This is a genomic window from Streptomyces sp. NPDC093260, assembly GCF_040683715.1.
GTDB classification, from domain to species: domain Bacteria; phylum Actinomycetota; class Actinomycetes; order Streptomycetales; family Streptomycetaceae; genus Streptomyces; species Streptomyces sennicomposti.
The window spans coordinates 1-41,095 of the sequence record NZ_JBFBEK010000039.1 but is presented as its reverse complement, the minus strand read 5'-3'; the positions used below and the strand labels follow the sequence as shown (position 1 = coordinate 41,095).

The 41,095-nt window shown below is 72.2% G+C and carries 39 protein-coding genes and 2 pseudogenes; 26 read left to right on the top strand and 15 right to left on the bottom strand.

Translation table 11 applies throughout. From position 1 onward, the window contains the following. Together AB0N63_RS33060 and AB0N63_RS33055 are read left to right on the top strand one after the other, a co-directional pair. A partial coding sequence (locus AB0N63_RS33060; protein WP_365535029.1) for a transcriptional regulator occupies positions 1–1,187 on the top strand: 1,187 nt, incomplete at its 5' end. 123 nt (positions 1,188–1,310) lie between these two features. After that, the gene (locus AB0N63_RS33055) at positions 1,311–1,472 is read left to right on the top strand and encodes a hypothetical protein (protein WP_365535027.1); all 162 of its coding nucleotides are present in this window, start codon (positions 1,311–1,313) and stop codon (positions 1,470–1,472) included. Between the two features lie 21 nt (positions 1,473–1,493). Here the strand turns inward: AB0N63_RS33055 and AB0N63_RS33050 are convergent, their stop codons facing one another. The 3 genes from AB0N63_RS33050 to argS all read right to left on the bottom strand — a co-directional run bounded on the left by AB0N63_RS33050 (position 1,494) and on the right by argS (position 4,858). Continuing rightward, positions 1,494–2,291, bottom strand: coding sequence for a DUF4253 domain-containing protein (locus AB0N63_RS33050; protein WP_365535026.1), 798 nt, complete (start codon positions 2,289–2,291; stop codon positions 1,494–1,496). 178 nt (positions 2,292–2,469) lie between these two features. Beyond that, on the bottom strand, positions 2,470–3,021 hold the full coding sequence (locus AB0N63_RS33045; protein WP_365535023.1) for an SUKH-4 family immunity protein: 552 nt from the start codon (positions 3,019–3,021) through the stop codon (positions 2,470–2,472). Positions 3,022–3,085: 64 nt separating this feature from the next. Continuing rightward, entirely contained in the window at positions 3,086–4,858 is a 1,773-nt protein-coding gene (argS, locus tag AB0N63_RS33040; protein ID WP_365535021.1) for an arginine--tRNA ligase, read from the bottom strand. A 242-nt stretch (positions 4,859–5,100) separates the two neighbouring features. On the opposite strand from argS, the gene lysS reads away from it, so the two are divergent. Beyond that, on the top strand, positions 5,101–6,873 hold the full coding sequence (gene lysS / locus AB0N63_RS33035; RefSeq protein ID WP_365535019.1) for a lysine--tRNA ligase: 1,773 nt from the start codon (positions 5,101–5,103) through the stop codon (positions 6,871–6,873). A gap of 67 nt (positions 6,874–6,940) precedes the next feature. Here lysS and AB0N63_RS33030 read toward each other — a convergent pair whose 3' ends face one another. The 3 genes from AB0N63_RS33030 to AB0N63_RS33020 form a co-directional block, all read right to left on the bottom strand. Continuing rightward, on the bottom strand, positions 6,941–8,233 hold the full coding sequence (locus AB0N63_RS33030; protein ID WP_365535016.1) for a DUF2637 domain-containing protein: 1,293 nt from the start codon (positions 8,231–8,233) through the stop codon (positions 6,941–6,943). Positions 8,234–8,360: 127 nt separating this feature from the next. After that, positions 8,361–9,260 (bottom strand): DUF3558 domain-containing protein, encoded by a 900-nt coding sequence (locus AB0N63_RS33025; RefSeq protein WP_365535014.1) that lies wholly within the window; start codon positions 9,258–9,260, stop codon positions 8,361–8,363. A gap of 142 nt (positions 9,261–9,402) precedes the next feature. Beyond that, on the bottom strand, positions 9,403–10,284 hold the full coding sequence (locus AB0N63_RS33020) for a DUF3558 domain-containing protein (protein ID WP_365535011.1): 882 nt from the start codon (positions 10,282–10,284) through the stop codon (positions 9,403–9,405). Between the two features lie 215 nt (positions 10,285–10,499). Between AB0N63_RS33020 and AB0N63_RS33015 the strand changes: the two genes are divergently transcribed. Further along, positions 10,500–11,693 carry an RtcB family protein gene (locus AB0N63_RS33015; RefSeq protein WP_365535008.1) on the top strand — a complete coding sequence of 398 codons (1,194 nt, stop codon included), beginning with the start codon at positions 10,500–10,502 and terminating at the stop codon, positions 11,691–11,693. Positions 11,694–11,869: 176 nt separating this feature from the next. On the opposite strand, the gene AB0N63_RS33010 is transcribed toward AB0N63_RS33015, so the two are convergent. From AB0N63_RS33010 to AB0N63_RS33000, 3 genes are read right to left on the bottom strand one after another with little or no spacing between them, the layout of a single operon-like run. Beyond that, the gene (locus tag AB0N63_RS33010) at positions 11,870–12,061 is read right to left on the bottom strand and encodes a hypothetical protein (RefSeq protein WP_365535005.1); all 192 of its coding nucleotides are present in this window, start codon (positions 12,059–12,061) and stop codon (positions 11,870–11,872) included. Next, complete coding sequence (locus AB0N63_RS33005) at positions 12,058–12,834, bottom strand: SDR family NAD(P)-dependent oxidoreductase (protein ID WP_365535002.1); 777 nt, start codon at positions 12,832–12,834, stop codon at positions 12,058–12,060. Before AB0N63_RS33005 ends, AB0N63_RS33010 begins: the two co-directional genes overlap by 4 nt. 50 nt (positions 12,835–12,884) lie before the next feature. Beyond that, positions 12,885–13,226 carry a YnfA family protein gene (locus AB0N63_RS33000; RefSeq protein ID WP_009189967.1) on the bottom strand — a complete coding sequence of 114 codons (342 nt, stop codon included), beginning with the start codon at positions 13,224–13,226 and terminating at the stop codon, positions 12,885–12,887. Positions 13,227–13,535: 309 nt separating this feature from the next. Between AB0N63_RS33000 and AB0N63_RS32995 the strand changes: the two genes are divergently transcribed. The 4 genes from AB0N63_RS32995 (at position 13,536) to AB0N63_RS32980 (ending at position 17,727) form a co-directional block, all read left to right on the top strand. Then, on the top strand, positions 13,536–14,654 hold the full coding sequence (locus AB0N63_RS32995) for an LLM class flavin-dependent oxidoreductase (protein WP_365534999.1): 1,119 nt from the start codon (positions 13,536–13,538) through the stop codon (positions 14,652–14,654). Continuing rightward, positions 14,651–15,286, top strand: a complete 636-nt coding sequence (locus AB0N63_RS32990; protein ID WP_365534996.1) for an FMN reductase — start codon at positions 14,651–14,653, stop codon at positions 15,284–15,286. Before AB0N63_RS32995 ends, AB0N63_RS32990 begins: the two co-directional genes overlap by 4 nt. A 164-nt stretch (positions 15,287–15,450) precedes the next feature. After that, on the top strand, positions 15,451–16,164 hold the full coding sequence (locus AB0N63_RS32985; RefSeq protein WP_365535075.1) for a response regulator transcription factor: 714 nt from the start codon (positions 15,451–15,453) through the stop codon (positions 16,162–16,164). Beyond that, a complete protein-coding gene (locus tag AB0N63_RS32980; RefSeq protein WP_365534993.1) occupies positions 16,165–17,727 on the top strand; it encodes a HAMP domain-containing sensor histidine kinase in 1,563 nt (520 codons plus the stop codon). A gap of 145 nt (positions 17,728–17,872) precedes the next feature. Here the strand turns inward: AB0N63_RS32980 and AB0N63_RS32975 are convergent, their stop codons facing one another. From AB0N63_RS32975 to AB0N63_RS32965, 3 genes are all read right to left on the bottom strand, one after another. Then, the gene (locus AB0N63_RS32975; protein WP_365534990.1) at positions 17,873–19,693 is read right to left on the bottom strand and encodes a phosphatidylglycerol lysyltransferase domain-containing protein; all 1,821 of its coding nucleotides are present in this window, start codon (positions 19,691–19,693) and stop codon (positions 17,873–17,875) included. Between the two features lie 232 nt (positions 19,694–19,925). Next, the gene (locus tag AB0N63_RS32970) at positions 19,926–20,465 is read right to left on the bottom strand and encodes a hypothetical protein (protein ID WP_365534987.1); all 540 of its coding nucleotides are present in this window, start codon (positions 20,463–20,465) and stop codon (positions 19,926–19,928) included. Positions 20,466–20,750: 285 nt separating this feature from the next. After that, positions 20,751–21,449, bottom strand: coding sequence for a TetR/AcrR family transcriptional regulator (locus AB0N63_RS32965; protein ID WP_365534984.1), 699 nt, complete (start codon positions 21,447–21,449; stop codon positions 20,751–20,753). Positions 21,450–21,648: 199 nt separating this feature from the next. Here AB0N63_RS32965 and AB0N63_RS32960 point away from each other — a divergent pair, with 199 nt between their 5' ends. The 4 genes and pseudogenes from AB0N63_RS32960 to AB0N63_RS32945 form a co-directional block, all read left to right on the top strand. Further along, the gene (locus tag AB0N63_RS32960; protein ID WP_365534980.1) at positions 21,649–23,145 is read left to right on the top strand and encodes an MFS transporter; all 1,497 of its coding nucleotides are present in this window, start codon (positions 21,649–21,651) and stop codon (positions 23,143–23,145) included. A gap of 351 nt (positions 23,146–23,496) precedes the next feature. Continuing rightward, a complete protein-coding gene (locus tag AB0N63_RS32955; protein WP_365534978.1) occupies positions 23,497–24,255 on the top strand; it encodes an IclR family transcriptional regulator in 759 nt (252 codons plus the stop codon). 88 nt (positions 24,256–24,343) lie between these two features. Then, positions 24,344–24,754 (top strand): STAS domain-containing protein, encoded by a 411-nt coding sequence (locus AB0N63_RS32950; RefSeq protein ID WP_365534976.1) that lies wholly within the window; start codon positions 24,344–24,346, stop codon positions 24,752–24,754. A gap of 282 nt (positions 24,755–25,036) precedes the next feature. Further along, a pseudogene (locus AB0N63_RS32945) lies at positions 25,037–25,663 on the top strand (alpha/beta hydrolase); the annotation flags it as partial. Between the two features lie 223 nt (positions 25,664–25,886). On the opposite strand, the gene AB0N63_RS32940 reads toward AB0N63_RS32945, so the two are convergent. Next, positions 25,887–26,324, bottom strand: a complete 438-nt coding sequence (locus AB0N63_RS32940; RefSeq protein WP_009190004.1) for a hypothetical protein — start codon at positions 26,322–26,324, stop codon at positions 25,887–25,889. A 54-nt stretch (positions 26,325–26,378) separates the two neighbouring features. Here AB0N63_RS32940 and AB0N63_RS32935 point away from each other — a divergent pair, with 54 nt between their 5' ends. From AB0N63_RS32935 to AB0N63_RS32895, 9 genes are all read left to right on the top strand, one after another. Continuing rightward, positions 26,379–26,561 carry a hypothetical protein gene (locus tag AB0N63_RS32935; protein WP_365534973.1) on the top strand — a complete coding sequence of 61 codons (183 nt, stop codon included), beginning with the start codon at positions 26,379–26,381 and terminating at the stop codon, positions 26,559–26,561. Positions 26,562–27,124: 563 nt separating this feature from the next. Next, entirely contained in the window at positions 27,125–28,441 is a 1,317-nt protein-coding gene (hemL, locus tag AB0N63_RS32930) for a glutamate-1-semialdehyde 2,1-aminomutase (RefSeq protein WP_365534971.1), read from the top strand. Next, positions 28,438–29,154 (top strand): histidine phosphatase family protein, encoded by a 717-nt coding sequence (locus AB0N63_RS32925; protein ID WP_365534969.1) that lies wholly within the window; start codon positions 28,438–28,440, stop codon positions 29,152–29,154. Before hemL ends, AB0N63_RS32925 begins: the two co-directional genes overlap by 4 nt. Positions 29,155–29,428: 274 nt before the next feature. Beyond that, entirely contained in the window at positions 29,429–30,742 is a 1,314-nt protein-coding gene (locus AB0N63_RS32920) for a hypothetical protein (RefSeq protein WP_365535072.1), read from the top strand. Between the two features lie 66 nt (positions 30,743–30,808). Continuing rightward, positions 30,809–31,474, top strand: coding sequence for a TlpA disulfide reductase family protein (locus AB0N63_RS32915; protein ID WP_365534967.1), 666 nt, complete (start codon positions 30,809–30,811; stop codon positions 31,472–31,474). Positions 31,475–31,480: 6 nt separating this feature from the next. Continuing rightward, a complete protein-coding gene (locus AB0N63_RS32910) occupies positions 31,481–32,242 on the top strand; it encodes a cytochrome c biogenesis protein CcdA (protein ID WP_365534964.1) in 762 nt (253 codons plus the stop codon). A 3-nt stretch (positions 32,243–32,245) separates the two neighbouring features. Next, a complete protein-coding gene (locus AB0N63_RS32905; protein WP_365534962.1) occupies positions 32,246–34,096 on the top strand; it encodes a cytochrome c biogenesis protein ResB in 1,851 nt (616 codons plus the stop codon). Continuing rightward, a complete protein-coding gene (gene ccsB / locus AB0N63_RS32900; RefSeq protein WP_365534960.1) occupies positions 34,093–35,199 on the top strand; it encodes a c-type cytochrome biogenesis protein CcsB in 1,107 nt (368 codons plus the stop codon). Before AB0N63_RS32905 ends, ccsB begins: the two co-directional genes overlap by 4 nt. 144 nt (positions 35,200–35,343) lie before the next feature. Continuing rightward, positions 35,344–35,766 (top strand): SRPBCC domain-containing protein, encoded by a 423-nt coding sequence (locus AB0N63_RS32895; RefSeq protein ID WP_365534958.1) that lies wholly within the window; start codon positions 35,344–35,346, stop codon positions 35,764–35,766. A gap of 126 nt (positions 35,767–35,892) precedes the next feature. On the opposite strand, the gene AB0N63_RS32890 is transcribed toward AB0N63_RS32895, so the two are convergent. After that, positions 35,893–36,246 (bottom strand): hypothetical protein, encoded by a 354-nt coding sequence (locus AB0N63_RS32890; RefSeq protein ID WP_365534956.1) that lies wholly within the window; start codon positions 36,244–36,246, stop codon positions 35,893–35,895. Continuing rightward, positions 36,243–36,848, bottom strand: a complete 606-nt coding sequence (locus tag AB0N63_RS32885) for a DUF6232 family protein (RefSeq protein WP_365534954.1) — start codon at positions 36,846–36,848, stop codon at positions 36,243–36,245. Before AB0N63_RS32885 ends, AB0N63_RS32890 begins: the two co-directional genes overlap by 4 nt. A gap of 208 nt (positions 36,849–37,056) precedes the next feature. On the opposite strand from AB0N63_RS32885, the gene AB0N63_RS32880 reads away from it, so the two are divergent. From AB0N63_RS32880 to AB0N63_RS32860, 5 genes and pseudogenes are all read left to right on the top strand, one after another. Further along, a complete protein-coding gene (locus tag AB0N63_RS32880; protein WP_365534952.1) occupies positions 37,057–38,508 on the top strand; it encodes a menaquinone biosynthesis decarboxylase in 1,452 nt (483 codons plus the stop codon). 79 nt (positions 38,509–38,587) lie between these two features. Further along, positions 38,588–39,490 carry a menaquinone biosynthesis prenyltransferase MqnP gene (gene mqnP, locus AB0N63_RS32875; protein ID WP_365534950.1) on the top strand — a complete coding sequence of 301 codons (903 nt, stop codon included), beginning with the start codon at positions 38,588–38,590 and terminating at the stop codon, positions 39,488–39,490. 102 nt (positions 39,491–39,592) lie between these two features. Then, positions 39,593–40,264 (top strand): UbiX family flavin prenyltransferase, encoded by a 672-nt coding sequence (locus AB0N63_RS32870; RefSeq protein ID WP_365534947.1) that lies wholly within the window; start codon positions 39,593–39,595, stop codon positions 40,262–40,264. Positions 40,265–40,368: 104 nt separating this feature from the next. After that, positions 40,369–40,824 carry an Lrp/AsnC family transcriptional regulator gene (locus AB0N63_RS32865; protein WP_009190018.1) on the top strand — a complete coding sequence of 152 codons (456 nt, stop codon included), beginning with the start codon at positions 40,369–40,371 and terminating at the stop codon, positions 40,822–40,824. A 48-nt stretch (positions 40,825–40,872) separates the two neighbouring features. After that, positions 40,873–41,095: pseudogene (locus AB0N63_RS32860) on the top strand (aminofutalosine synthase MqnE); the annotation flags it as partial.

The window sequence follows — 41,095 nt, the reverse complement described above, 5'->3', positions numbered from 1 at the left end:
CGGCCCCCGAGCCGGACCCGTCCCCGGCCCCCGAGCCGGACCCGTCCCCGGCCCCCGAGCCGGACCCGTCCCCGGCCCCCGAGCCGGACCCGTCCCCGGCCCCCGAGCCGGACCCGTCCTCCGAGCCGGCGGCGAACGCGGCCCTGGGACCGGTGGCGAACACGCGGGACACCCAGGCCGGGAAGGCACGCACCGAGCCGGGAGCGCCCACGGCGGCGAAGGCGGCCGGGGAGCCGAAGGCGCCCGGCGACGCCGCCGCCCCTCCGAAGCGCCGGAGGCGGACCGCGCTGCTCGCCGGCGCCGGCGTCGTGGCCGTCGCCGCGGCCACCGCGCTCGTGGTGAACCTGGTGCCCGGCGGCGCGGACCGGTCCGACGACGGCCGGGCCGCCGCGTCCGCCGTGACCGCCTCCCGGTCGTCCGCGACGGACGGCGGCGGCCGGTCGGCGGGCACGGCCGACGGCACCTCCTCCGCATCGCCCTCCCCTTCGGGCGCCTCGGTCTCCCCGTCCCCCTCCCGGACGACCTCCGCCGCCCCGCCGTCGCCCCTCTCCCCGTCCGGCGGTGCCGCACGGCCCGGTGCCGGGTCCGGCGCGGCGCCGTTCACGGTCGGCACCACCCCGTACTACTGGGACCTGCCCTGCGAGCAGAGCTTCCTGGTGGACCGGAGTCCGCGGAACGTCCTGCCGCCACCCCCGCAGCAGGATGTGGTCGGCTGGGTCGCGTCGATGGAGGCGGTCGCCGCCGACAACCAGATGGTGGTGCTCACCGTGCAGGGCACCGACGCGCGGACGGTCGTGCTCAAGGCCCTGCACGTCCGGATCGTGAGCAGCGGGCCCCGGCTGACCTGGAACAAGTACGCGATGGGCGACGGCTGCGGCGGCGGGGCGGACACCAAGTCGTTCGACGTCTCCCTGGACCTCGGCAACCCGCTCGCCCAGCCGATCGCCGGGCAGCGGAACTTCCCGTACAAGGTGAGCGAGTCCGACCCGGAGGTCTTCTACGTCAACGGCCACACCAGCGGCCACGACGTGCGCTGGTACCTGGAGCTGGACTGGTCGAGCGGCGACCGGCACGGCACGCTGCGCATCGACGACCACGGCAAGCCGTTCCGCACCAGCGGCTCCGGGCCGGCGTACTACGCCTCTCCGCTGGGCGGCCACGGCTGGGAGCTGGCGAACTACAGCTGACGCGGACCGGGCGGTGGGGTCGGCCGGCCGGCTGCGCCCGTCAGGTCTGTCCGGCCCGCCAGGTGCGGTGCCGGCGATCAGCTGACCCGGCACGACCTGACCCGGCCCCCCAGGGAGGTGCCCATGACCGGCGACGCCCTCGTGCACGCCGCCCCGGTCCCGGACCGCCCCGACGCCGCCCGCCTCGCGGGCCTCGACGACATGGAGAAGATCCGGTACCGCGACGTCGACGACGTGACGGACGCCGGCATCGGCCTCCACGGGGGCCTCGGCGTCGAGGCGTGACGCAGGAGCCGGACGGCCGGCTCAGTCCCACCAGAAGTGCCAGGCGCGCTCGCCGATCAACCCGTCCGCGTACGCCGCCAGCCGGTCCGGGTCCAGGTGGTCCACGGTGTCCGGGCAGAAGGCGGCGTGCTCGGCGGCTATCGCCTCCGCCTCGGCGCGGGCGGCGGGCGGGGCCGCGACGGACACGGTGAGGTGGTCGAAGCCGAGCGCGACGACGCGTATGCCGAAGCGGTCCTCCCAGGAGCGGAGGACCGCGCAGAGGCGCGCCACGTCGTTGTCGTGGTTGACCGGCCCGCTCCAGCCGATCGCGGCGGGTATGTCGGCGCTGCGGCGGGCGGGCGCGAGCGCGAGGTGCGGGTCCTTCAGCCAGAGCCGCCCCTCGGCGAGCGAGTCCGCCACCTCGGCGGCACGGACGTCCGGCGCGGCGGTGAGCGCGAGCGGCGCGGCGAGGCCCGGCCACGGCTCGCCGCCGTCCGGCTCCTCGTCGGCGTCGTCGTCCCAGTACTCCGCGAGGACGTCCTCGGCGTCGTGGTCCCCGGGGTACGACACCTCCCCGGGCATCAACTCCCAGTCCGCGGGCCCGCCCTGACTGCCGCCCAGGTCCACGAGTACCGGCAGCAGCCCCACCCGGGCGGCGGGCGTGCCGAGCGCCGCCCAGTTGCCGGGGGACACCGCCCGCCCGGCGTACCAGAGCAGCGGCTCGTGCCACGGCCCATCCGCCGTGGCATCGAGCAGAACGCCGGGCGGCAGCTGCAACCCGAGCGAACGCCCGCTCGGATCGGCCGCCAGCTTGGGCAGCGGGTTCGGAAGAGTCGCCATGCCGGTGACTGTAGAGCCGGCCACTGACATCGATACGTCCCCGCCCTCCGTCTCGCACCCGCCCTCTTGGGGGCTGCGGGTGTCTTCAGGGGCCGATGTGACGGCTGAGGCAGCGGTCACACCCGCGTGGGCGGGACGCCGGCACGTGCCCGCCTCGGTTCCGGCCGCACGGCCGGTCTCACCACAGGCCGTGCTCCAGTTCCTCGAGGGCCAGGTTCCACTGGGAGTCCTCGTCGGCGAACGGGGTGGGATCGAAGGCGCTGACCGACTGGCGGAAGCGCTCGGCGAGTTCGTGCGGGTCGACGCCCCGGTCGTGGGCCGCCTCCAGTTTCCGGAACTCGATGAGGCCGAGGAGCAGCGACTCGACGTCCCGGTGCAGGAGGATGTGCCGCGACTCGCTCTCGGGGAAGGCGTGGACCGTGCCGGATTCCGGGTCGAGGGCGATGAGCGAGGTGAAGAGGTGTCCCAGGAACCACCACGTGCGGCTCTGAGGCGGGCACGGGATTCCGTAGTGGTCGAAGCGGCTGCCCAGGGTGACCGGGTCGAACCCCGGCTCGTAGGGGTCGGCCGGGTCCCCCCTCGACGTGAAGACCTCCGAGTGGGGGAGGCCCACCGAACTGAGCAGCGTCGTCGAGCGTGCGTCGGCGCGGCCGTCGGCCGGGCAGCGCGGGAAGAAGACCACGCTGCCCAGGCCGTAGGCCTCGATCAAGTCGCCGGGGGTCACGGTCACCGGGACGTCAGCCTCCCCCGGGCCCCGAAGCGGGGGCCCCTCGCGATTGCCTCCGGGCCGGCCCTCAGAGCCGTTCCGGCGTCCTGATGCCCAGGAGGGTCATGCCCTGGTGGAGCGTGCGGGCGGTGAGGTCGACCAGGAAGAGGCGGTTCTCCACGACCTCCGGCGCGTTGTCGGGGGACAGGACCTGGCACTGGTCGTAGAACGTCGTCAGCAGCGAGGCCAGCTGGTAGAGGTACGCGGCCAGCTTGTGCGGCTCGTAGGAGGCCGCGACCTCCAGGACCGTCTCGCCGAAGCGGTCCAGCTGGAGGCCCAGCTCCCGCTCGGCGGGGGCGAGTTCCAGTTCGGGGTGGGCCGCCGGGCGCGCCTCGCCCGCCTTGCGCAGGATGGACTGGATGCGGGCGTAGGCGTACTGGAGGTAGACCGAGGTGTCGCCGCTGAGCGAGACCATCTGGTCCAGGTCGAACTTGTAGTCGCGCACCGCGGAGGTCGACAGGTCGGCGTACTTGACCGCGCCGATGCCGACGTAGCGGCCGTTCTCGACGATCTCCTCCTCGGTGAGGCCCACCTTCCCGGCCTTCTCGCGGACGACCGCCGTGGCCCGCTCGACCGCCGAGTCCAGCAGGTCCTCGAGCTTGACGGTCTCGCCGGCGCGGGTCTTGAACGGCTTGCCGTCCTTGCCCAGCACCGTGCCGAACGCCAGCTGGTGCGCGGTGACGTCGTCACCGAGCCAGCCGGCCCGGCGCGCCGTCTCGAAGACCATCCTGAAGTGCAGGGACTGGCGGGCGTCCACCACGTACAGCAGCGTGCTGGCCTTGAGGTTGAAGACGCGGTCCCGGATCGCCGAGAGGTCGGTGGCCGCGTAGCCGTAGCCGCCGTCGGACTTCTGGACGATCAGGGGGACCGGGTTGCCGTCCGGACCCTTGATGTCGTCGAAGAAGACGCACAGCGCGCCCTCGGAGCGGACCGCGACGCCGGACTCCTCCAGCAGGCGGCAGGTCTCGGCGAGCATGTCGTTGTAGCCGGACTCGCCGACGATGTCCGGGTCCCGGACCTCCATGTCCAGCTTCTCGAAGACGGAGAAGAAGTAGATCTTCGACTCGTCCACGAACTTCTGCCACATCGCGACCGTGCCCGGGTCGCCGGCCTGGAGGTCCACCACCCGGCGCCGGGCGCGCGTCTTGAACTCCTCGTCGGAGTCGAACAGCTTGCGGGCGGCCTTGTACAGGCGGTCGAGGTTCGACATCGCCTCGTCGCCGCTCACCTCGGACGCCTTGTGGTCCAGCTCGTGCGGGTGCTCGTCCAGGTACTGGATGAGCATGCCGAACTGGGTGCCCCAGTCGCCGATGTGGTGGCGGCGCACCACACTCTCCCCGGTGAACTCCAGCAGCTGCACCAGCGCGTCGCCGATGACCGCCGAGCGCAGATGGCCGACGTGCATCTCCTTGGCGACGTTCGGCTGGGCGTAGTCGATCACCGTGGTGCCCGGGTGGTCGGCCTGCGGCACGCCGAGCCGGCCGGCCGGGTCGGTGGCGCGCGCGGCGAGGTTCTCGACGATCGCCCGGTCGGAGACGGTGATGTTGAGGAAGCCGGGCCCGGACACCTCGATGTCCTTGATCAGGTCGCCGGCGGTGACCTGCGCGACGACCTGGGTCGCCAGCTCCCGCGGGTTGGCCTTGGCCTTCTTCGCCAGTGCGAGGATCCCGTTGGCCTGGAAGTCCGCACGGTCGCTTCGTCGCAGCAGCGGGTCCGCGTCGGCGGCCTCCGGCAGGGCTGCCGAGAGGGCGTTCGCGAGGCGCTGATGGACGGCGGACGTGAGGGACTGGACCGAGGCCATAGGAAGGGGTGCCGTTCTCCTCGTGGGGATGGATAGTCCCGGCCAGTATCCCACGCGGGGGAAAGCGAATTTTCCGGGCGACGGGCCAACCGCGGGGCGCCCGCGGCCGTCCAACGCGGTGAAAAGGCGTTTTCGCGGTTGCCGCCCGGCCTGGGACAATGGAGCAGACACACCCGCGATCGCACCCGCGGTCGCACCGGCTGCGCCCGCAGCGCCGTCAGGGAACTTCAGGGAAAGAGGACGTGCCGACCGTGGCTCAAAGCACCGAGACCACCGACTGGGTCTCCCGTTTCGCGGATGAGGTCATCGAGGAATCGGAGCGTCGGGCCCCGGGCAAACCGGTCGTCGTCGCGTCCGGACTGTCGCCGTCCGGCCCCATCCACCTCGGCAACCTGCGCGAGGTCATGACCCCGCACCTCGTCGCCGACGAGATCCGCCGCCGGGGGCACCAGGTGCGGCACCTGATCTCCTGGGACGACTACGACCGCTACCGCAAGGTCCCGGCCGGGATCAGCGGCGTGGACGAGTCGTGGGCCGAGCACATCGGCAAGCCGCTGACCTCGGTCCCCGCCCCCAAGGGCTCCGCCCACCCGAACTGGGCCGAGCACTTCAAGGCCGCGATGATCGAGTCGCTGGCCGAGCTGGGCGTGGAGTTCGACGGCATCAGCCAGACCGAGCAGTACACCTCGGGCGTCTACCGCGAGCAGATCCTGCACGCGATGCGCCACCGCGCCGACATCGACGCGATCCTCGCGCAGTACCGCACCAAGAAGGCCCCGGCCAAGAAGCAGCAGCAGAAGCCGGTGGACGAGGCCGAGTTGGAGGCCGCCGAGGGCTCCGGCGCCGCCGCCGAGGACGACGGCAGCTCCGGCTCGGCCGGCTACTTCCCGTACAAGCCGTACTGCGGCAACTGCGAGAAGGACCTCACCACCGTCACCGCCTACGACGACGACTCCACCGAGCTGACCTACACCTGCACGGCGTGCGCCTTCTCGGAGACGGTGCGCCTGGAGGAGTTCAACCGGGGCAAGCTGGTCTGGAAGGTCGACTGGCCGATGCGCTGGGCCTACGAGGGCGTCATCTTCGAGCCGTCCGGCGTCGACCACTCCTCGCCGGGCTCCAGCTTCCAGGTAGGCGGCCAGATCGTCGGCATCTTCGGCGGTCAGCAGCCCATCGGCCCGATGTACGCCTTCGTCGGCATCTCCGGCATGGCCAAGATGTCGTCCTCGCGCGGCGGTGTCCCCACACCCGCCGACGCGCTGAAGATCATGGAGCCGCAGCTCCTGCGCTGGCTGTACGCCCGCCGTCGCCCGAACCAGTCCTTCAAGATCGCCTTCGACCAGGAGATCCAGCGGCTGTACGACGAGTGGGACAAGCTCGTCGCCAAGGTCGCCGGGGGCGACTCCCAGGCGTCGAGCACTGGGGGAGGCTCAGCGCTCCCCGCTGACGTGGCCGCCTACACGCGGGCCGTGGGCACCGCCGCCGGCGAGCTGCCGAAGACCCCCCGCCCGCTGCCCTACCGCACGCTCGCCTCGGTCGCCGACATCACCGCCGGCCACCAGGACCAGGCGCTGCGCATCCTGTCCGAGCTGGACCCGGCGAACCCGCTGTCCTCCCTGGACGAGGCCCGGCCCCGGTACGACAAGGCGGAGGCGTGGATCAACACCCACGTCCCCGCCGACCAGCGCACCATCGTCCGCGACGAGCCCGACACCGAGTTGCTGAAGTCGCTGGACGACGCCTCCCGGCAGTCGGTGCGGCTGCTGCTCGACGGACTCGCCGACCACTGGTCGCTGGACGGCCTGACCCACCTGGTCTACGGCGTGCCCAAGGTCCAGGCCGGGTTCTCCGCCGACGCCACGCCCAAGGAGCTGCCGCCGGAGATCAAGACCGCCCAGCGGACGTTCTTCGCGCTGCTCTACCACCTGCTCGTCGGCCGCGACACCGGCCCGCGCCTGCCCACGCTGCTCCTCGCGGTCGGCCAGGACCGGGTCCGCACCCTCCTCGGGGACTGAACGGCTCGCAGCACGAGAAGGGGGCGCCCGGTGATCACCGGGCGCCCCCTTCTCGTACGCGTACCGCCTACGCGATGTGGTCCTCCTCCAGTTGCGCGTTGAAGCGCTTGGTGAAGAGGTCGACCATGTGCGTGGCCTCGGGCTGCGCCAGCGCGATGCCGTACGTTGCCTCCACGGCGTCCGCGAACTGCGCGGCCGTGGGGTAGCTGCCGTCGATCGACTTGCGGAAGACCTGGTAATAGTCCTCCTCGGCGGGCTCCGCCTCCGGCGTGCCGCCGCCCTCGCCCAGCTCCCGGGTCCGGCCGCCCGGCACCACCGGGATGGGGAAGCTGCCGGTCTCCTCCGGGGAGGGCTCCTGCGCCGGCGGCTCCTCCTCGTACTGGTCCCGGTACTGCTCGGCCTGCCGCTGCTCCTCGTACCAGGATGCGTACTGCTCGGCTGGGTCGTAGGTGGGGTCGTAGCCGCCGTGGTACTCGATGCGGCGCGCGGTGTTGAACCACGGGCTGCTCTCGTCCGGCTCCGCCTCGGCGGCCGGGACCGGCCGCGGCACGTCCGGGCGGCCGGCCAGCTCGGGGCGCTGCCCGGCGGCCTCCGGCTGCCGGGGACCGGGCACCGCCGCCCGGGCGCCCGCGGGCACCTCCGCCTGGGGGGCCGGCGGCAGCAGCGCGGGCTCGATGCCCGCCGCCGCCAGGCCTGCCGGGGCGGTCTCCGCCAGCGGCACGCCGTAGCGGGCCAGCCGCAGCGGCATCAGCGACTCCACCGGCGCCTTGCGCCGCCAGGTCCGGCCGAACCGGGACCGCAGCCGCGCCTGGTACACCAGCCGCTCCTGCTCCAGCTTGATCACCTGGTCGTAGGAGCGCAGCTCCCACAGCTTCATCCGGCGCCACAGCAGGAAGGTCGGCAGGGGGGAGAGCAGCCAACGGGTGAGGCGGACGCCTTCCATGTGCTTGTCGGCCGTGATGTCGGCTATTCGGCCGACCGCGTGCCGGGCCGCCTCGACGGCGACGACGAACAGCACCGGAATCACCGCGTGCATGCCGACGCCGAGCGGGTCGGGCCAGGCGGCGGCGCCGTTGAACGCGATCGTCGCCGCCGTCAGCACCCACGCCGTCTGGCGCAGCAGCGGGAACGGGATGCGGATCCAGGTCAGCAGCAGGTCCAGGGCGAGCAGGACGCAGATGCCCGCGTCGATGCCGACCGGGAAGACGTACGCGAAGTTCCCGAAGCCTTTCTTCCAGGCCAGTTCGCGCACGGCCGCGTAGGAACCGGCGAAGCCGATGCCGGCGATGATCACGGCGCCGGTCACGACCACGCCGATGAGTACCCGGTGCATCCGAGTCAGCTGCAGTGGCGCGGCCACTCGTACTCCCCTCCCGTTGCCTGTCGTTGCGCGCAACAGAGTGGCACACCTGTCCGGGGAACGCGTGGCCGGATCGGAATGCCCCGGTCCACGGCCCCGGGGCCGTGGACCGGTCGGTGTGCGGCGGTCAGCTGTCCGCGGCGGTCGCGGAGGCCGAGGCCGACGGCGACGCGCTCTTCGAGGCGCCCGCCTTGCCGGCCGACGCCGACGGGGACGCCGACGAGCCCGACGACTTCGACGCCGACGGGGAGGCCGGGTCCGTCGCGGAACCGCCCTCGCCGTTGGCCTTCGCCACCGCGGCCACGGTCTCCCTGGCGACCTTCTCGGCCGACGCCGCCAGGTCGTCCGCGTCCGGGGACTTGTCCCCGGCGAGCCCCGCGCCGTTGTAGTCGACGGTGACCACCACGTTCGCCACCCGCGCCACCACCGTCTGCTGCTTGAAGACGCCTTCCTTCTTCTTCGTCTCGTAGCGCACCAGCGTCGCCTCGTCGCCCGTCCTGGACACCGGCTGCGCCTTGGTGTTCTTCGCGCCGGTCTCCGCCTGCGCGTCCTGCACCTGCTGACGGAAGTACGTCCGCGCCTGCTCGTCGCCCGCGCCGCGCGCGGGATCGGACGCGAAGCGCAGCAGCGACACGTTCAGCCAGCGGTACTGGGAGCCCTTGACGCCGTTGTTGTCCAGGCCGTTCCAGGAGCAGCTCGCCCGCGTGGACACATCGCCGGAGGAGCCCCCCTTGGCGGACTTCGCGCCGCCCGGCACCAGGTCGTCCAGGGTCTTGCCGGACACTGCCTTGCACGCCTCGGGCAGCTTCGCGTACTTCGCGGCCGGGATCGTCGGGGACGCGCTCGCGCTCGCGCTCGCCGAGGACGAGGCGGAGGCCGACGCGCTCGCCTTCGCGTCGGCGTCCGAGCCGGAGTCCGAGGAGCAGGCCGCGGCCAGGAACAGCACGGGGACGGCCGTCGCGCCGGCAAGGACACGGTTCAGGCGCTTCGCTCGCGGACTGTGCGGGGCTCGCTGTGCTCGCTGCATGGTTCCTTCACTCATGACGCTGGTGGCTCGTGGTTCCTGCGGTCGGGGATCGGGTCCGAGGGGCCACGGTACGCGGTGGAACAGCGGTCTGGTTCCGCTTCACCGGCTTCGCGCCACCGCGCCAAGTGCCGTGCGGCAGAGGTCAACCGCCCAGCGAATCGGCCAGACGGGCCGCCAGATTCCGGGCCTTGTCCTGCATTTCCTTGCTGTCGGGCAGCACGCCGACGGAGGCCGGCTGCTCCTCGTACTCGATGGTCACGATCACGTTCGACGTGCGGAACGCCACAGTCACGGTGCGCTGCTTGGCCGTCGAGCCGGAGCTGCTGAGGGTGTCGTCGAGGAACGCCTCGTCGCCGAGGTCGTCCAGCAGACGCGGCCGGAGGTCGGCGGGGTCGCCACCGGCGTCGCCGGAGCCGGTCGAGCCGGTGGCGGAGTCCGAGGACGCGGAGGAGGCCGACGAGGCGGACGAGGACGGGGTGGGCGCTCCGGAGGAGGAGGGCGCGCCGCCGCCGGCACCCGGGACGGCCCCGGACCCGGAACCGGTCGGGGTGGTGGCGGAGGACGCGGAGGGCTCGGGCAGCCCGGCGGCGGTGCGCTTGGCGGCGAACACCGACTCGGCCTGGCTGTCGTCGCTGACCGCGTTGTCGTAGGAGACGACCCGCTCGAAGTCGACGTGCAGCCGGTCGGTGGCGGCCGGGGCGTCCACCTTCCAGCGGCAGCCCACCTTGCGGTCGGTGTCGTAGGTCAGCGTGGCCTCGCCCTCGTAGGCCTTCTCGCGCTGGTCCACGTCCGTGAGCTGCGCGATGCCGGGCAGCAGCGCGTCGAGCGAGGTGTGGCTCACCGCGCCGCACGCCTCGGGCAGGGTGCGGTACCTGCCGGGCTGCGCGACGGCCGCGGCGGCGCCCGAGCCGTCCGGGTTGGCGTCGTCCGCATGGCCGCCGTCCGACGAGCCGCCGGTGCAGCCGGCCAGCAGCAGCGCGGCGAGGACCGCGGCCGCGCCGGATACGTACGCCTTCCGCAGCACGGGCAGGCTCCTCTCGGTCTCCTCCGCCCCGCCGGTGGCGCGCCCGGTTATTCGCTTGCCGGGCGAGGGCGTCTCCTGGAGACAATGTGTATCGCACGCACTGCCGTGGATGCCGGTCCGATGTCCTGTTTCGTCGACCCTGGCACCGGCATTGCGATTCATGCGGTTCGTGCTTTTTGAGACTTCTGTGCTTTTTCCGGGGGAACGAGGACGCCATGTCGTACGTGGAGATGCCGGGGGCGAAGGTCCCCATACGGATGTGGACCGACCCGGCGGCGGTCGAGGACGTGGCGCTGCAGCAGCTGCGGAACGTCGCCACCCTGCCCTGGATCGAGGGCCTCGCCGTCATGCCCGACGTGCACTACGGCAAGGGCGCCACGGTCGGCTCGGTCATCGCGATGCGGGGCGCGGTGTGCCCGGCGGCGGTGGGCGTGGACATCGGCTGCGGGATGTCGGCGGTGAGGACCTCGCTGACCGCGAACGACCTGCCCGGCGACCTGTCCCGGCTGCGCTCGAAGATCGAGCAGGCCATTCCGGTGGGCCGCGGGATGCACGACGACCCGCTGGACCCCGGCCGCTTCCACGCCCTGCCCACCTCCGGCTGGGACGGCTTCTGGGACCGCTTCGACGGAGTCGCCGAGGCGGTGAGGTTCCGTCAGGAGCGGGCGGTCAGGCAGATGGGGACGCTGGGCAGCGGCAACCACTTCATCGAGATCTGCGTGGACGACGACGGCGCCGTGTGGCTGATGCTGCACTCCGGTTCCCGCAACATCGGCAAGGAACTCGCCGAGCACCACATCGGCGTCGCGCAGAAGCTCCCGCACAACCAGGGTCTGGTCGACCGCGACCTCGCCGTCTTCGTGGCCGACACCCCGCAGATGGCCGCCTACCGCAACGACCTGTTCTGGGCGCAGGAGTACGCCAAGTACAACCGCACGCTGATGATGGCGCTGCTGAAGGACGTGGTGCGCAAGGAGTTCAAGAAGGCGAAGCCGACCTTCGAGCAGGAGATCTCCTGTCACCACAACTACGTGGCGGAGGAGCGGTACGACGGCATGGACCTGCTGGTCACCCGCAAGGGCGCGATCCGCGCGGGCTCCGGCGACCACGGCATCATCCCCGGCTCCATGGGCACCGGCTCGTACATCGTGAAGGGCCTCGGCAACGAGAAGTCCTTCAACTCCGCCTCGCACGGCGCCGGCCGCCGGATGAGCCGCAACGCCGCCAAGCGCCGCTTCTCCACGACGGACCTGGAGGAGCAGACGCGGGGCGTGGAGTGCCGCAAGGACTCCGGCGTGGTGGACGAGATCCCGGGCGCCTACAAGCCGATCGAACAGGTCATCGACCAGCAGCGGGACCTCGTCGAGGTGGTGGCGAAGCTGAAGCAGGTGGTGTGCGTGAAGGGCTGAGGCGGCAGCCCCGCCACCCGGCCCTCGCACGGCAGCTGCGCCGCCGACCGACCCCGCTGCGGATCAGCCGGTCAGCCGTTTCTCCAGCAGCGTCACCGCGTACGGGCTTTCGAGACACGCCCTGGGCGGCGGGGGCGGCGTCCGCCGCATGGTCCGCCGCGCCTCGACCTGTTCCCCTACTTCGCGTGGCGTACCGCGTAGATCATCACGAAGGCCACGATGTGGATGCCGAAGAGGAAGTAGCCGAGGTAGTACCAGACGTAGCGCTCGCGCTTCTTCTCCAGGGCGAGGCGTTCACGGTCCGCCGCCGCCCGGTCCGGCTCCGCCGGGGCCCTTCCCCCGGGCTTCTCCTCCGTCGTGGTCCTCACCGCTCCCGGTGCAGTTTCGTGTTGGACGCCTGCGCGCGCGGGCGGACGATCAGCAGGTCGATGTTGACGTGGCTGGGACGGGTCACCGCCCAGCTGATCGTGTCGGCGACGTCGTCGGCGGTCAGCGGCTCGGCGACGCCCTCGTACACCTTCGACGCCTTCTCCCGGTCGCCGCGGAAGCGGGTCAGCGCGAACTCGTCGGTCTTGACCAGGCCGGGCGCGATCTCGATGACCCGGACCGGCTGCCCGACGATCTCCAGGCGCAGCGTCTCGGCCAGGACATGGGCGCCGTGCTTGGCGGCGACGTAGCCCGCTCCGCCCTCGTAGGTGGCGTGACCGGCGGTGGAGGAGACGACCACCACCGTGCCGTCGCCGCTCGCCACCAGCTTGGGCAGCAGGGCCTGGGTGAGGTTGAGGGTGCCGATGACGTTCGTCTCGTACATCGTGCGCCAGTCGGCCGGGTCGCCGGTGGCGACGGGGTCGGCGCCGAGCGCCCCGCCCGCGTTGTTCACCAGGACGCCGACCGTCTGGAAGGCGGAGGCGAACTCGTCCACGGCCGTGCGGTCGGTGACGTCCAGCGGGTAGGCCGTCGCGGAGTGCCCGGCGGCGTTGATCTCCTCGGCCAGCGCCTCGATGCGGTCCTTGCGGCGCGCGGTCAGCACCACCCGGTAACCGGCGGCGGCCAGCTGCCGGGCCGTGGCGGCGCCGATACCACCGCTCGCACCGGTGACGACGGCGATGCGGGAGGCGGCGGACGGTGCGGCGGTGGCCATGGGCTGCTCCTGGGGTTCGAACGCTCGGCTCCGACCAGCGTAGGCGAACCTCAGCCGCCGTTCCTCGGCGCCCACATGATGAGCGCCATCCCGGCCAGGCAGACCAGGGCCCCGCCGATGTCCCACCGGTCGGGGCGGTACCCGTCGGCCACCACGCCCCACAGGATCGACCCGGCGACGAAGATGCCGCCGTAGGCGGCGAGGATGCGGCCGAAGTGCGCGTCGGGCTGGAAGGTGGCGACGAAGCCGTACGCGCCGAGTGCGAGGACGCCGCCGGCCGCCCACAGCCAGCCGCGGTGCTCGCGCACCCCCTGCCAGACCAGCCAGGCCCCGCCGATCTCGAACAGGGCGGCGACGACGAAGAGGGCGGCGGAACGCAGGACGAACGACATGGGGGGAGCTTCGCACGGCCCGCGCCCGCGGTGGCCGGCGCGGGCACGGCGGTGGGTACGGCTTCGGCGGGCACGGCCTCGGCGGCGGGCGGCACGGGCGGTGGGGCGCCGGTCGGTCCGTGGGAACGGTGTGTGCGTCGTGACGCTCGCGGGTCGTGTGGACCTCTCGACGCGGGTCCTCGTCGGGGGCTGGTGCCCGGACCGGGCGGGCGGGGGCGGAGAGGCGTCGGAGGGGGGCGGAATACCTGCGGGTGGGGCCTGGTTCCAGGGGTATAGTTGAACCGTCAACAACCTGGAGGGTGAGCGACCATGCAGTTCGGGATCTTCAGCGTCGGCGACGTCACGCCGGACCCCACCACCGGCCGGATCCCGACCGAGCGCGAGCGCATCAAGGCCATGGTCGCCATCGCGCTGAAGGCGGAGGAGGTCGGCCTGGACGTCTTCGCGACCGGCGAGCACCACAACCCGCCGTTCGTGCCGTCCTCCCCGACCACCATGCTCGGCTACATAGCCGCCCGCACCGAGCGGCTGATCCTGTCCACCTCGACCACCCTGATCACCACCAACGACCCGGTGAAGATCGCCGAGGACTTCGCGATGCTCCAGCAGCTCGCGGACGGCCGGGTGGACCTGATGATGGGCCGCGGCAACACCGGACCGGTCTACCCCTGGTTCGGCAAGGACATCCGCCAGGGCATCAACCTCGCCATCGAGAACTACGCACTGCTGCACCGGCTGTGGCGCGAGGAGGTCGTGGACTGGAAGGGCAAGTTCCGCACCCCGCTGCAGGGCTTCACCTCCACGCCCCGCCCGCTGGACGGCGTGCCGCCGTTCGTCTGGCACGGCTCCATCCGGTCCCCGGAGATCGCCGAGCAGGCCGCGTACTACGGCGACGGCTTCTTCCACAACAACATCTTCTGGCCCGCCGACCACACCAAGCGCATGATCGAGCTGTACCGCAACCGCTGGGCCCACTACGGGCACGGCGCCCCGGAGCAGGCGATCGTGGGCCTCGGCGGCCAGGTGTTCATGCGGAGGAACAGCCAGGACGCGGTGCGCGAGTTCCGCCCCTACTTCGACAACGCCCCGGTCTACGGCCACGGGCCCTCCCTGGAGGACTTCACCGCCCAGACCCCGCTGACCGTGGGCTCCCCGCAGCAGGTCATCGAGAAGACGCTGTCCTTCCGCGACTACGCCGGCGACTACCAGCGCCAGCTGTTCCTGATGGACCACGCCGGCCTGCCGCTGAAGACCGTCCTCGAACAGCTCGACATCCTCGGCGAACAGGTCGTGCCGGTGCTGCGCGAGGAGTTCGCGAAGAACCGTCCGGCGAACGTGCCGGACGCCCCCACCCACGCGTCCCTGCTGGCCGCGCGCGACCAGGACGGGACGACGGAGAACTCGGAGGAAGAGGTGAGCACCGTATGACGAAGCTCGTCGTCGTGTCGGCGGGGCTGAGCGTCCCGTCCTCCACCCGGCTGCTGGGGGACCGGCTGGCCGCCGCGACCGCCGCGCACACCGGTGCGGAGGTGCGGGTGATCGAGGTGCGCGACCTCGCCGTGGAGATCGCGCACAACCTCACCAGCGGCTTCCCCGGCCCCGCCCTGGCCGCCGCGCTGGACGCGGTGACCGAGGCGGACGGGCTGATCGTCGTCACCCCGGTGTTCTCCGCGTCGTACAGCGGACTGTTCAAGTCCTTCTTCGACGTGCTCGGGGCGCGGGACCAGGACGCGCTGGCGGGCAAGCCGGTGCTGATCGCAGCCACCGGCGGCACCGCCCGCCACTCCCTCGTCCTGGACCACGCCCTGCGACCGCTGTTCGCCTACCTGCGGGCCGTGGTCGTCCCCACCGGCGTCTACGCCGCCTCCGAGGACTGGGGCGCGGAGGGGCTGCCCGAACGGGTCGAGCGGGCCGCGGGGGAACTCGCGGCGCTGCTGCCGGAAACGGCGGGACGGCCGGTCGCGGCGGAGCGGCCCGCACCCCCGGCGGCCCGCCGTGCCGAGCCGGACGGCTTCACGGTGGTGCCGTTCGAGGAGCAGCTGGCCGCGCTGCGCGGCTGACGGCGGCGGAACTCACCGCGCCGGGCCGACCGGCCCGCGGCTCGCCGCACCGAGGCGACGGGTGCCGCCGACTCGGTGAGAGGCGGGTAAAAAGGGCGGTCACCGGGCCGCCCGCCCCGGCCGCCACGCCGTCACCTTGGCAGACTGGACGCGTGCCTCAGACCGTGCTGCTCGCCGAAGACGACCGCGCCATCCGCCACGCCCTGGAACGGGCGCTGACCCTGGAGGGCTACGAGGTGATCGCGGTCGCCGACGGAGTCGAGGCGCTCGCCCAGGCACACCGCACCCCGCCGGACATCCTCGTCCTGGACGTGATGATGCCGGGCATCGACGGCCTCCAGGTCTGCCGGGTGCTGCGCGCCGAGGGCGACCGCACCCCGATCCTCATGCTCACCGCCCTGGTGGAGACCGCCGACCGGATCGCCGGCCTGGACGCCGGAGCCGACGACTACGTCGTCAAGCCGTTCGACGTCGAGGAGGTCTTCGCCCGGCTGCGCGCCCTGCTGCGCCGCACCAGCCCCGCCCTCGCCGCCGGCCCCGCCGAGGACGTACCGGCCAGGGGGCCGCAACTGCCCGACCGGCAGATCGAGGCGGCCGGCCTTCGCATGGACCTCCAGGCCCGCCGGGTCTGGCGCGGCACCCGTGAGCTGGAGCTGACCCGCACCGAGTTCGAACTCCTCGAACTGCTGGTCCGCAACGCCGGCATAGTCCTCGACCACTCCACCATCTACGACCGCATCTGGGGCTACGACTTCGGCCCCGGCTCCAAGAACCTCGCCGTCTACGTCGGCTATCTGCGCCGCAAGCTCGACGAGCCCGACGCGCCGCAGCTGATCCACACCGTGCGCGGCGTGGGGTACGTGCTGCGGGAGGACTGAGTGGGCCGGCTCGCCCGGCTGCTGGACCGGCCACGGCCGGGCCTGTCGTCGCTGCGGACCACGTTCGCGGTGACGTTCGCCCTGGTCACCGCCGCCGTCACGGTCCTCGTCGGCATCCTGTCGTACAACTCGGCCGCCCGGCTGGTGCGGGTGGACCAGCAGTCGGTGTTCACCCAGGTCGTCCAGGACGTGCAGGACGAGGTGCGCCGCTACGACCGCACCCCGCAGGACTTCTCCTCCTCCCGGCCCGGCCACGAGGTGGTCCGGCCCAGCCGTACCGATGTGCAGGTGCTCGGCCCGGCGGGCCAGATCGTGGACCACGGCAGCCCCCCGCTGCCCGTCACCGGGGACGACCGGGCCGTCGCGGCCGCCGCCACGGCCGGGAAGACCGTCGAGTACCAGGACGTGGCCGTCGCCGACGACGTGTACCGCGTCGCCACCGTCGCGCTCGGCGACGGCCGCGGCGCCGTCCAGGTCGCCCAGGAGTTCAGCGACACCGAGGACCTGCTGCACGCCCTCCAACAGCGCACCCTCGCACTGATGGGCGCGGTGGTCGTCGCGGCCGGCCTGTGCGGCTGGTGGCTGGCCCGCCGCATCACCCGGAGGCTGCGCATCCTGACCGCCGCCGCCGAGGACGTCGCCCGCACCCGGCGGCTCGGCGTGGACGTCCCCGTCACCGGCTACGACGAGGTGGGCCGCCTCGGCCGCTCCTTCGACCGGATGCTCGGCCGGCTCGCCCAGTCCGAGGAGGACCAGCGCCGCCTGGTCCAGGACGCGGGCCACGAACTGCGCACCCCGCTCACCTCGCTGCGCACCAACATCTCGCTGCTGCGCCGCATCGACGAACTGCCGCCCGCCACCCGCGAGGACCTGGTCGCCGATCTCACCCAGGAGGCCCGCGAACTCACCGACCTGGTCAACGAACTGGTCGACCTCGCGGCCGGCCAGTCCGACTCCGAGCCCCCGCAACGCGTCGACGTCGCCGACGTCGCCGAGGACGTGGCGGGACTCGCCCGCCGCCGTACCGGACGGGACATCGTGGTGCGCGCGAGCGGCGACACGAGCGTGGAGGGCAGGCCCGGCATGCTCCAGCGGGCCCTGTCCAACCTGGTCGAGAACGCCGCGAAGTTCGACCGGGGCGGTACGGCGCCCATCGAGATCGCGGTCTCCGGCCCCGCCCGGCCGGGCACCGTGCGCGTGGAGGTCCTGGACCGGGGGCCCGGCATCGCCGAGGGCGACCTGATCCGCGTCTTCGACCGTTTCTACCGCGCCGCCGACGCCCGCTCGCTGCCCGGCTCGGGGCTCGGGCTGTCCATCGTGCGGGAGGTCGCGATGGCCCACGGTGGCGCGCCGTTCGCCTCCCGGCGGCCGGGCGGGGGAGCGGTGATCGGATTCACGGTGGGAGCGGAGCGGGAGCGGGGGCACGAGCGGGGCCACGGTCACGAGCGCGGCCACGGGCACGACCGGGGGTACGGGCACGAGCGCGGGCACGGGCACGAGCGCGGGCACGGGCACGACCGGGGCGGTCCTCAGGAGGGCGGCGGGGGGCGCGCGGGGAGCTGAGGCGCGGACGCGACGCCGGCTTCCGGGCCGCGCGCCCCCGCGCACCCGTAAGCGTGCGCGTCCTCCGCGCGCCTCCGCGGGCGTGCGCGCGCCCGCCGCTCCGCCGCCTCCCGCCAGGCACCCGCCCCGCGCGGCCCGGGCCGGGTCAGCGGCCGGAAGCGGCCGCCTCGCCGTCGGGGGCCTCGGCCGGCTGGTCCTTGCGGCGGGTGAACGACGGCAGTGCGGGCGGGGTGAGGAAGCCCTCGGCGCGGGCGCTGGCGATGCCGATGCGCGGGATGTCGGCGCTCTTGGCGAACAGCAGGAACCGCGGTTCCCACACCGGCCGGTACTTCGCGTTGGCCCGGTAGAGCGACTCGATCTGCCACCAGCGGGAGAAGAAGGTCAGCACCGAGCGCCACAGCCGCAGCACCGGCCCCGCGCCGAGCCGGGCCCCGCGCTCGAAGACCGACCGGAACATCGCGAAGTTGAGCGAGACCCGCCGTACGCCGATCTCCCCGGCGCGCAGCAGCAGTTCGACCACCATGAACTCCATCAGGCCGTTCTCGGCGTCGCGGTCACGCCGCATCAGGTCCAGGGAGAGCCCCTGTTCGCCCCACGGCACGAAGCTGAGCAGCGCGCGCGGCACACCGTCGGCGTCGCGGCACTCCAGCATCACGCAGCGCCCGTCGGCCGGGTCGCCGAGGCGGCCGAGCGCCATGGAGAAGCCGCGCTCGGTCGCGCCGTCGCGCCAGTGGTCGGCGCGGTCCACCAGACGGGCCATCTCCTCGTCGGGGATGTCCTCGTGGCGGCGGACGGTGACGGTGTAACCGGCCCGCCGGACCCGGTTGTGGGCCTGCCGTACCACGCGCATGGCCCGCCCTTCGAGGCTGAAGTCGGCGACCTCGACGATGGCCTCGTCGCCCAGTTCGAGGGCGTCCAGCCCGTGCCGGGCGTACACGGTGCCGGCCTCCTCGCTGGCGCCCATGACGGCGGGTGTCCAGGCGTGCCGGCGGGCCTCGTCCAGCCAGGCGTCGATGGCCCCGGGCCAGGCCTCCACGTCGCCGATCGGGTCCCCGGAGGCGAGGCTGACGCCGCCCACGACGCGGTAGGTGACGGCGGCCTTGCCGGTGGGGGAGAAGCGGGCGGCCTTGTCGCGGCGGAGCGCGAAGTAGCCGAGGGAGTCGCGTTCGCCGTGCCGGTCGAGCAGTGCGCGCAGCCGCTTCTCGTCCTCGGGGGTGAGCAGGGCGCGGCCGCGCGGCGAGCGGAAGCAGGCGTAGAGCACGAGGAGGAAGGTGGCGGCCATCAGGACGTTGATGGTGATGTCCACCCAGCGCGGCGCGTGCACGGCGGGGACGTGGTCGGCGAGCGGGCCGACGCTGATGCCGCGCAGCAGGGTGTAGGCGATCTTGTCGGAGAGGGCGGCGGCGCCGGGCTCCTTGTTCGTGGCGCCGACCAGCCAGGTGCCGAGCCCGCAGCTGACGAGGACGCCGGCCGCGCCGACGGCGAGGGCCAGCCTCGGGTTGGAGCGGTCGCCGATGGCGTTGAACTCGCGCCGCCCGACGAGCAACGCGGCGACGAACAGGCCGGTCAGCGCGGCGGAGACCCAGTTGAAGGCGTGGTCGGCGAACCGGTCCCGGGTGAGCGCGGCGAGGTAGAGCAGGAACAGGGGGCCGGCCAGGATCAGGTTGAACACCCAGGCGGCGCGTTTGCGGCGGCGCATCACCATGGCCAGGAACAGCGCGAGCGCCGCGGAGACCAGGCCGGCGGTGGCCAGGTACGGGGTGAAGAACTCGCCGGCGTTGTGCTCGTGCACCTCCTCGCGGAACGGCAGGGAGAGCACCGCGACGATGTTGAGCACCGCGAGCAGCCGCAGGTACCAGACGGTCGCGGAGGCGGCGCGCGCCCGCAGCCGGGGGCTGGGGGACGGGCGGGCGGAGGGGCGGACATCGCGCTGTGGGGGGACGGAGAGCGACTGATCAGCGGGCATGGGTGACACGTCACCTCGAAGCGGGCCGGCGAAACCGGCGGTACCGGTGGAAAGGGGGCGCACGGCGGGCGGAACGCCGGACGCGTGGCCCGGTGTGCGCCCGTCACGGCCGCTCGGTGCCGTGCGCTCGGTGCTGAGCGCACGGCGTCCGACGGCTCGCGGCGTGACGGGTCCGGCCGGACCACTGGGGCCCACTGTCGCGGGCGAAGGTAAGGAACGGGGTCGGTGGCGTTTACCCGGCGGCGGCCGGTTCCTCACCGGCGGGGGCGGCGCCTGCCGGGCCGTCGCCCGGACGGCGGTCCGGAACGTCATTCGAACGCGTGTCCGAGCTGTCGGCCGGGCCGCCGTTCGGCCCTTCGCCTGAACCGCTGCCCGGCCCGTCGGACGAAGTGTCCGCGGCCGGGCCGCCGGCCGTCGGGACGGACCCGGCGGTATCGGCGGCCGGGGCTGCGGCGGTACCGGGGCCCGGAATCGCGACCGCACCGGCGTCCCCGTCGGCGACCGCACCGGCGTCCCGGTGGGCGGCCGTACCGGTGTCGCTGTCCGCGACGGCGCCGCCGAAGAAGAGCCCCACCCCGTCCCGCACCGCGCGCCGTCGCGGAGCCGTCAGCAGCCACACCAGGTTGCCCACCGCCGCGCCCGCCGCCATGGTGGCGACGATGACCCCGGCGGTGGCGAAGCCGTTGTTGAACAGACGCGGTCGCGGATTGAGGATGTGCAGCCCGAAACCGCACAGCTCGTACGCCCCGACGGCCGCGATCGTCAGGCTCACGACGAGCACGGCGACGGTCGGCCCGAGCGCGCCCCCGGCGTCCTCGTGGCGCGTGGCGCCGGGCCTCGCACCGGTGCCGGCGCCGGGCCGGCCCCCTGGGCAGTGCGCTTCCCGCATGAGATCCCCCGTCGGCAGTGTGAAAGGCGAGCGGGGCCCTACAGTACGTAGTGTCCTGCTCGCAGACGAAACCGGGCGTCCCCCGGCGGGTGGGCGGCGGCCGTCGCGCGCCGCCGTCGTGCGGCCGCCGACAGGGCGCCGCGCAGCACCGTGGCGCCCACCGGGACGTCAGTACACGCCCGCGTGGGCGGCGGCGAGGGCGGCCGCGGCGGCGCGGTCGGCGGCGGCCTCGTCGAGCGGTTCGCCGGTGTTGAGCAGGCTGTAGTAGAGCGGCGCCGAGACCGCGCTCACCACCGCGCCGGCGTCGGTCCCCGCGGGCAGCTCCCCGCGTCCGACGGCGTCGGTGACGCACCCGGCCCACTCCTCGACCCGTACGGCGTAGAAGCGGTGCAGCGCCTCCGCGGTCTGCGGATCGCACAGCGAGGCGGCGATCAGCGCGCGGAAGAGGCGGCCCTGCCGGGGGTCGGTGAGGGTCTTGACGACGAGACGGGCGTTGGCGCGCAGGTCCTCGGCCAGGCTGCCGGTGCGGGCGCGCGGCACGGACTGCTCGGCCATGTCCGCCAGCAGATCGGCGGCGAGCCCGGCTGGGGTGCCCCAGCGGCGGTAGACGGTGGTCTTGCCGACCCCGGCGCGGCGGGCGATGTCGGCGAGGTCGAGCCCCTCGAACCCGGCCTCGGCCAGGACGTCCCCGGCCGCGTCGAGGACGGCTTCCCTCACGCGTGCGGTACGCCCGCCGGGGCGCACGGTGCCGGGAGCGGCGGAGGAGGAAGGGCTGTCCGAATCAGCCGGTCCGTCCGGTTCATCCGGGCCGTCCGGGGCGGCCGAGCTGTCCGGGCCGTCCGGGGTGGCGGGTGCGGGGGTGGGCATCTAATCGGTACTCCTGTTCCGTTACGGCGCGTCCAGTGCTACGGTCCTCACTGTAACGGAACCGCGGACCCATTTGTGGTCGCCCGGTGCAATCAGGCACGACCTCGCGGCGGCGCCCCGCGCGATACGGCCCGCGCCTGACTCACCGCCTCTCACCCGCTCGGCCCACGCCCGACCCGCCCGAAAGGCACCTCCTGTCATGTCTACGGCAATTCCGACGCCTCCGGGCGCACCCAGGACCGGCCGACCCGACGGCGCCGGCCCCGCCACCACCACGCCCGCACCCACCTCCACCCCCGCCCCCGACCAACGGCTCACCAGCCGTCTGAGCCTGATCCTCGCGGTCCTCCTGGTCGCGCAGTTCATGCTGGCCGTCGACTTCTCGATCCTGAACGTGGCGCTGCCCGAGATCGGCGACGGCCTCGGCTTCTCCCTGGGCGGCCTCCAGTGGATCGCCACCTCCTTCGCGCTGTGCGCGGCCGGCTTCACCCTCTTCTTCGGCCGGATCGGCGACCTGGTCGGCCGTAAGCGGATCTTCCTCGCCGGCCTCGCCGTCCTGGGGGCAGCCTCCCTCGCCGGCGGACTCGCCACCTCGCCCACCGTGCTGATCGCCGCCCGGATCGCGCAGGGCCTGGCCACCGCGGCCGTCACTCCGGCGGGCCTGTCGCTGCTCACCACGTCCTTCCCCGAGGGGCCGCTGCGCGAGAAGGCGCTCGGGCTGAACGGCGCGCTGATGTCTGCCGGGTTCACCACCGGCGCGGTCCTGGGCGGCGTACTGACCGACCTGCTCTCCTGGCGCTGGTCCTTCTTCGTCAACGTCCCGGTCGCCCTCGCCGTCCTGCTCGTCGCCCCAGCGGTGATCAAGGAGTCGCGCCCCGCTCAGCGTCCGAGGCTCGACCTGCCCGGCGCGCTGAGCGTCACCCTGGGCCTGCTCGGCATCGTCTACGGCCTCACCCGCGCGGGGGAACACGGCTGGACCGACGGCCTCGCCCTGACCGGGCTGCTCGCCGGCGCCGTCCTGATCGCGGTGTTCCGGTCCGTGGAGCGCCGGGTGGCCCAGCCACTGGTGCCGCTGCACGTGCTGCGTCGGCCGACGGTGGCCTGGGGCAACGTGCTCGGCGTGCTGGCGTTCGTCACCGAGACCTCGCTCGTCTACCTGCTCACCCTGTACATGCAGAAGACGCTCGGTTTCTCCGCGCTGACCGCGGGCGTCTCCTTCGGTGTGCTGGGGCTGGGCACCGTGGCCGGCGGTCTGCTCGCGCCCAAGGTGATCGCCCGCGGGTCCACGCTCACCGCGCTCGTCGCGGGCGGGCTGGTCCAGGCGGTGTTCACGGGCGCACTGCTGCTGCTCGGGGAGGGGGCGGGCTGGATGTGGCTGCTGCTGCCCGCCACGTTCTTCGGGGGCGTGGGCAACATGCTCGTCATCGTCGGCTTCATGGTCACCGCCACCTCCGGGCTGCCGGACCGGGAGCAGGGCCTGGCGACGGGCCTGGCCACCATGTCCCAGCAGATCGGCATCACGCTGGGCACCCCGGTCATGTCGGCGGTCGTCACCGCCACGGCCGGGACGGCGACCGCGGGCGCGGTGCTGCACGGCGTCACGTGGGCCATCGCGGTGAACGCGGCGCTGGTCCTCACGGGCGTCGTGATCGCCGTGGTGTTCCTGCGGAAGAGCGGAACGCCGGCCGGCGGGTGAGCCGGGGGAGCGGCGGCGAACGGCATCCGGAGGGGAGGTCCCCTGCGGGTGCCGTTCGTTCGGCGGCACGGGGCGGCTCACCGGTCGCCGCGGTGATGACTCGAACGGGTGTTCAGCAGTCCGTGTGCGCGGCGGCTGAGGGTGGTGGCCGCGGCGGTGAGGCAGACGAAGGTGCGGAGGAGCTGGAGGACGGTCACGACGCGGGCGGCCGTGCGGGGCGATGTCGCCGTAGCCGACGGTCGTCAGGGCGATGGGGGTGAAGGGGAGCGCGTCGATGCGGGTGGGCGGAAGCGGAGGCAGGGCCCGGGGGCCGGGCTTGCCCTCGACGCCCGGGGGGCGCACCGTGGAGGCATGGGCACGCGTGGCGGCCCCACACTCATCACCTCCGTGCAGCGGGCGTTCCGGCTGCTGGAGGCGGTCGGGGCCCATGAGGGCGGCGCACCGGCGAAGCGGCTGGCGCGGGAGACGGGCCTGGCCCCGGCCACGGCGTACCACCTGCTGCGGACCCTCGCGCACGACGGCTACGTGCGGAAACTGGAGGACGGCTCCTTCGTGCTCGGCGAGAGGCTGGGCTCGCTGCACAACGTCAGCCGGGAACAGGCGCTGATCAGCAGGATCCGCCCGATGCTGGGCTCGCTGCGGGACGACCTGTCCGCGGCGGCGTACCTCACCTTCTACGAGGACGGCGAGATACGGGTGGCGGAGATCGTGGACGGACCGAGGGCGCCGCGCGCGGAGCTGTGGGTGGGGTTCGAGGACGCGGGCCATGCCACGGCGCTCGGCAAGTGCGTGCTGCGTGAGCTGGACGAGGAGGGCCGCGAGGAGTACCTGTCCCGGCACACCCTGGCGGACCTCACCCCGAGGACGATCACCCACCGCGGTGAGCTGCTGCGCCGGCTGGAGCAGGTGTCGGACGCGGATGCCGTCACGGACCTGGAGGAGTACTCGCTCGGGGTGGTGTGTGTGGCGGTGCCGGTGTACCGGGGGGAGACGCTGGGCTCCCTGGGGGTCTCGCTGCGGGCGGAGCGCGCGCCGGGGATCGGGGACGCCTCGGCACGGCTGCTGGCGGCGGCGAACCGGGTGACGAGGGGCCTCTCGCTCACTATCTGAAACTCGCGCCCTTGTGGGGCATGGCCGGAAAACCGTTCACTGGACAAACCAGACATCAGGGACGGACGGCGAAGGCAGAGGGCGAAGAGTGCGGACCCCCACACAGCGCACCCCGGAACGCGACGACCGCGTCGAGCACCGCACGGCGAACGGCTGGACCGTCGTCAGCGTCACCGGTGAGGTGGACGTCTGCTCCGCTCCCGGCATCCGCGAGACCGTCCTCCGGCTCATGGACGAGGGCCGCCGCCACTTCGTGCTGGACCTGTGCGAGGTGACGTTCCTGGACTCGATGGGCCTGGGCATGATCGTCGCGATCACCAAGCGCCTCCGCGCCCACGGTGGCTCCCTGACCCTGACCTGCGCGGACCCCCGCATTCTCAGGGTCTTCAGCATCGGCGGCCTGCGCACGGTGTACACGTTCCACACCTCCCCGGCAGAGGCCACCCACCACGCCCCGAAGGGCAACGGCCTGGAGGGCTGGCCGCACGTCCACGCGTGAGACGGCGGGGGCGGTGGGCCGAGTCCGCGTGGGTCGTGGACGCTTCCGCTGGGCGCTCGTCCCGTGGGGTGGGGGGTGGGGCGGGGGAGATCCTCCGGATGAGGAGCGATGGCGATCTCGGGCGCAGCCCGCAGGCGCGGCAGGACACCGGAGAGACGGGTCACTCGCGCGTACGGCTCACTCGCGCGTACGGCCTGCCGCGGGCGAGGCGAGCATCGCCTTGAGGATGCGTTGCAGTTCGACGCGGTCCTGGGGGGTGACCCTCGCCAGCCTGCGGACGTGCTCACCACGACCCCCGGCATCGACCCGCAGCGCATCGGCGTCCTCGGCATCTGCGCCGGTGGGGGCTACGCCGTGCACACCGCACGCACGGACCACCGCATCAAAGCGGTCGGCACGGTCGTCCCCGTCAACATCGGCGCCTCGTTCCGCGGCTTCCAGCCCGACGGTCCGGCCGCAGCACTCGACGCCCTCGCGGACGCACGGACCGAAGAGGCCTCGGACGAGATGACCCGCGTGAACTGGCTGCCCGACACCCTCGAGGACGCCGCGGCAGCGGGCCTGACCGACATCGACACCACGCAGGCCATCACCTACTACCGCACCGAGCGCGGCGGCAACGAACACTCCACGAACCGGCGCCTCCTGCGCGGCGACTCCCTCCTGCTGGGCTACGACGCGTTCCACCTGGCCGACCGGCTCATGACCCAGCCCCTGCAGGTCATCCTCGCCGGACGCATCGGCACCACCGGCTCCTACGACATGGGCATGCAGCTGTGGAAGCTGGCCCCCAACCCCGTCGACCTCATGGTGATCGAGGGCGCCGGCCACTACGAGATGTACGACGTACCCGAATACGTCGACGCCGCCGTCGAACGACTCGCCGGCTTCTACGCGGACAACCTGTAAGGCATCCGACCCGGCGTACCTTCCCGGTCAGGGCGGGGGCACTGACACAGGCAACCAGCACCAGCGAGAGGTGAGTTGTCCAGTGGCGCGGTTCCGGCGGAGAGGGGCCGCCCCGGTCCGTGTGTGCCCTCGATACGCCCCGACTGCCTGACGGCCCTCCTGGACGCCGGCCCTGCCGGGGGCGTAACCCGGAAGTCCCGCCCGCGTCCCACGAGATTCCGGCTCAGGGCCACACCAGGCAGTACGGCTGATGCCCCGCCTCATGCAACCGATGGCTGAAGTCCTGCCACTCGTGCAGCAGTTGGTACACGTTGAACGCGTCGCGGGGGCCGCCGCGGTCCGGGACCGTGGACCAGATGAAGGCCGCCGCGCCCACCGCCTCCTCGCCGATGTCGCGGAGCGGGTCCACGACGGTCATCGGGAGTCTGACGACCGCGTAGTCGGGGTGCAGGACGACCAGTTCCAGGGGCGGGACCTTGTGCAGGGGCACGCCCTCGATGCCGGTCAGCACCATCGCGGCCATCGTCTCGGGCTTGATCTTGGTGAACATGCCGTTCATGCCCAGCTCGTCGCCGCCGAGTTCCTCGGGGCGCATCGAGATCGGGACACGGGCCGCGGTCGCGCCGTCGGGCGCGCCGAAGTACTTGTACGTCACCCCCACCCGACCACCATTCCTGCTTCCGGCCCTGAGACGGTCGGCCCTGCGGTCGATCCGGTGATCGACGCGCCGGTCGAGCCGCTCGGGCTCACTCGGTACGCCCTGTTCCTGACGTGTCTCGGCCGCTTCCTCCGCCTCGCGTCGGTGCCTTCCCCGCCGGGCACGTCGAGGACCCAGGTCGTCAGTCCCCTCGCCCAGTCCGCCACCGCGATGCATATCTCCACCCGACTGCTGTTCTAGGACGCGTGGTCCCCGCCGCGCAACCCGATCATCGTGTCAGTGACCTCCCCCACGGCCGCACGCCGAAACGTACGCCCGGGACTTCCGCCCGCGGATCTTCGCGGTCCCCGAGCGAGACGTCTCCGACACGACCCTGACACGACCCTTCGCCCTGTCCATACGTACGAGGCGTCCAGTTTCTCAGATGGGCGGCGACGAATCCGCTTCTTCGGACCTCCGGGTTCCGCGGCCATCGCGTTCAGCCACCCTCTCGGCCCCACGGCGCCCTCTCACCCTCACTCGGCCCTACCAGCCCCACAGCACCCCTCAGCCCCACAACACCCCGGCCTCACGGGGTTCCTCCCGGCTTCAGGCGTCTCCTTCTGCCTCACGCGGCCCTCTCCGCCCCACACGCCCTCTGAGCCCGGGGCCGCCGCGACCCTCAGCCGCCCCCAGGACCACCTCACCCCGCCCCCGAGCCGCCCCGGGCCCGGCCCGTGCCCTGGCCTACCCTGAACAGGTCACTGCCCACCGGATGTACGAGAAGCCGCCGAGAAACCGAGAAATCGGAGAAGTCGCAGGTCATGAGCGAACTGCCATATCCATACGAAGCCCCCGTCTCGCAGGCGCTGTTCGACCGTGCGGCGGCCGTCACGCCCGGCGGCGTGAACTCGCCGGTGCGTGCCTTCCGCGCCGTGGGCGGCACGCCCCGGTTCATGGTGTCCGGCAGCGGCCCGTACCTGACGGACGCCGACGGGCGGGAGTACGTCGACCTGGTGTGCTCCTGGGGCCCGATGATCCTCGGCCACGGCCGCCCCGAGGTGATCGCCGCCGTGCAGGAGGCCGTGGCGCGCGGCACCTCCTTCGGCACGCCCGGTGAGGGCGAGGTCGCCCTCGCCGAGGAGATGGCGGCGCGGGTCGCCCCGCTGGAGCAGGTCCGCCTCGTCTCCAGCGGCACCGAGGCCACCATGTCCGCGATCCGTCTGGCCCGCGGCTTCACCCGGCGCACCAAGGTGGTGAAGTTCGCCGGCTGCTACCACGGCCACGTGGACTCGCTCCTCGCCTCCGCCGGCTCCGGCGTCGCCACCTTCGCGCTGCCCGACACGCCCGGCGTCACCGGCGCCCAGGCGGGTGACACGATCGTGCTGCCGTACAACGACCTCGACGCCGTGCGCGCCGCCTTCGCCGCGCACCCGGACGAGATCGCCTGCGTGATCACCGAGGCCTCGCCCGGCAACATGGGCGTCGTCCCGCCGCTGCCCGGCTTCAACCAGGGGCTCAAGGACCTGTGCCGGGACAACGGCGCGCTGTACATCTCCGACGAGGTGATGACCGGCTTCCGCACCAGCCGTGCCGGCTGGTTCGGCGTCGACGGCGTCGAGCCGGACCTGATGACCTTCGGCAAGGTGATGGGCGGCGGCTTCCCGGCCGCGGCCTTCGGCGGGCGCGCCGACGTGATGGCGCACCTCGCCCCGGCCGGTCCCGTCTACCAGGCCGGCACCCTCTCCGGGAACCCGGTCGCCACCGCCGCCGGCCTCGCCCAGCTGCGCCTGCTCGACGACGCCGCCTACGCCAAGGTGAACGCCGTCTCCCAGCAGATCCAGGCCCTCGTCTCCGAGGCGCTGACCAAGGAGGGCGTCGCGCACACCCTGCAGAACGCCTCCAACATGTTCTCGGTGTTCTTCACCGACCGGCCGGTGCGCGACTACGAGGACGCCAAGGCGCAGGAGTCCTTCCGTTTCACCGCCTTCTTCCACGCGATGCTGGCGAACGGCGTCTACCTGCCGCCGTCGTCCTTCGAGTCCTGGTTCGTCTCCACCGCCCACGACGAGCAGGCCCTCCAGCGGATCGCCGACGCCCTCCCGGCGGCGGCCCGGGCGGCTGCGGAGGCGACGGCATGAGCGAGGAGACCATGGGCGCCGAGGGCGGGAACAAGGGCGACGACGACATCACCGTCGTCCACCTCATGCGCCACGGAGAGGTCGAGAACCCCACCGGCGTGCTCTACGGGCGGCTGCCCGGCTACCACCTGTCCGAGCTGGGCCGGCAGATGGCCGAGCGGGTCGCCGAGCACCTCGCGCCGCGCGACATCACCTACGTCGTCGCCTCCCCGCTGGAGCGGGCGCAGGAGACGGCGACGCCGATCGCCAAGGCGCACGGGCTCGACCTCGACACCGACGAGCGGCTGATCGAGGCGGAGAACGTCTTCCAGGGCAAGACCTTCGGCATCGGCGACGGCGCGCTGCGCCGGCCCGCCAACTGGAAGCACGTGGTCAACCCGTTCAGGCCGTCCTGGGGCGAGCCGTACGTCGACCAGGTGGTGCGCATGATGGGCGCGCTGAACGCGGCGAAGGACAGGGCGCGCGGGCACGAGGCGGTGCTGGTGAGCCACCAGCTGCCGATCTGGATCGTGCGCTCCTACGTCGAGCGGCGGCGGCTGTGGCATGATCCGCGCAAGCGGCAGTGCACGCTCGCCTCGCTGACCACGTTCACGTACCGGGGCGACCGGATCGTCTCCGTCGGCTACAGCGAGCCGGCCCGCGATCTGGTCCCGGCCCACCTCCTGGCGGGCGCCAGGCCGGTGAAGGGGCAGGGCAAGGCCTTCGGAGCGTGACCTCCGGTACGTGACGGCACGGGCGCCGATCCGGAAATCGGCGCCCCACCCCGCCGCACGGTGGGTCGCGCACACGCAGCGCGCGGCACGCACCGCACACGCCGCGCGCTGCGCTTACCGCACGGAGCGTGGGGACCGGGTAAGCCCTCAGTCATAAACGAGCAATTTCCATGCGTTTGTTGTGAATTTCATATTGATCCGCGCAACCTTCCTCTCCGTCACGACCTCTGAGTGGGTGACCACATCAGAGGACCGTGACGGATCGGGGATCTCCATGCGCACCTTCTCCCGGAGGGGAATACTCGGCCTCGGCGCGGGCACGGCGGCCGCCGTCTCGCTGGCGGCCTGCGGCGGCCAGAACTCGTCGGGCGATTCCGGCCACCCGGCCGGCTCCGGCTCGGACAAGGGCGCGCAGGGCAAGGGCACCGAGACCCCCGCGCGACTGATCGGCGACGGCTCGACCTCGTTCACCGGCAAGCAGCCCCACCAGCCGGCCAAGCCCGTGCCGCTGGAGCCGGGGCAGACCCCGCCGCAGTTCGTGATCTTCTCCTGGGACGGCGCCGGCGAGGTCGGCAACGGGCTCTTCCCGCGCTTCCTCGACCTGGCCAAGCAGCACCAGGCGAGCATGACCTTCTTCCTCTCCGGGCTCTATCTGCTGCCCGAGGCGAAGAAGCGGATGTACAACCCGCCGAACAACCGGCAGGGCGCCTCCGACATCGGCTACCTCACCGACGAGCACATCAAGGCCACGCTCACCAACGTCCGCCGCGCCTGGCTGGAAGGCCACGAGATCGGCACCCACTTCAACGGCCACTTCTGCGGCGAGGCCCACACCTCCGTCAAGTGGTGGACGCCACAGCAGTGGCGCGCCGAGATCGACCAGGCCAAGGCGTTCGTCAAGGAGTGGAAGACCAACACCGGCTGGCACGACCTGCCCGCGCTGCCCTTCGACTACGACAAGGAACTGGCCGGCGGCCGCACTCCCTGTCTGCTCGGCCAGGACAACCTGCTGCCCACCGCCCGCGAGCTGGGCTGGCGCTACGACGCCTCCTCGCCCGGCGGTCTCCAGACCTGGCCGGTGAAGAAAAAGGGCATATGGGACCTGCCGCTCCAGCAGATACCCTTCCCCGGACATTCGTTCCAGGTCCTCTCGATGGACTACAACATGCTCGCCAACCAGTCGGTGAACTCCACCAAGGCGCCGCCCGCCAACTACCCGGGCTGGCGCAGGCAGTCCGCGCAGGCCTACATCCAGGGCTTCGAGCGCGCCTACCGGACGAACCGGGCGCCGTTCTTCATCGGCAACCACTTCGAGCAGTGGAACGGCGGGATCTACATGGACTCCGTCGAGGAGGCGTTCAAGCACATCGCCAACGAGCGGGACAAGGGCGCGGACGTACGCCTGGTCTCCTTCCGCCAGTTCGTCGACTGGCTGGACGTGCAGAAGCCCGAGGTCCTCGCCAAGCTGCGCACCCTCGGCGTCGGCCAGCAGCCGGCGGGCGGCTGGAAGACCTTCCTCCAGGACACCGCCACCGCGGGGAGCACCGCCGGCGCCGGCACCGCCTCGGGGGCCTCGAACAGCGCCTGATATGCGGTTTTCCGCCCGCGAGGGGGGTGCGGAAGATCCCCGGAACAGGCATGCGAAACTTTTCACATGAGTGCCGTCAGCCGCGCCCCCCAGTGCTCGAACCGGGCGAACCGCACGTCCCGTCCGCACCGCACGCGCACGACGCGCGTGCGCAGTCGCGCCGCCCTCCTCGCCACCGTGACCGCCGTCGCGGCGCTCACCCTGTCCGCGTGCGGCTCCGGAGGGACCTCCGGGGGCTCGGGCGACACCCACTTCATCACCGGCTCCGACGGCATCTCGACGGTCGAGAAGGGCGAGCGCAAGCCCGCCCCCGACCTGTCCGGCAAGACCATCGACGGCAAGCAGCTCGACCTCGCCTCCTACCGGGGCAAGGTCGTCGTGCTGAACGTCTGGGGCTCGTGGTGCGCGCCCTGCCGGGCCGAGGCGCCCAACCTGGTCAAGGTCGCCAAGGACACCGCCGACAAGGGCGTGCAGTTCGTCGGCATCAACACCCGCGACACCAGCACCCAGCCGGCGCTCCAGTTCGAGAAGTCCTTCGGGGTGCCCTACCCGAGCCTGTACGACCCGACCGGCAAGCTGATGCTCCGCTTCAAGAAGGGCACGCTCAACCCGCAGCTCATCCCGACCACGATCATCGTGGACCGGGACGGCAGGATCGCCGCGCGCGCCCTCCAGGGGCTCAGCGAGGAGAAACTGCGCAAGATGCTCGACCCGGTCGTCGCGGAGAAGTGAGCCGTCGTGCTACTGGCCGCAGCCACTGACCCCAACCAGACGGTCTTCAGCGGAGCCCTGCTGCTCGCGCTGCCCGTCGCCGTGCTCGGCGGGCTCGTCTCCTTCTTCTCGCCGTGCGTCCTGCCGCTCGTCCCCGGCTACCTCTCCTATGTGACCGGGGTCACCGGCACCGACCTGGCCGAGGCGCGGCGCGGGCGGATGGCCGCGGGCGCCTCCCTGTTCGTCCTCGGCTTCACCGTCGTGTTCGTCTCCGGCGGCGCCCTGTTCGGCTACTTCGGGCAGAACCTCCAGGACCAGAAGGGCCCCCTCACCAAGGTGCTGGGCGTGCTCATGATCCTCATGGGCGTGTTCTTCATGGGCCTGATGCCCTGGCTGACCCAGCGCGAGTTCCGCTTCCACCGGCGGCCGGCCACCGGCCTGGTCGGCGCGCCCGTCCTCGGCGCGCTGTTCGGCATCGGCTGGACCCCGTGCATCGGCCCGACACTGTCGGCCGTCCAGACGCTCTCCTTCCAGCAGGCCAGCGCCGGCCGCGGCGCGCTGCTGACCGTCGCGTACTGCGCCGGACTCGGCATACCGTTCGTGCTCACCGCCATCGCCTTCCGCAAGGCCCTCGGCGCCTTCGGCTGGGTCAAGCGCCACTATGTCTGGGTGATGCGCATCGGCGGCACGATGATGATCGTGACCGGTGTGCTGCTGCTCACCGGCGCCTGGGACCGGCTGGTGCAGGAGATGCAGACCTGGTCCAACGGCTTCACTGTGGGGATCTGATCCATGAGCAAGACGACAACCGGCACGAGCGCCGAGGGCACCCCGGCCGCCGGGCCCCCCGGCGAGGACGCCCCGGACACCGCGCCCCCCGGCGAGACCACCGGTGAGGCGGCCCCGGTCGCCGACGACGACCTCGGCGCGGCCGGCTCGCAGCTGTCCACCGCCCCCGTCGAGACGTCCGTCCCCGGCTCCTTCGGCGGCAACCGCGCCCCGGGCCTGGCCGGCCGGCTGGCCTGGACCGGGCGGGAGGCCGTCGGCTGGGTGCGCTGGTTCTGGCGGCAGCTGACCTCGATGCGGGTCGCGCTGCTGCTGCTGTTCCTGCTCTCCCTCGGTGCCATCCCCGGTTCGCTGATCCCGCAGACCGGCAGCAACGCCATGAAGGTCGACGCCTTCCGGCAGGCGCACACCACGCTGGGACCGATCTACGACAAGCTCGGCCTGTTCCACGTCTACAGCTCGCCGTGGTTCTCCGCGATCTACATCCTGCTGTTCGTCTCCCTCATCGGCTGCATCGTGCCGCGCACCTGGCAGTTCGTCGGCCAGCTGCGCAGCCGTCCGCCGGGCGCCCCCAAGCGGCTCACCCGGCTCCCGGCGTACGCGACCTGGCGCACCGCCGCCTCGCCCGAGGAGGTCCGCGATACCGCGCTCCAGGTGCTGAAGCAGCGGCGTTTCCGCGCGCACACCGCGGGCGACGCGGTCGCCGCCGAGAAGGGCTACCTGCGCGAGGCCGGCAATCTGGTCTTCCACGTCGCCCTGATCGTCATGCTGGTCGCCTTCGCCTGGGGCCAGCTCTACAAGACCGAGGGCGACAAGCTGATCGTCGAGGGCGACGGCTTCGCCAACACCCTCACCCAGTACGACGACTTCAAGTCGGGCAACCTCTTCGACGACGACAACCTGGTGCCGTTCAGTTTCGACCTGAAGAAGTTCACGGCCACCTACGAGACCGACGGCCCCAACAAGGGCACCGCCCGCACCTTCGAGGCGGACGTCGACTACAGCGTGGGCGCCGACGGCGAGCCGAAGCACAAGACCATCAAGGTCAACGAGCCGCTGGAGATCGGCGACGCCAAGGTCTACCTCGTCAGCCACGGCTACGCGCCGACGGTGACCGTGCGCGACGGCAAGGGCAACGTGGTCCTGCGCCAGGCGGTCCCGATGCTGCCGCTGGACTCCAACGAGACCTCGCAGGGCGCCATCAAGGTCTTCGACGGCTACCGGAACGCGCAGGGCAAGAAGGAGCAGCTGGGTTTCTCGGCGTTCTTCGTGCCGACCTTCGCGGGCGCCGGCAAGGGAACGATGTTCTCCCAGTTCCCGGGGCTCAACTTCCCCGTCCTCGCGCTGGGCGGCTACCACGGCGACCTGGGCGTGGACGCGGGCACCCCGCAGAACGTCTACCAGCTGGACACCAAGAACCCGAACCTGAAGCCGTTCAAGGACGCCAAGGGCGACATCCTCAAGTCCCGGCTGCTGCCGGGCGAGACCATGACGCTGCCGAACGGCGCCGGCTCCATCACCTTCGAGAAGAACATCGAGGAGTGGGCCGGCTTCCAGATCGTCCAGCAGCCCGGCACGGGCTGGGCGCTGGCCGGCGCCCTCGCCGCGATCGCCGGTCTGGCCGGCTCCCTGTTCATCCAGCGCCGCCGTGTGTGGGTGCGGGCCGTGCGGGGCGACGACGGCGTGACGGTCGTCGAGGTGGCCGGCCTCGGCCGCAGCGAGTCCGCGAAACTCCCCGAGGAGGTCGGCGCCCTGGCCGCCCTCGTACACGACAAGGCACCCACCCAGACCGACGCCGCCGCCGACCGGCCGGACGCCGACACCCCCGTACCCGCCGAAGGGGCTGAGACCAAGTGACTCTCGCCGCCGCAACCGAACTCGCCACGGCGACCAACGAGCATCTCGCGCACATCAGCAACACGCTCATCTACTCGTCGATGGCCGTCTACACCCTGGCCTTCTTCGCCTACATCGCCGAATGGCTGTTCGGCAGCCGCAGCAAGGTGGCCCGCACCGCCGCCGCGCTGACCGCGAAGGACGACGGCACGGCCGGGGCGCAGGCCCCGGCGGTGGCGGTGAAGTCCGCAGGCGGCACCGCCGTGCTGGAGCGGCCCAAGGTCGTCGTGCGCTCCGCGACCGGCTCGCGCGACGTGCCCGACGGCCCCGGCGCGCACGGCGGCGACGTGCAGGGCGACCTGTACGGGCGGATCGCCGTCTCCCTCACCGTGCTCGCGTTCCTGGTGGAGCTGAGCGGCGTCATCGCCCGCGCGGCCTCCGTGGAGCGGGCGCCGTGGGGCAACATGTACGAGTTCAACATCACCTTCTCCACGGTCGCGGTCGGCGTGTACCTGACGCTGCTCGCCCTGAAGAAGAACGTCCGCTGGCTCGGCCTGTTCCTCACGACCACGGTCCTGCTCGACCTCGGCCTCGCCGTCACCGTCCTCTACACGGCGAGCGACCAGCTGGTCCCGGCCCTGCACTCGTACTGGCTGTACATCCACGTCTCCACCGCGATCCTGTGCGGCGCGGTCTTCTACGTGGGCGCGGTCGGCACCCTGCTGTACCTGTTCAAGGACTCCTACGAGAACAAGCTCGCGGGCGGCGGCAAGCCCGGCCGCTTCGCGACCTCGGTCCTTGAACGGCTGCCCGCCTCGGCGAGCCTGGACAAGTTCTCCTACCGCATCAACGCGGCCGTCTTCCCGCTGTGGACGTTCACGATCATCGCGGGCGCCATCTGGGCCGAGTCGGCCTGGGGCCGCTACTGGGGCTGGGACCCCAAGGAGACCTGGGCCTTCATCACCTGGGTCGCCTACGCGGGCTACCTGCACGCCCGCTCCACCGCCGGCTGGAAGGGCCGCAAGGCCGCGTACATCGCGCTGATCGCCTTCGCCTGCTGGCTGTTCAACTACTACGGCGTGAACATCTTCGTCGGCGGCAAGCACTCCTACGCCGGGGTGTGAGCCCGTCCGCGCACGGGTGAGCCCGCCTCGGCGAAGGCCGGGTTCCGGCGACCGGAAGGTCGGCGGAACCCGGCCTTCGCCGTACCGAGGGGGCCGGGCGGCCCGGCGCGTGCGCGGCCTCCCGGATGGCGGCAGGCTGGTGTCATGACCGGTTCCATCGAACAGGGCACAAGCCAGACCCACGGGAACACCCATCTGCTGCACTTCCTGGTGCGGCTGCCCCGGCCCATGGAGAAGGTCTGGCCGGCGCTGTCCACCCCGGACGGGCTCGCCGCCTGGTGCGCCGCCGCTGACGAGCTGGAGCCGCGGCTCGGCGGCGCGGTCAGCCTGCGCGGCCTCGGCAGCGGGCGGATCACGGCCTGGGACGTCGACCGGGTGGCCGAGTACACCGTCGGCGAGGGCGACCGGATCCGCTTCCACCTCGAACGCGACGGCGCGGACGGCTCCGTGCTCCGCTTCACCCGCGAGTTCCAGGGTGACGGCGAGGCGGAGACGGAGGGGGAGTCGGAGGCGGGCTGGCGCGCTCGGTTCGAACGTCTGATCGAGCGCATGGGTGACCGGCCGTGACCGGACGCCCGGCCGGCCGGCCGTAGGCGGCAGCACGGCCGCCCGCCCCGGCGGCGCCACCGCCGACCGCGGCAGGGGAGCCGCTCACCCCGGCAGGGGAGCCGCCCATCCCGGCAGGGGAGCCGCCTATCCCACCAGCTCCAGGATCCGGTTCACCGCCTCGATCACCGGCTGCCCCACCGCGCCCACCGTCGCCGCGATGCCCGCGACGGCCATCAGCGCCCGGTGCCGCTCCTGCGGCGGCGCGGCCGGGTCCGCCGTGATGTCCGGCAGCGAGTCGTCGATGGCCCGCGCGCTGGCCGCCGGGACGCTCGCCCGCAGCTCCCGCACCAGCGCCACCAGCTCCCGCACCGCCGCCTCCAGCTCGGGCGAGGGTGCCTCGGCGGACGCGGGGGCCGCCTGGTTCTTGATCATGCCGATGTTGCCGCGCCCGCCGTGCATGTTCACGCTGTCGCCGAAGTGGTACGTGTCGCCGCTCATGCCTTCGCCATCCCCACGTTGCCGGTGCCGCCGTACATGTTCACGTTGTCGCCGAAGTAGTAGTTCCTGGGGTTGACCAGGACGCGCTCCACCCGGACCTGGAACTCCGCCTCGGGGTTCTCGATCGCGTGCACGAGGGTGCCGACGAGCTGGTCCAGGTAGTGCGGCTGCGGGAAGGTCACCAGGGCCATGGAGGGACCGGACGTCTCGACCGCGAGGACGTACTGCGTGGGCGCCCCGAGCACGCCCACCAGGTCGACGATGCTCAGCACGAGCGCCGCGACGGCCCCCATCCAGACCAGCGTGACGATCGTGCCGGCCGCGTCCTGGCTGGCCAGCCCCGTGATGCCGCCGAGGATCGTGAGGGCGAAGGCCACCGACAGGATGATCCCCAGCCGCTTGAGGAACAGCTGCGTGGCCTCCCACCGCCTGGGCGTGAGGAGGAAGGTGTGGACGCGGGTGATGTTCTCCAGCGGGTAGGCGGCCCCGCCGACCCACAGCAGCCGCTTGCTCACCCGTATGTCGACGGAGCGCGCGGTGGGCGGCGGCGCGGTGGGCGGTGGCGGGACGTCGTAGTGCCCCGGCGGTTCGGTTCTGTCCATGGGTCCCCCTGAGACGTGAGTGACGCTCACCACTGAGTGACACCCATTAACTACGCGGCGCGCTGCCCACGCAACTCGAATCCGCACGTCAAGTGCGCTGGCGATGTGCGGATTTGACCGCCGTGCCTGACATGCCGTCAGCCGCGTGCCGCCCCCGGCGCCGCCCCGGTGACGGGGGCGGGCGGGCCCGTGGAAGATACTGGGACACATGGCTTACGACGATCTTCGCTCCCTGCTCAGGGCGCTGGAGCGCGAGGGCGACCTCAAGCGCATCAAGGCCGAGGTGGACCCGTACCTGGAGGTCGGGGAGATCGTCGACCGGGTGCAGAAGTCCGGTGGCCCCGCGCTGCTCTTCGAGAACGTGAAGGGCTCGGCGATGCCGCTGGCCATGAACGTCTTCGGCACCGACCGGCGGCTGCTGAAGGCGCTGGGCCTGAAGGCGTACGGCGACATCAGCGACAAGATCGGCGGGCTGCTGCGGCCCGAGCTGCCGCACGGCTTCGTCGGCGTGCGCGAGGCGTTCGGCAAGCTCGGCGCGATGACGCACGTCCCGCCGCGCAAGGTCAGGGAAGCCCCCGTGCAGGAGGTCGTGCTGCGCGGCGAGGACGTGGACCTGAACGCGCTGCCCGCGCTGTTCACGTGGCCCGAGGACGGCGGCTCCTTCTTCAACCTGGGCCTCACCCACACCAAGGACCCCGAGACCGGCGTCCGCAACCTCGGGCTGTACCGGCTCCAGCGCCACGACCGGCGCACCATCGGCATGCACTGGCAGATCCACAAGGACAGCCGCAACCACTACCAGGTCGCGGCCCGGCGCGGCGAGCGGCTGCCGGTCGCCATCGCCTTCGGCTGTCCGCCCGCCGTCACGTACGCCTCCACCGCGCCGCTGCCCGGCGACATCGACGAGTACCTGTTCGCCGGGTTCCTCGCGGGCAGGCGGATCGAGATGGTGGACTGCAAGACCGTTCCGCTCCAGGTCCCCGCCCACGCCGAGGTGGTCCTGGAGGGCTGGCTGGAGCCGGGCAGGATGCTGCCGGAGGGGCCGTTCGGCGACCACACCGGTTTCTACACGCCGCAGGAGCCGTTCCCGGCGCTGACCATCGACTGCATGACGATGCGCAGGCGGCCGCTGCTCCAGTCGATCGTGGTCGGCCGCCCGCCCACCGAGGACGGACCGCTGGGCCGCGCCACCGAGCGCTTCTTCCTGCCGCTGCTGAAGATCATCGTGCCGGACATCGTGGACTACCACCTGCCCGAGGCGGGCGGCTTCCACAACTGCGCGATCGTCTCCATCGACAAGAAGTACCCGAAGCACGCGCAGAAGGTGATGCACGCGGTCTGGGGCGCGCACATGATGTCCCTGACCAAGCTGATCGTGGTGGTCGACGCCGACTGCGACGTGCACGATCTGCACGAGGTCGCCTGGCGGGCCCTCGGCAACACCGACTACGCCCGCGACCTCACCGTGGTCGAGGGCCCCGTCGACCACCTCGACCACGCCTCCTACCAGCAGTTCTGGGGCGGCAAGGCGGGCATCGACGCGACGCGGAAGTGGCCCGAGGAGGGCTACACCCGCGACGGCGGCTGGCCGGAGATGGTGGTCTCCGACCCCGACACGGCCGAACGAGTGACGCGACGCTGGAAGGAATACGGACTGTGAACAAAGCCGACATGAGGGCGTCGGACAGCGCGGAGACGGGGCTTCCCCGCCACCGCGGGGATGATCCGGAGTACGGCCTGTGAGCACAGCGTCCGCCGCGATCCCCCAGCCGGGACGCACCAAGGCGTTCCTGCGCCTGGTCCTGATCGAGCACTCGGTCTTCGCACTGCCCTTCGCCTACATCGCCTCGCTCACCGCGATGTACGAGTGGGACAAGTCCATCCACTGGGGCAGGCTTTTGCTGGTCACCGTCTGCATGGTGGGCCTGCGCACCTTCGCCATGGCGGTCAACCGGATCATCGACCGCGAGATCGACGCCCGCAATCCCCGCACCGCCCACCGCGAGCTGGTCACCGGCGCCATGACCGTGCGGCACGCCTGGACCGGCGCGCTGGTCGCCCTCGTCGTCTTCCTCGGCGCGGCCGCCCTGCTCAACCCGCTCTGCCTGGCCCTGGCCCCGGTCGCGGTGATCCCGATGGTGGTCTACCCCTACGGCAAGCGGTTCACGGACTTCCCGCAGGCCATCCTCGGCATCGCGCAGGCGATGGGCCCGGTCGGCGGCTGGCTGGCGATCAGCGGCGAGTGGTCGTGGAAGGCGGTGATCCTGGGAGTGGCCGTGGGCGTCTGGATCGGCGGCTTCGACCTGATCTACGCCTGCCAGGACGTGGAGACCGACCGCCGCATCGGCGTCCGCTCGGTCCCGGCCCGCTTCGGCGTCCCGGCCGCCATCTGGGGCGCCCGCTGCTGCCACACGGTCACCACCGCCCTGTTCGTCTGGTACGCCCTGGCCACCGGCGCCGGCGTCTTCTTCTGGGTGGGCCTGGTGATCGTCGCCGGAGCCTTCCTCTACGAGCACACGATCGTCCGCCCGCACGACCTGTCCCGGGTGAACCGGGCCTTCTTCAGCGTCAACGGGTTCATCGGCATCGCCCTTTTCGTGTGCACGCTGCTGGACCTGCTGGTGCGGGGGCTGACGGTCTGACCGACGGTTCCGGGGCGGTGTCCGGTACCGGGTGCGGGACCCGGTGCGGGACACCGTCCCTCCCGGTTCGGATCATGAACGCCGCCGGATAGGCTCGACACCATGAAGCCAGGAGAAACGCAGCGCACGCCTTGGATCGTGGGGGTGTCCGGAGCGTCCGGTACGCCGTACGCGGCCGCCGTCCTGCGCGCGTTGCTCGACGCCGGGGAGAGCGTCGACCTGGTGGTCAGCCGGGCCTCGCGGCTCACCCTGCTGGATGAGACCGGCATCTCCTTCCGGGACGCCCACTGGCAGGACGACCTGCGTGAATGGCTCTCCCTCGGGGCCGACGGCAAGCCCGGCACGTTCGACGTGGACGTCACGGACGTACGGCACTGGAGTGCCGGCGACCTGGCGGCCGGGCCGTCCTCGGGCTCGTACCCCGCCAGGGGCATGCTGATCGTGCCCGCCTCGACGGCGTGCGTGGCCGGAGTCGCGCTCGGCCTGTCGAAGGACCTGCTCCAGCGGACGGCGGGCGTGACGCTCAAGGAGCGCCGCCCGCTGGTCGTGGCCGTTCGGGAGACCCCGCTGAACGGGCCGACGCTGCGGCAGCTGGTCGCACTGGACGACGCGGGCGCCACCGTCCTGCCCGCCTCGCCCGCCTTCTACGCCGGCGCGACGCACATCCAGCACCTGGTGGACTTCGTCGCCGGCCGCGCCCTGGACGCGGTGGGCGTGTCCCACCGCCTCTACCGCCGCTGGGAGGGCGAACTGGGCGGCGCCCGCCCCGCCTGAGCGGCAGCGGATCAGTACCGAGCACCACCTCAGAACACTTCGGCAGAACTTCGGCAATCTCGCAGATCCCTCGCCGGATCTCGTCAGGGGAAGGCTTCGATCGCATGGACGCGGTGGACAGGCAGCTCATCCAGGCCCTCAGGGAGAACGGCCGGGCCTCCTACGCGGAGCTGGGGCGCCTCGTCGGCCTGTCGGGACCGAGCGTCACCGACCGCATCAACCGCCTGGAGGCGGCCGGGGTCATCACCGGCTACCGGGCCACGGTGGACGCCGCCTCGCTCGGCCTCGGCGTCACGGCCCTGATCGGCATCTCGCTCTCCGACGCCGCCGACCACGAGGACGTGGCGCAGCGGCTGAAGGACCTGCCGGAGATCGAGGACTGCTGGTTCATCGCCGGCGACGACTCCTTCATGCTCAAGGTCCGGGCCACCGACGTGGACGGCCTGGAGCGGATCATCCGCCGGCTGTCCGGCACCAAGGGCGTCTCCCGCACCCGTACGACGATCGTGCTGTCCACGAAGTGGGAGAACCGCGTCGGTGAGCTGCCCGAAGAGGTCTAGGGCGCGCGGCGTACGGTAATCGGAGACTTTTCGGAAAGAGGTGTTCGCATGGACGTCGGGCTCAAGCGCGAGCTGGAGGAGAAGGTCCGTTCCGGTGAGCGGCTGTCGCGTGAGGACGGCGTCGCGCTGTACGAGTCGGACGATCTGGCGTGGCTGGGGGGTCTCGCGCACGAGGTGCGTACCCGGATGAACGGTGACGTGGTGCATTTCAACGTCAACCGGCATCTCAACATGACGAACGTGTGCACGGCGTCGTGTGCGTACTGCTCCT

Coding starts and splice junctions, on each gene's coding strand:
- AB0N63_RS32920 (WP_365535072.1), top strand. CDS start 29,429: ATGCGCACCTTCTCCCGGAGGGGAATACTCGGCCTCGGCGCGGGCACG.
- AB0N63_RS32960 (WP_365534980.1), top strand. CDS start 21,649: ATGTCTACGGCAATTCCGACGCCTCCGGGCGCACCCAGGACCGGCCGA.
- AB0N63_RS32890 (WP_365534956.1), bottom strand. CDS start 36,246: ATGAGCGGCGACACGTACCACTTCGGCGACAGCGTGAACATGCACGGC.
- AB0N63_RS32870 (WP_365534947.1), top strand. CDS start 39,593: ATGAAGCCAGGAGAAACGCAGCGCACGCCTTGGATCGTGGGGGTGTCC.
- AB0N63_RS32915 (WP_365534967.1), top strand. CDS start 30,809: ATGAGTGCCGTCAGCCGCGCCCCCCAGTGCTCGAACCGGGCGAACCGC.
- hemL (WP_365534971.1), top strand. CDS start 27,125: ATGAGCGAACTGCCATATCCATACGAAGCCCCCGTCTCGCAGGCGCTG.
- AB0N63_RS32995 (WP_365534999.1), top strand. CDS start 13,536: ATGCAGTTCGGGATCTTCAGCGTCGGCGACGTCACGCCGGACCCCACC.
- AB0N63_RS32975 (WP_365534990.1), bottom strand. CDS start 19,693: ATGCCCGCTGATCAGTCGCTCTCCGTCCCCCCACAGCGCGATGTCCGC.
- AB0N63_RS32955 (WP_365534978.1), top strand. CDS start 23,497: ATGGGCACGCGTGGCGGCCCCACACTCATCACCTCCGTGCAGCGGGCG.
- AB0N63_RS33005 (WP_365535002.1), bottom strand. CDS start 12,834: ATGGCCACCGCCGCACCGTCCGCCGCCTCCCGCATCGCCGTCGTCACC.
- AB0N63_RS32895 (WP_365534958.1), top strand. CDS start 35,344: ATGACCGGTTCCATCGAACAGGGCACAAGCCAGACCCACGGGAACACC.
- argS (WP_365535021.1), bottom strand. CDS start 4,858: ATGGCCTCGGTCCAGTCCCTCACGTCCGCCGTCCATCAGCGCCTCGCG.
- AB0N63_RS32925 (WP_365534969.1), top strand. CDS start 28,438: ATGAGCGAGGAGACCATGGGCGCCGAGGGCGGGAACAAGGGCGACGAC.
- AB0N63_RS32965 (WP_365534984.1), bottom strand. CDS start 21,449: ATGCCCACCCCCGCACCCGCCACCCCGGACGGCCCGGACAGCTCGGCC.
- AB0N63_RS32865 (WP_009190018.1), top strand. CDS start 40,369: ATGGACGCGGTGGACAGGCAGCTCATCCAGGCCCTCAGGGAGAACGGC.
- AB0N63_RS33055 (WP_365535027.1), top strand. CDS start 1,311: ATGACCGGCGACGCCCTCGTGCACGCCGCCCCGGTCCCGGACCGCCCC.
- AB0N63_RS32905 (WP_365534962.1), top strand. CDS start 32,246: ATGAGCAAGACGACAACCGGCACGAGCGCCGAGGGCACCCCGGCCGCC.
- AB0N63_RS33050 (WP_365535026.1), bottom strand. CDS start 2,291: ATGGCGACTCTTCCGAACCCGCTGCCCAAGCTGGCGGCCGATCCGAGC.
- AB0N63_RS32880 (WP_365534952.1), top strand. CDS start 37,057: ATGGCTTACGACGATCTTCGCTCCCTGCTCAGGGCGCTGGAGCGCGAG.
- AB0N63_RS32885 (WP_365534954.1), bottom strand. CDS start 36,848: ATGGACAGAACCGAACCGCCGGGGCACTACGACGTCCCGCCACCGCCC.
- AB0N63_RS32990 (WP_365534996.1), top strand. CDS start 14,651: ATGACGAAGCTCGTCGTCGTGTCGGCGGGGCTGAGCGTCCCGTCCTCC.
- AB0N63_RS33025 (WP_365535014.1), bottom strand. CDS start 9,260: ATGCAGCGAGCACAGCGAGCCCCGCACAGTCCGCGAGCGAAGCGCCTG.
- AB0N63_RS33000 (WP_009189967.1), bottom strand. CDS start 13,226: ATGTCGTTCGTCCTGCGTTCCGCCGCCCTCTTCGTCGTCGCCGCCCTG.
- AB0N63_RS33015 (WP_365535008.1), top strand. CDS start 10,500: ATGTCGTACGTGGAGATGCCGGGGGCGAAGGTCCCCATACGGATGTGG.